Source organism: Desulfovibrio desulfopostgatei, from assembly GCF_053570645.1.
This window is the reverse complement of record NZ_JBRBQS010000002.1, coordinates 2,806,231-2,861,191: the sequence shown is the minus strand read 5'-3', so window position 1 is coordinate 2,861,191 and position 54,961 is coordinate 2,806,231. Positions and strand designations below refer to the sequence as shown.

Below are 54,961 nucleotides of genomic sequence, written 5' to 3'. Positions count from 1 at the left end.
CAGAGGGCCGCCTTGCGCACGACAATTACGAAGGCAAGAACGGTCAGGCCCGCAGCGGCTGCGTGGGCTGCCACCGCAACCTTGCCCACTTGCCCGTATTTGACGAGCGCATTCCCGCAAACCAGAAGTTCGCACAGAAAATCAAGGAGATACGGCCATGACCCGCAACAAGAAACTGCTCATCGTTCTGCTTGCCCTGGCGGTGCTGACGGGCGGCTATTTTCTGTATATGGCCTGGGCCTTCCCTGCGGAGCGCTGCGAGGCGGCCAAGCATCTGGATTCTCCGCAAATGGCGGGCGATTGCTACGCCTGCCACATGAAGAGCACCCCCCGCCTTGCGCAGGAATGGTATGAGAGCAAGCACGGCATCACCCTTGTGCGTTGCCAGACCTGTCACGGCATGCCAGACGGCAAGGGGGCCATTCCCTTTACCCGCAAGCCGGGGGTTGAGGTCTGCGCCCGTTGCCATTCGCTTTCCATCCAGCGCATGGAGGCCAAGTTTGGCAAGCGCGATGACTGTTCCGCCTGTCATCCCAATCACCAGAGCCCCATGCACGGCAAGGCTTACGAATACCGTATGCCCAGCGGCAAGACGGACTGGTAGCCCGCACGTGCGGTATGCGCCGCATCTGGCGGCGCAGGGTGGGCCAGTCCGCAAGCAGGGCGGCCCGCAGTAAAAAAACAATCATGCCAAGCTAACAGCGAGGTTGCGGATATGAATTCATCGCGTCGTGACTTTTTACGTTTTTTTGCCATGTCTGCCGCTATGGCGGCGGCCACGGGCGTGGGCCTGCCAACCCTCGCCCTTGCTGCGGACGATCAGAAACCCGACAAATGGGTCAAGGGCGTATGCCGTTACTGCGGTACCGGCTGCGGGGTGATGGTGGGCGTTAAAAACGGCAAGGCCGTTGCCATTCAGGGCGACCCCAACAACCACAATGCGGGCCTGCTGTGTCTTAAAGGCTCGCTGCTCATTCCCGTGCTCAACTCCAAGGAACGCGTCACCCAGCCCATGGTGCGGCGCAAAAAGGGCGGCCCCCTTGAGCCTGTGAGCTGGGATGAAGCCCTTGACCTCATGGCCTCCAAGTTCCGGCACAGCATTGATACTTACGGCGCCAATTCCGTTGCATGGTATGGCTCCGGCCAGTGCCTGACGGAAGAAAGCTACCTCGCCAGCAAGATATTCAAGGCTGGCTTCGGCACCAATAACGTGGACGGCAACCCCCGCCTGTGCATGGCCTCGGCTGTGGGCGGCTACACCACCACGTTCGGCAAGGACGAGCCCATGGGCACCTATGCCGACATCGATCAGGCCACCTGCTTTTTCATCATAGGTTCCAATACCTCAGAGGCGCACCCCGTGCTGTTTCGCCGTATTGCCCGCCGCAAGCAGGTGGAGCCGGGCATCAAGATCATTGTGGCTGACCCGCGTCGCACCAATACTGCCCGCATAGCCGACATGCACGTGGCCTTTCGCCCCGGCACGGATCTGGCCTTCATGCACAGTATGGCCTGGGTCATCATCAATGAGGAGCTGGACAATCCGCGCTTCTGGCAGCGCTATGTGAGCTTTGTGGATGCCGAGGGCAAACCATCGGACTTTGAAGGCTACAAGGCCTTTCTGGAAAACTACCGGCCTGAAAAAGTAGCCGAAATCTGCCGCGTCCCTGTGGAGCAGATTTATTCGGCGGCCAGAGCCTTTGCCGAATCGTCCGCCACCATGAGCCTGTGGTGCATGGGCATCAACCAGCGCGTGCAGGGGGTTTTTGCCAACAACCTCATCCACAACCTGCATTTGCTGACCGGGCAGATATGCCGCCCCGGCGCAACGCCTTTTTCGCTCACGGGCCAGCCCAACGCCTGCGGCGGCGTGCGCGATACCGGCGCGCTCTCGCATCTGTTGCCAGCGGGTCGCGCCATTCCCAATCCCAAACACAGGGCAGAAATGGAAAAACTCTGGGGCCTGCCGGAAGGGCGCATTTCGCCCAATCCCGGCTACCACACCGTGGCGCTTTTTGAGGCACTGGGCCGGGGCGATGTGAAGTGCATGGTCATTTGCGAGACCAATCCCGCGCACACACTGCCCAACCTGAACAAGGTGCACAAGGCCATGTCGCATCCGGAATCGTTCATCGTATGCATTGAGGCCTTCCCCGATGCCGTCACCCTGCAATACGCCGACCTTGTGCTTGCGCCTTCCTTCTGGTGCGAGCGTGACGGCGTGTATGGCTGCGGCGAGCGGCGTTATTCTCTGACAGAAAAGGCCGTGGATTCGCCCGGCCAGTGCCGCCCCACGGTGAACACTCTGGTGGAATTCGCCAAGCGCGCAGGCGTTGATCCCAAGCTGGTGAACTTCAAAAACGCCGAGGACGTGTGGAACGAATGGCGCATGGTGGCCAAGGGCACCACCTATGATTTCTACGGCATGACGCGTGAGCGCCTGCGTAAGGAATCAGGCATCATCTGGCCCTGCCCCTCGGAGGATCATCCCGGTACCAATCTGCGCTTTGTGCGCGGGCATGATCCGCTGGTGCCAGCCGATCATCCGGACAAGTTCTTCTTTTACGGCAAGCCGGACGGCAAGCCCACCATCTTCATGCGGCCCGCCAAGGGCGCTGCGGAAGAGCCGGATGCCGAATACCCGCTGTACCTTACCTCCATGCGCGTTATCGACCACTGGCACACAGCGACAATGACGGGCAAGGTGCCGGAACTGCTCAAGGCCAATCCGGCGGCATTTGTGGAGATCAACGAGCAGGACGCCGCCTCCCTCGGCGTGAAGCACGGGGACAACGTCATTCTGGAAACCCGGCGCGACAAAATGGAACTGCCCGCGCGCGTGAGCGATGTGTGCAGGCCGGGGCTTGTGGCCGTGCCGTTTTTTGACCCCAAAAAGCTGGTCAACAAGCTGTTTCTGGACGCCACAGACCCCGGTTCGCGCGAGCCGGAATACAAGATATGCGCCGCGCGGGTGCGCAAGGTTTAACGCCCGGCGGTCAGCCCCATATGTATGAAAGTCCCCGTCCGCGTGCTGACATGCGGGCGGGGTAACGCGGGAGGAAATATGGCTATTGCGGGGATAATCCTGAGTGTGTCTGCCGCGGCCTGCGCAGGGCTTGAGAAAGAGTTGCGGGGCAGGGACGGCATTCTGGATGTGAAACGCACGCCGGACGGTGCGGACATTGGCGGGCTGGTGGTCGTGGTGGAGCAGCCTTCGGACAAAATCCAGAAGGAACTCATGGCCCTGAGGGAACTGCCGGAGGTGGACGATCTTCATCTGGCCTTTGCCGATTATGAGGATGATCTGGACGCGCAAGGGCACATGGGCTGCCCTGCGCATGAATCGCGCTGCCATGCGGGCGCGGGTGATGGCGAGAGCGGGGAACAGGCAGGGGAGACGAAATGAGCCTTTTTGTGCCGCCTCTGCGCCCGCCGGGTGCTATGGATGAAGAAACCTTTTTGCGCAAGTGCGTGCGTTGCGGCAAGTGCGTGACCGCCTGCCCGCACGAAAGTATTGAGCTGGCTGGCGGTCTGGGCCGCTCGCGGCGCACGCCGCAGGTGCGCCCCCGCAGAAAACCCTGCTACCTCTGCATGAAGTGCCCGCCCGTTTGCCCCACTGGGGCGCTGGATACGGGCGTAAAGGAAATTGCGCGGGCGGGAATGGGGCAGGCCTATATTCTTAAAGACCGCTGCCATAATTACAAAACCGGCACCATGTGCATGACCTGCTACGACCGCTGCCCCCTGCGCGGAACAGCCGTGGTGCTGAGCGGCGGGCTGGTGCCTGCCATGACCACGGCTTGCGTTGGGTGCGGCATCTGCGACTATGTCTGCCCGGTGCAGGCTGTGGAGATTGTTCCCGCTTCATCCCGCTTTGTGCCGCCGCTGGCGGCTCCCACGGAAAAAGCGCCCGGAGGCAAGTCATGAAGATTCTCGCTTGGGCGCGGCGCGGCGTGCAGGTGCTGGTGGTGGCGGGGCTGTGCGTGCTGCCGTGGCTCAATGCAGCAGAACTGCGCCAGATCAGTGGCAGTTTTTTTGCGCTGGATTTTTTCGGCATCCCCTTTGCTGACCCGGTTGGCGCGGCTCAGGTTGCGGCTACGGGCTTTTTGCCCGGCGAGCGCCTGCTGGCCGGGGCCTTGATCTCGCTGGCGCTGGCATTGGTGCTGGGCAGAGTTTTTTGCTCGTGGATATGCCCCTACGGATTTTTTTCCGAGCTGGCGCACTGGGCGCGTGGGCGTCAAGGCGGCGCGCACGTGAAGGAAGGCCGTGCGTTTGCGGGCAAGGCTCTGCTGCTGGGGGCAGGGCTTGCGGCGGTTCTGGTGGCGGGCTTTCCCGCAATGGGTATTGTTTCGCTGTCGGGTGAGCTATCACTCCTGCCCATGCTTGTATGGCAGGGCGGGGACTTCTGGCTTTTGCTTGGGGCAGTGGCTGTGCCGCTGGCGGCGCTGATACTGGAGCTTGCGGTTGGCAAAAGGCTGTGGTGCCGGTTTGTGTGCCCGCAGTCGGTCCTGCTTGGCGCTGCGGCCCAATGCCTGCCCGCCAAGGCTCCGGGCCTGCGCATCGGCTGGCAGGCGGCAAACTGCACCTGCAAGGGCAAGGCTCCTTGCCAGCAGGCCTGCTCGCTTGAGCTGAATCCGCGCCGTAAGGGCGGCCCCGAGCGCAGGGACTGCACCCACTGCGGCGACTGTGTCAATACCTGCGCGAGCTACGGTAAGGCGCTGGAGTGGCGGGGGATGGGTAGAGGGGGAGTATAGCAGGAATTCGTTCCGCTACTATTTTTCCACACGGCATTGTTCCCACACCACAACTACGCCGATTAGGAAGATTGAATTTTTCTAGTAACCATAATTGTTGCAGAACATTTCAGAATTAAACTGAATTTCTGTCAATGTTCACGCTGCCAGCGTAATGAGGCATTTTCATAAATAATCATTTCATTTTTGAGGATTGGCACATCTGTGGACCAAAAAGTCAAATTCCCGGATTCGTCATTTTGACGAATCCGGGAATTTCCTTGATATTGCTTGGTACCCGGAGCGGGACTTGAACCCGCACACCTTAACGGCCAGGGATTTTAAGTCCCTTGTGTCTACCATTCCACCATCCGGGCATGTGCTGCGCGTGGCAAGCGGCGAGAGCCGCTATGATCTGTTATGCGTCCGGTTCTTCCCCGGCCATATCCTGCGGGCCGGAGCCTGCAATGCGCCATGTTTTGAGGCCGCTTGGCGGGTCTTCGGGAACAGGGCGTTCCTCTTCCTGCCATTCGCCGGGGCGCAGCCAGAAAACGTGCATGGATTCAAAATTCTTGTCCAGGCACAGCAACCTTCCGCGTACGCCCTGCGGCAGCAGGGCCGCAATTTCGAGCGCAATCTTGCGGTACACATACAGTCTGTGCGCTTCAAAAACGCACTGGAACATAAGCGCATCGCCCAGTGGCGTAAAGTCCAGATGGGCCGCCCCGGCCCGCTGGAGCAACTGCTCAACCTCGCGGGTCAGTTCTTCCTCCACTTCAAGCAGGGCCTCGTATGTGAGGCTGTCGTCATAGCTGAAGTGGGCAAAAAGTTCGCTGCGGTTTTTGTCCATGCGCTTGCATATACGGCAAAGAAGCCCTTTAGGCAATAATTGCGCGTGGATGTCTTCAGTGCTGGTCTTGCGGGCCCTTTGGGCGTAAGGTGCACAAAAAACACGCACATAGCGGAGGCCGCATGAGTTTTTTTGACAAGCTGATCCTGTCGTTTTGCCGTCTGGGCGTGGCCGGGCTTGACCCCAAGGCTCCCGGCACGTGGGGCACGGCCATAGCCTGCCTGCTGGCGCCGTATATTTTTCTGCCCCTGTCCCTGCCGTGGCGCGTCGTGCTGCTGGTCGTGATTTTTGTGGTCGGCGGCTTGGCCTCCACCCGCGCCGAGCATTTGCTTGAGCGCAAAGACCCCGGCGAGGTTGTCATCGACGAGTTGGTGGGGGTGTGGCTTGTGCTGCTGCCTTTTGAAAGCCCCAGTTTCTGGCTGGTGCTGGCGGCTTTTGCCTTTTTCCGGCTGTTCGACATTTGCAAGCCGTGGCCCGTGCGGGCTTCTGAAAACTGGCTGCCCGCCGGGTTTGGCATCATGATCGATGATGTTGTGGCTGGCGTGTGGGCCTTGCTGTGCGTGGCTCTGCTGCGTGTGCTGGGCCTTGTGTAGGCCGCGAGGGCAGGGCCACAGAATAGGTGGAAAGCTGCAAGGGGGCGCGGCCAATGGCGCAAAAGGCCACTCTGGTGGCGGAAAAAGCCGCCGCGCCCGCAGCTACTTCATGCGGTAGGTGATGCGCCCGCGGGTGAGGTCGTAAGGGGAAAGCTCCACCTTGACGCGGTCGCCGGGCAGAATGCGGATATAAAACTTGCGCATCTTGCCAGAAATGTGGGCCAGAACTTCGTGGCCGTTCTCCAGTTCCACACGGAACATGGCGTTGGGCAGAGCTTCCTGCACCACGCCGTCTACTTCGATTGATCCTTCCTTGGCCATGAGTACTCCAAAATATGATGTGGATAAACGCCGGTCAGCTTCACAAAAAAGCGGAGCGCTGTCAACACGCCGGTGCCCCTGCTCGGGGGATAATCGGCGCGCAAACAGCGCCCGCTGTCACTGCACGGGTTGAAAGTTATTTCTTGCGTCCCTTGGATGATTTGCCGCTGGGCGATTTGCCGCCGGGGCGGGGTTTGTTCTCCACGGGGGGCACGTGGGGTGCAAGCACCGGGGCCTTGCGGCACAGCAGCCACAGACCCGCCAGTATGAGCGGCACGCAGAGCAGTTGGCCCATGGTCAGCCAGCCAAAGGCCAGATAGCCAAGTTGCACGTCAGGCATGCGTACAAATTCCACGGCAAAGCGGAATACGCCGTAGCCCAGGGCAAACAGGCCTGAGACCGCGCCCGTTTTTCGTGGCTTGGACGAAAAAATCCAAACCATGAAAAAGAGCACCAGTCCTTCAAGGGCAGCCTCGTAAAGCTGCGATGGATGGCGCGGATTAGGCCCGGCGCCGGGAAACACAATGGCCCACGGCACATCACTGACCTTGCCCCACAACTCGCCGTTGATAAAGTTGCCGAGCCGCCCGAAAAAGAGACCCTGCGGCACCAGCGGGGCGATGAAGTCAGAAACTTCCAGAAACGACCTGCCCCGCGAGTGAGCAAAATACCAGAATGCGCCAAGCACGCCCAGCAGCCCGCCATGAAAGGACATGCCGCCGTTCCAGATGCGCAGAATCTCCATGGGGTCGCTGATGTAGACAGGCAGATCATAAAACAGCACATAGCCGATTCTGCCGCCCAGAATGATGCCGATCATCACGCAGGTCAGCAGGTCGTCCACATCGGGGGCTGTCCAGCCGGAGCCGGGGCGCGAGGCGCGCCAGCGGCCAAGAGCCCAACCAAGGCCAAAGCCCGCCAGATACATAAGCCCGTACCAGCGCAATTGCAGGCTGCCTATGGAAAGGGCTACGGGGTCGATTTGAGCGAGGTTCATGCGTCAATATCCGAGGCGTTGAATTCGCCGCTTTTGCCGCCGCGTTTGTGCAGCAGGCGCACACGGCTGATAACGATATCCCGCTGCACGGCCTTGCACATGTCGTAAATGGTGGCCGCCGCGGTCTGGGCCGCAACAATGGCTTCCATTTCCACGCCGGTGGGGCCGACCGTGCGGGTTTCCGCTTCAATACGCACCGTGGGCGGCATTTCTGTTACCGTAAAGCGCACATCCACATAGGTGAGGTTGAGGGGGTGGCACATGGGGATAAGCTCGCCTGTGCGCTTGGCAGCCATGATGCCGCCAATTTTGGCGCAGGTGAGCACATCGCCCTTGGGCAGGGCGTTTTTGATCAGTAGTTCCATGGTGGCCGGGGCCAGTTCCACCACAGCTTCAGCTATGGCTACGCGTTCTGTGGGTGTTTTGGCGCCCACATCCACCATGGTGACGTTGCCCTGGCTGTCGAGATGCGTAAAGTTGTCGTTCATTGATACCTCAAAAAATTCCCGCAGCGTGGGCTGCCGGGATGTTGTTTCAAATATGCGCTCCGCATGCCTTGCTGGAAAAACGCAGCGCTCGGGAGCAACTATTGATGCTATCCCAAAAAGCAATGGGAGTCATTGCGCCTGTGATTGCTTTGCCCGCCGCAGTTTTCCGGATGGAGAATATTCCGGCTGGGCATTGAGTCGTGTGGGCATCGGGCCAGACAAACAAAGGCTCAGCGCAAGCCCACAAGCCATTGCAACAGAGTGGGACTTGTAGGCGGGCGGGGCGCTTGCCAGAAAGAATCGCGTCTGCTGTCAGAAAAGCGCATCCGTTCCCGCAACAGTCGCTGCGGAAAAGCGGCGATTGTGGACACGATCGGCCCTGCGGTTGTGGTGCTTTCCTGGGCGGAATTTTCGGCAAGGGTGTCTGATTCAGCAGGCTGCGGCGCAGGGGCCAGTTCCGCCATATATTTAAACGGAATATCCGCACTCGGGCGCATGTTCATGATCTTGTGCACAATGGCAAGGCTGCTGCCAAACCTCTGGTCGTGGATCATCACATAGCTGGGGGCCGGGGCGTTTGCTGCCTGCGTTGCCTGCGGATTATCGGCGGGCAGCATGTCTGCTGGCAGGGGAGCCACCACAGGCAGCAGGGTGAAATTCAGAAAAGCATCAGCCACAACAGACTGCCGCGCAAGGTCACGGGCAAGGCTCTCGGGCAGGGCCGTGGCGGCAACTTCCGGGCCTCGGGGGGAACCAAGGGCGTTCATGCCCTGAGTGTACACCATGCCCCCGTTGGGTGTGGCTTCTGAATACAGGGCGCGCCAGAAAAAGGGCGAAAAGGCATCCGGCAGCACCACAATTTCCTGAGGTGCGCGGCCTTCCGCCGTGAGGCGCTCGCGGGTCTGCGCCGTATGCCATGCGTTGAGGCCTATGGAAATGCCGGGATAGACAAAGAGCCACGCCATTGCCATCAGCAGGAGGCCGCGCCGTGCGCGCCAGCGCCAGATGGCCCACAGCAGGGGCAGGGTGACCAGCAGATCAATGATAAACACCGCGTTCAGCCGCACCCGCATGTGCGAGAAAGGCAGAAAGATCATGGTGCCGTAGGTGGTGATGCAGTCCAGCCAGATATGCAGCAAAACCATAGCCGTCATGAATAGCCATGTTTTTGCAAACCGCCAGTGGCCGGGTGTTTGCGTCCGCCACAGCGAGCAGCCCACGAGCGCCAGAACCAGGCCCAGCAGCGGAGCAAAAAACAGGGAATGCGTAATGCCCCGGTGCAACAGCAAAAATTGCAGGGGGGTGTTCGCCATCAGCACATCAACATCGGGAGAGGCGGCGGCCAGGGCGGCCAGAGGCACAGCCCAGCGGCTCGCGGGGCGGTTGGGCATGGCAAGCATGGCCACCGCGCCGCTTGCGGCGTGAGTTATCGGATCCATGTATTACTGCCTGAACGGGCTGCGCTGCTTGGGCACAGCCCTGTATTGCGGGTCTTCGGGGTTTACGTCCGTATCAAGGCCGTTCATGCGGCGAAACTGCTGCATGCGCCATTGCTGCATGTTGGCCATGACATCGGGGCGGTTTTGATAATAGAGCATGCGCTGGGTATTGTTTGATCCGTACACCGGGTAGCGCAACTGATCTTCCACGCTCACTCCCTGCGGCTGCGAATCGTTTTCGCTGGAGGAACCCGCGCCGATGTCCTTGGGGCCGCAACCGCCCAGCCCGCCGACGGCGGCCAGCAGTAGTACAAAGAGGCAGGCAACGGATTTTTTGTTCATAAGCACAGTATAGCTGTGTCGCAAAAACTCTGCAACAGGGGCTGAGGCGCGCTTCCTTCGGGCAAATCCGGGATTCTGCGGGTGCCGCCCCCGCAGGCATGTTCTCCGCTGCATCGTGACAATGTTGCCTCTTCGCCCGCCTGCATTCTTGGGGCACGGCATCCACATGCGGGCTTGCCTTGCAGAAAAACGCAGGGTATGTAGCACATTCAGCACTTGTCCTTTTTTATTCAAGCGTTGTCCGGCTTTTGCTGGCTACGACAATTTATACAGGAGTCGCCATGCGTGCACCCAATTGCGGCATCACCCCCGAAGGTTGGCCTTGCATCGGCCTTACCGCGTTCAGCGCTTTGGTTTTTGCCTGCATGGGCTGGTGGCTTCTGGCCGTGATTTTTCTGGCCCTCTTCTGGTTCAGCATGCACTTTTTCCGCGATCCCGAGCGGGTTGTGCCCCAGGGCGAGGGGCTTGCCGTAAGCCCTGCGGACGGCAAGGTTATCCGCATTGAGGAGCGCCCCGACCCCTTCACCGATGAACCCAAGCTGTGCATAAGCATTTTTATGAACGTGTTCAGCGTGCACGTAAACCGCGCCCCCGTGGCGGGAACGGTCGAGGGTATCCGCTATTTTCCCGGCGCGTTCGTCAACGCCGCTTTTGACAAAGCCTCGACGCACAATGAGCGCTGCGCCTACAGCATGCGCGATGCGGACGGCAATCCCTGGACCATGGTGCAGATCGCCGGGCTTATCGCCCGCCGCATTGTCTGCCGCGTTGACGAGGGCGACGCCCTTGCGCGGGGGGAACGCTACGGCATGATCCGCTTTGGTTCGCGAGTTGACCTTTACCTTCCTCAGGGATATGTTGCGGCCACGCGCATCGGCGAACAGGTCTTCGCCGGGCAGAGCGTGGTGGCCAGAGCGAAGTAGCCCAGCCGAAAAACGCGCCCCCAATGCCGCGCTCAAAAGCCGACAGACCGGCACTTAGTTTATAAAGATGGTGAATGATGGCCCCGGAAGTTAAAAAGCCGCGCAAGGGAGTATACCTCCTGCCGAACATGATCACGACGTTGAGCATGTTTCTCGGCTTTTTGTCCATGGTCTGGGCCGTGCAGGGACGTTTTGAATCGGCCTGCTTCGCCATCCTGCTCTCTGCCGTCATGGACGGTCTGGACGGCAAGGTTGCCCGCCTCACCAATACGGCCAGCGAGTTCGGCGTTCAGTACGATTCGCTTTCCGATCTTGTGGCCTTTGGTATTGCCCCGGCCATGCTCATGTGGCAGTGGGAACTTTCGGCCCTTGGCCGCATGGGGCTTGCCGCCGCCTTCATTTACGCTGCCTGCGGCGCTTTGCGCCTTGCGCGTTTTAACGTGAGCACTGCGGCTGTGGGCAAGCGCTTTTTTATCGGCCTGCCCATTCCTGCGGGCGGCTGCACTGTAGTTACCTTTGTTTTTTGCGCCGCGCATTTCCCTGCTATCATGGCTTCGGCCCTGCCCTATATGACCCTTTTTCTCGCCATTGGCGTAGGGGTTTTGATGGTCAGCAAGGTGCGCTATTTTTCCTTCAAGGAATATGATTTCCTGCGCGCCCATCCCATCCGCACCATGCTTTTCTTCCTGCTTGTGCTCGGAACGGTCATTTCCTTTCCGCGCGTCATGGGATTTGTGCTTTGCGCCGTCTACATCATTGGCGGCGTTGTCTACACCTTCGTCATCCTTCCCCGCCGCAATCGTCAGCTACTACGCGCCCTATCGCCCCAGAGCGATTGAGGTTGCGTAACGGTTGCCGCCCCCTAAGGGCGGAAACGCTCCCCTGGACAGCCGCCCTTTACGGTGGCCGTTATGCAAGATATAGCCATCTTTGTCAGAACCAGAGGAGTTTGTCATGAACAACCGCGTCTATTTTTTCGACACCACTTTGCGCGATGGCGAGCAGTCGCCCGGCGCCACCATGAACTTGCAGGAAAAGCTGCGTGTAGCCCACCAGCTTGAAGTGCTCGGCGTTGACATTATGGAAGCGGGCTTTCCCGCCTCCAGCCCCGGCGATTTCGAGTCTGTGCAGCGCATTGCCTCACAGGCTGGCGACATCCAGGTGGCGGGGCTTGCCCGTTGCGTTCCCAATGATATCGACCGCTGCTGGGAAGCCGTAAAAGTGGCTAAAAATCCCCGCATCCATGTCTTTTTGTCCACCTCTCCCCTGCACATGAAGCACAAGCTGCGCAAAGATCCCGAAGACGTTCTTAAAATGATCGTCGAGGGCGTCAAACGCTGCGCCACATATACCAGCAACGTGGAATTTTCCCTTGAGGATTTTTCACGCACCGAAGGCGATTTTGCCTGCCGCGTGGTCGAGGCCGCCATCAAGGCCGGGGCCAGCACCATCAATCTGCCCGATACCGTGGGCTATGCCGAGCCGCAGGAATACGCCGCGCTGCTTGACCACGTCATCAAGAACACGCCCAACAGCGACAAGGCCATCTTCAGCGTGCACTGCCACAACGACCTCGGCCTTGCCGTGGCCAACACGCTTGCCGCCTTCCGTGTGGGCGTGCGCCAGGCAGAGGTTACGCTGTGCGGTATTGGCGAGCGCGCCGGCAACGCCGCCCTTGAAGAAGTGGTCATGAACCTGCGTGTGCGCCACGATTATTACCAGCTTGAGCACAACATCGTCACCGAGCAGCTTTACCCCTCGTGCCGCCTGCTTTCCATGACCATTGGTCAGCCCATTGCCAACAACAAGGCCATTGTGGGCGCCAACGCCTTTGCGCACGAGTCGGGCATCCATCAGGACGGCATGCTCAAGAACCGCGAAACTTACGAGATCATGACCCCGCAGTCTGTGGGCCGCACCGAGAGCAATCTTGTGATCGGCAAGCACTCTGGCCGCAACGCAGTGCGCAACAAGTTTGAGAGCATGGGCTACAAGCTGGACGACGAGCAGCTCAACCTCGTGTTTGAAGCTGTGAAGCAGCTGGCCGACCGCAAGAAAACCCTGCACGACGATGACCTCATGGCCCTCGTGCAGGAAGAAGTCTACCGCATGCCCGATCTTTTCCGCCTGCGCCATGTGAGCGTGCAGAGTTCCGATGCGGGCGGCGTGCCGCCCACGGCTGCCGTCATCATGGACATCAAGGGGATTGAAAGCAGCGGCGCTGGCTTTGGCGTTGGCCCTGTGGACGCCCTGTTCAACGTGATCGCCGACATGGTGGGCCGCCAGCCCGAGCTTGAGCAGTACGCCATCAACGCCATCACCGGCGGCACCGATGCTCAGGGCGAAGTTACTGTGCGTCTTCGCGAGGGCGAAGTGAGCGCCGTGGGGCGCGGTACCCATCCGGATATTTTTGTTGCCAGCGCACGTGCCTACGTCAATGCCCTTAACCACCTGTTCAAGAAGGAGCAGGAAGGGCCGAGGCTGCACTGCCAGCACGATTAAGGGTTGTTCCTCTGGTCTGCAACGGGTCTGCCCCCCTGGGGGCGGCAGGCCTGTGGGCCAAGACGTACCCGCGCCCCGCAGGCAAAGCCTGTGCGAGCAAATAAAAAACAGGCGCTCGGTTTTTGCCGCGCCTTACGAAACACCGTATTCGCCGCGCCCCCCTCGGTGGAGCCAGGATGAAAGGAGTAGATCATGCCACAGACGCTTGCGCAAAAAATTTTGCAAGCCCACACAGACGAAGTTGTGGAACAGGACGGCCAGATTGTTCAGTGCCGCGTGTCGCTGGTGCTCGCCAACGACATCACCGGGCCGCTGGCCATCAAATCTTTCAAGGGAATGGGCGCGGAAAAGGTTTTTGACAAAGACAAGATTGCTCTGGTCATGGATCACTTTACGCCGCAAAAAGATATTGATTCCGCCAATCAGGTCATGGTGACCCGCAAGTTCGCCGAAGAACAGAACATCACCCACTATTATGAAGGCGGCGACTGCGGCGTGGAACACACCCTGCTGCCCGAGCAGGGCCTTGTTGGCCCCGGCGATGTGGTCATTGGCGCAGACAGCCATACCTGCACCTACGGCGGCATCGGCGCTTTTGCCACGGGCATGGGCTCTACCGATATCGCCGCCGCGATGGCGCTGGGAGAAACCTGGTTCAAGGTGCCGTCCACCATCCGCGTCAATATTGACGGCCAGATGCCCAAGTGGCTGCGCGGCAAGGATCTCATGCTCATGCTCATCGGCGCTATCGGCGTGGACGGCGCTCTCTACAAGGCCCTGGAATTTGGTGGCTCTGTGGTGGATGACCTTTCTGTTGAAGGCCGCCTGTGCATGGCAAACATGGCCATTGAAGCGGGCGGCAAGGTGGGCCTGTTTGCGGTGGACGCCAAAACGCGCGCCTACTGCGCGGAGCACAAGCGCCCTGGCCTGACCCAGGATTTGGCCGCAGACCCAGGCGCTGTTTACGAGCGCGTGGTCAATATTGACGTGACCGGCAAGGAGCCTGTGGTAGCCTGCCCGCACCTGCCCTCCAACGTCAAGCCTGTCTCCGAGGTGCGCAACACGCCCATCCAGCAGGTGGTTATCGGCTCCTGCACCAATGGCCGCATCAGCGACATGCGCGATGCCGCCGAAGTGCTGCGGGGCCGCAAGGTTGCCAAGCACCTGCGCTGCATTGTGCTGCCCTCCACGCCCACGGTGTGGAAGCAGTGCCTCAAGGAAGGCCTCATCGAAACCTTCATGGAATCCGGCTGCGTGGTCGGCCCCTGCACATGCGGCCCCTGCCTTGGCGGCCACATGGGCATCTTGGGCGATGGCGAACGCGCCGTGGCCACCACCAACCGCAATTTCAAGGGCCGCATGGGCAGCCTGAGTTCCGAGGTTTATCTGGCAAGCCCCATCGTGGCAGCCGCTTCGGCCATTGCGGGTTGCGTGGCCGGGCCTGATCAGCTGTAGGCAGCACACATCAGCACCTGCCTGCGCCACGGCCCACCGAGCCCGGCGCAGAGAAAGAAGGACAGCCTCATGAATTACAAAGGTAAGGCCCACAAAGTGGGCGAGCACATTGATACGGACGCTATCATTCCCGCGCGTTTTCTGGTCACCACCGATTCCAAAAAGCTGGGCGAAAACTGCATGTCCGGCCTTGAGCCAGACTGGGTCAAGCGCGTGACCCCCGGCGACATCATGGTCGCAGGCCGCAACTTTGGCTGCGGTTCCTCCCGCGAGCATGCGCCTATCGCCATTCTTGGCGCGGGCATGCACGTGGTGATCGGCCACAGCTTTGCGCGCATTTTTTACCGAAACTCCTTCAATATGGGCCTGTTGCTCATGGAAGTGGGCGACGACGTGGACAAGATCAATGACGGCGACGAGCTGGAAATCGACGCCACCACCGGTATTATCCGCGATCTGACCAACGGTGCGCAGATAACCTGCCCCCCGCTGCCCAAGTCCATGGCTGCCATTCTGGATAAGGGCGGATTGGTAGGCTACGTCAAGGAACGTTTGGCCTAAATTGGCCTTTTGCCCTCTGGCGGCGTTAGATAATCCTTTTTACTCCGGTCGAGTACCATGAGAGTACACTCCCTGCGTAAAAGGATTATCTGCCTTGCCTGAGAACAAAAATCCAATTTTTACAGGATATTTTTGGCCAGAACTGCGTCAAAACGGGCTTTTGCCTCCAGTCGAATACTGTAAGAGTATACTCCTGTCGGCAAACGCCTTTTTTCCTTGTTCTGGCGCAAAAATCTTCATGTAAAAAAGAGCTGGTACGCGGTTAATTTGAGAAATAGGCATCAACAGAAAGAATTGAGTTCAAGGATATACCATGAAAAAGACCATCTGCCTCTTGCCGGGTGACGGCATCGGCCCGGAGATTCTGGCCGAAGGTGTTAAGGTTCTCAAGGCCGCCGCTGAAAAGTTTGGCCACGAATTTGTTTTCGACACCGCGCACATCGGCGGTTCCGCCATTGATGCGGCTGGCGACCCCCTGCCGGAAGAAACCGTGCGCAAGTGCCGCACTGCCGATGCCGTGTTTCTGGCGGCTGTGGGCGGCCCCAAGTGGGACGCCCTCGCGCCCGAAAAACGTCCGGAAAAAGGCCTGCTGCGCATCCGCAAGGAGCTTGAGCTTTTTGCCAACTTGCGTCCGGCCATGCTGCTGCCCGAACTGGCAGGCGCGTGCCTGTTGCGTGCCGACATCGCCGCCAAGGGCCTTGACCTCGTGGTTGTGCGCGAACTGACCGGCGACATCTATTTTGGCGAGCCGCGCGGACAGGAAATGCGCGATGGCCTGCGCACCGGCTACAATACCATGGTGTACAACGAGGAAGAAATCCGCCGCATTGCTACGGTGGCCTTTGAAACGGCGCGCAAACGCCGCAACAAGGTCTGCTCTGTGGAAAAGAGCAACGTGCTGGAAACCTCGCGCCTGTGGAAGGAAGTGGTCATTGAAACGCACCGCCAGTATGCGGATGTGGAACTGACTCACATGTACGTGGACAATGCCGCCATGCAGCTTGTGCGCGATCCTTCGCAGTTTGACGTGATCCTCACGGGCAATATTTTTGGCGATATCCTGTCTGACGAAGCCTCGGTTATCACCGGTTCGCTGGGCATGCTGCCCTCGGCCTCCATGGGCGCTTCCGGCCCCGGCCTGTTTGAACCCATCCACGGCTCCGCCCCCGACATCGCGGGGCAGAACAAGGCCAACCCTCTTGCCACCATCCTTTCCGGGGCCATGATGCTGCGCCTTGGCTTTGATATGGGCAAAGAAGCCGATGCCATCGAGGCGGCAGTGCGCAAGGCTCTGGCCGATGGTTTCCGCACTGGCGACATTATGGAACCCGGCAAAACCCTGCTGGGTTGCAGAGAAATGGGCGACAAGGTTGTGGAGCGGCTGTAGCCGCTGCTCCGAACCATTTCAAAAAGGCCGTCCGCACCATCGGGCGGCCTTTTGTGGTTTTTACCATGCAAACGTTTGCATAAGGGCATAGAGGCGGAATCATGAAATCGACCACAGGCAAGCTGAGCGATTGGGTAGTTAAAATCGCGTGCGGCAGAGATCTTGAAACGCAGCTTCAGGACGTTGCAGCCACAGGCCAGCACGGCGCGCCGCAGATGTTGCGGACAATGGCTCTGGCAGCCAACGGTTTTGCAGGTGCGCCGCAACAGGCGGATTTGGCGTTGGTTTTCGGCTGCTACAGGCCATTCAGCACGCCCAATATTCTGCGCGAGGTGGCGTGGATTTTGGGGCGTCTTGGCATGGCCCACACCTGGCTGGAGAAAGAAAACTGCTGCGGTTTGCCTCTGCTGCATCAGGTCGCCCCAGAGGACAGGCCGCAGATGGTAGAAGCCGCCCAGGGTTTTGTGCGGGGCAACAGCAAGGCGGCAGCGCAAAAGGGCGCATCCCGCCTCGCATACTGCTGTGCTGGCTGCGCGCATGTGGCCAAGTCGGTTGATGCCGGTGGCGATGTTTCCCACAGCTATATTCTTGACGTGCTGCTGGATGCCCTGAAAGGGCAGAGCTTGCGGGTCAATCCCTTGAAAGTGGCCTATTTTGAAGGATGCCACACCTCGTACCGCAGACCCTTTCCGCAGACATCGCTGAACTGGCCCGCTTACAGGCAGTTTCTTGTAGGGGTGGAGGGCCTTGCTGTTCAGGATGTTGCGGGCGGCCTGTGCTGCAAAAATCAGCCTGACTGGATAGTGGCGGCAGCGCTGGATGGCGGCGTTGACGCTCTTGTATGCGCCTGTTCCGGCTGCACTGTGGCCCTGCGCGGTGTTGGTCAGGGCAAACTCAGGGTTATGAGCTATACCGAATTATTGGCTCGGGCCTTGGGGTATGAACCCGCAGAGCTGTAGCGTTCTGGCAGTAAAAAAATAAAAAAGCGCGGCAAATTATGTTTGCCGCGCTTTTTTATGCGTGTTTGTGGCGCTGAAAAAAGGCCGTTATCTGTTTGCCGAGCATGACCAGTACAACCGAGGCGGCAATAAAGGCCACCCCTGCGACCAGCGACATGCTGAACGGCTCGCTGAACACCAGAATACCCACCACCACGGCGGTTACAGGCTCCATAACGCCAAGGATGGATGTCAGCGTGGAGCCGATGCGCTGTACGGCAAGAATGAGGGTGAGGTTTGAAATAACGGCTGTCACCACGGCCAGCAAAGTTGCGAGCAGCAGTTCCCACCATGAGTGCAGGGGCTGGAACGAGTCTGACAACAGGGCGTTGGCCCCGGAAATAACCGCCCCAAAGGCCAGCACGTAAAAAGTCATCACAAGCCCGCTCATGTTGGGAATGCGCGCGGCATAAATGGTTGTGATGTATACGGCGTTGCACAGTGCGGAAAGCAGAAGCAGGGCCACGGCCAGCAGGCTTGCCCCGCCCATGTCGCCATCACTTCCGCCGCAGAGCAGATAAACGCCAGCGATTGCCAGCAGGATGGACAGGGCCGTGATCCACGAGAAGCGCTCGTGATAAAACACAATCATGATCAGCATGACCATGACTGGATAGGTAAATTGCAGCGTTGCCACAACGCCGCTCGGCATGTGCTTGAATCCCCAAAAAAAGAGCAGGGCCGCCATGGTATACATGGAACTCATGCCAGCAAGTTTGCACAGATCAATGCCGCGCGCGCTGAATCTTTCGCCGCGTACGGCAAGCACTATGCCCAGCACCACAGTGGCAATGGCAAAGCGATAGAACAGGGCGGAAGGCCCTGAAACGCCGCCATGCATCAGCGGTAGTGTAAACAGTGGGATAAGGCCAAAGGCCGCAGAAGAAAGAATACTGTAAAAAAAGCCCATGACATCCTTCTTGGTGGGGAACAACAAACAGATTCCATACCGGGGAAGCCGCAGTGTGGCAAGCTTGCGCACGGCATAAAAAAACGTCCCCGGTACAAACCGGGGACGTTTTCGCGCGTGTGCAGCGCGGAAGGTATTGCGCTGTTACTTGGATTGATCCATGACCACTTCAGCCTCGGGGTGAACCTGGCGCAGTGCTTCATGCATGGCCGCAGCATCCGCAAATGCGCGGAAGGGGCCGATTTTTTCATCACCCTGAGCGGCGTTGTAGCGTACAAAATATGCTTCATCGGGTTTGAGGGGCGTGCCGCTTTCGTCGCTGATGACTTCCAGCTTGACCTTGCTGATGCCTTTGTCATCAATATCAATCTGTTGCGCTGCGGCAAAGGAAAGATCAATGATGCGCCCGCGCACAAAGGGGCCTCTGTCCGTCACGCAGACCATAACGCTCTTGCCGTTATTCTGGTCGGTGACGCGAACAACCGTGCCCATGGGCAGGGTGCGGTGCGCGGCGGTAAAGGTATACATGTCGTAATCAAGCCCGCTGGCGGTGGAGCCGCCGTGGAAATCCCGTCCGTACCAGGAGGCCTTGCCGGACATGATTTCGCTCTCCTGAGCGCGTTTCAGCCAGATATCACGGCTGTCGGTGCTATCCCGGCGTTCTTTCTCGGATAAGGACGCAGTGGATGAGGATTTGCGTTGCTTGGATTTGGAGCGCGATTCAGCTTTATCGCGCTTGGAGCGCGAGCTGTGCGAAGAGGCGGTTTTGTCACTGGTCTTTTCGCGTTTGGATTTGCGAGTTTCAGTGTCGCCGGAGGACTTTTTGGCGGCGTGGGGGGTAGCGTTCGAATGCTTTTGATCGGAGGGAGCGCTTTGTGAAGCCGCGTCGGCGTTCATGGGGGAGGCCAAAAGCATGCATAAGGCTATGGCCGCCAGCACTAATGGCCAGCGTGAATACTTCATGATCGTTCCTTTGTTAGTGTTCGAGGCTGGCCAGCGAAATTGCCGGACGAACCGCGCCCGCGGTTCTGACCCCAGGAACCTTCCAATGATGGCAGCAAGCGCGCCTTGCGCTCAACGTCCATCGGTTCCCCAGGGGAATGCCTGTTCTTTGTGGAGGCACTATACAGTAAAAAAATACTCCATGTCAAACTGATAAAATCTTTTAATTCAAATAGTTATTGAAAAAGATAGTCTAGAAAATGTCAAAAATGCAGTAGGGGAGTATGAAATCGGCATGCTCGGGCGGCGTGGCGAACTGGCATGAAGCCGAGGAAAAAGCCCTGTGCGCAGCAGAAATATTTATGCAAAAATGCAGAGAACAGCGCCGGATTCCACCAAATAAAAAAGGGCAGGCGGCCGCAAAGCCACCTGCCCCGACAGTTCAGTCGCAGCGGTGTTACCAGTCCAGCGTACGCTTGAAGGCGCGGGCCAGATCTTCCACCGAAGAGTTGACGATGATGCTGTCGCCGGATTTCATGGTCAGTTGACCGTTACCGGTGACAGTACCAATGCGGGTGCAGGGCTGCCACATTCCCAGCGCATCGAGAATCATGGCCAGATCGGGCTTGACGCTCACAACCAGGCGGCTGGCGCTTTCGCTGTAGAGCAGTTCGGTCACGTTCATGGCTTCAAGGGCTGGCACGGCATCAAGGTTGATTTCCGCACCCAGGCGGCCGCCGATGCACATTTCTGCAATGGCTACGGCAAGGCCGCCGTCAGAGCAGTCGTGGCAGGCGGAAATGGCGCGCTGGCCCATGAGGGCGTTGACCGCGCGGTAGCGCAGCATGGCGTTGGAGGCGTCCACATGGGGAACGCGGCCACCCTTGAGGCCCAGTTCGGTAGCTGCTTCACTGCCAGCCATTTCACGCCAAGTGCCGCCGAGCACGTAGATGGCATCGCCGGGTTGCTTGAAGTCAGAGGTCTGGGCCGCAGTGACGTTGCGGATGACGCCAAGAATGGAGAACAGCACCGTGGGCGGAATGGAAATGCGCTCGCCGCCGCCAGTGTAGTCGTTTTTCATGGAGTCCTTGCCCGAGATGCACGGCACGCCGTAGGCCAGCGAGAACTGGCGCAGGGCGCGGCAGGCGCGTACAAGCTGAGCCAGCTTGTAGCGTCCATCGGGGTTGGAGGGGCTGACCACCGGGTCGCACCAGCAGAAGTTGTCCACGCCCGCCAGAGCGTCGGGGTCCGCACCCACGGCAACGGCGTTGCGGATGGCTTCGTCCATGGCGTTGGCCATCATCCAGTAGGTGTCGTAATCGCTGAATTTGGGGCAGATGCCGTGGGAGATCACAAGGCCCGCGTCCGATTCCAGCAGGGGGCGGATAACGCCCGCGTCTGCCGGGCCGTCGCGCTTGACGCCCACGAGGGGCTTCACCACGCTGCCGCCACGCACCTCGTGGTCATACTGGCGGATGATGTATTCCTTGGAGCAGATATTGAGCGTGCCGAGCATGCGCTGCAAAAAGGCGGTCTGCTCAACTTCGGCCACGTCCACGGTGACATCGGTGATTTCGGGAGCCTTCCATTCGGCTTCAAGCTCAAGCTGCGGCACGCCGTCGTGCATGAATTCCATGGGCATGGAGGCAATGATGCGGTCGTGGTAGCGCACTTCAAAGAAGCCGGAGGTGGTGAAGCGGCCAAGGGCTGTGGCTTCCACATCCATGCGGGCGGCAAGGGCCATGAATTCGTCGAGCTTTTCCGGCGAAACGGCCAGGGTCATGCGTTCCTGCGCTTCAGAAAGCAGAATCTCCCAGGGGCGCAGGCCATCATATTTCAGCGGGGCTTTGGCGATATCCAGCACACAGCCGCCGGTGTCCTCGGCCATTTCGCCCACTGAGGAGGAAAGGCCGCCAGCGCCGTTGTCGGTGATGGCGTGGTACAGGCCCAAATCGCGGGCGCGCATGATGAAGTCGTACATCTTGCGCTGGGTGATGGGGTCGCCGATCTGCACCGCAGTGGCGGGCGAGCCTTCGTGCAGCTCTTCAGAAGAGAAGGTTGCGCCGTGGATGCCGTCCTTGCCGATGCGGCCGCCGGTCATAACAATGTAGTCGCCTTCCTCGGCCTGCTTGAACCAGCCGGGGCGGCCATGAATCTCTGCGGGGATGATGCCCACGGTGCCGCAGTATACCAGCGGCTTGCCAAGATAGCGCTCGTCAAAAACCAGCGAACCGTTGACCGTGGGAATGCCCGACTTGTTGCCGCCGTGCTCCACGCCTTCGCGCACGCCTTCCAGCACGCGGCGGGGGTGCAGCAGGCGCGGGGGCAGGTTTTTATCGTGGAAGGGCGAGGCAAAGCAGAACACGTCCGTATTGCACACCAGTTCCGCGCCCATGCCGGTGCCCATGGGGTCGCGGTTTACGCCCACAATGCCGGTGAGCGCGCCGCCGTACGGGTCGAGCGCCGAAGGGCTGTTGTGGGTTTCAACCTTGATGCAGGCATCGTAGCCGTTGATAAAGGCGATAACGCCCGCGTTGTCCTTGAAAACAGACTTGCAGTAGTCGTCTTCGCCCATGCGCTCGCGCAGCATGGCCGTGGCGTCGCGGATGCAGGTCTTGTAGAGGTTGTCCACCACTTCGCTGCGGCCCGTGGCGGCATCGGTATAATTGATGCGCGAGGCGAAAATCTTGTGCTTGCAGTGCTCGGACCATGTCTGTGCCAGCACTTCCATTTCCACATCCGTGGGGTCGGCGGGCAGGCCAAGGGCCTTGCGGCGGTCGGCTTCTTCCTGCGCGGTGAACTGAGCGCGGATGCTGTGCATTTCCTTGAGGTTGAGCGCCCATGTATTTTCGCGGCTGGCCTTGGTCAGGGCTTCATCGTTCATGGCTGAAAGGGCGATGGTGTCAACGGTTTCGTTGATTTCGCCCGTAACCCTGGCGGCCTGAGCTTCAAAGCCGGGCTGGGCGTCCCATTCCTGACGGCTCTTGATGCGGTAACGCTGGATGAGCGTGTTGCACAAAAGGTCGCGGGCCAGCATGTCCACCTGCTCGCGGGTGAGGGGCGCGGCTTTGTCGCTGCTGATGCGGTACTGCACGGCGGTATACACGCGCAGGCTGTCGCGCGGGATGTCCAGCACCATGGCGGCAGTGTCGCGCGCGGTGCGGGCCTCGTTATCCGTCACGCCGGGGCGAAAGCCCACTTCCACAAACCAGTCTGCCGCAGGGTCAAGCAAGGGCAGCGGCTCAAGGGAGGCTTCCTGAAGGATGGGGTCGTGCCAGATGCTTTCGTTCAGCAGACGGGCCACCTGCGCGGCATCAAGCCCGTCAGCCGTAAAGACCTTGATCTGGCGAACGCCAGAAACAGAAATGTTCAGCGCCTTGCGCAGGTGCTGGGCCGTCTTGCGGCCCTGGGTATCGTCAAGTCCGGCGCGGGGGCCGGTTTCCACCCTATAGAGCATGATTTGCATTCCTCTTGGTTTGGCTGCTTACTTTTTTCTGTCGCGCACGTAGTCGGCCATCTGGCGCATAAGCTCGCGCTCGGGCCTGTCAGGCAGAGTTTCTAATGCCTGCCTGGCCGCGTCAAGAAATTCATCGGCCTGACGGCGCACGGCGTCGTCGTGTCCGGCCTGCCGGATGCTCTCGGCAATGCTGGCGGCATCGGTTTCCGTCATCAGCCCTGCGCAAAAGGCGGCGTCAAAGGCGCTGCGTTCTGCGGTGCTCAGGCTGTCGCGGTAGAGGCGCAGGGGCGGCGTGAGCTTGCCCTCGCGCACATCGCCGCCAGTGGGCTTGCCGGTCACGCTTTCTGGCGCGAAATCAAGAGCATCGTCCACCATCTGAAAGGCCATGCCAAGGTTTTCGCCATAGGCGGCGGCAGCGGCCACTGCCGCATCGTCGGCCCCGGCGGCGAGCGCGCCCATTTCACAGGCAGCGCGGATAAGCCAGGCCGTTTTGCCGCGCACCATGTCTTCATAGTCGGCGCTGCTCGAATCAACACGGCGCTGGGCCGCGATTTCGAGAATTTCACCCGCCGCCGTGCGGCTGGTGGCTTCCGAGAAACAGCGGGTCAGGCGCGTGTCGCCATAATTGGCCACCAGGGCGTTGGCACCGGCCAGCAGGGCATCGCCCGCAAGAATGACGCTGGAAACATCAAACAGCGTATGCGCAGCGGGCTTGCCACGGCGGCTTACCGCATTGTCCAGCACATCGTCGTGCAGCAGGGTCGCGGCGTGGAGCATCTCCAGCGTGATCGCCAGATCCTGTATGCTCTTGGCCTCATGGCCCAGCAGGCGGGCCGTGAGCACGGTGAGCAGGGGCCGCAGGCGCTTGCCGCCCGCATCAAAAATGTGCCGGGCCACAGGCCGCACCGGTTCCGGCAGGGTGTCCACTGCCTTGTTCAGAGCGCGGTTGATGCCGGGCAGCTCAAGGGCCAGACGTGCTTTCAGTTGGATCATATGCTACTCAGATAAGGTTAAGCGCGGGCAAAACCCGCGTGAGCGCGCGTAGCGCGCCGGGAAAATCCTTTTCGTCATTGGCGCGTGGCCCGACCTTGTTGGAAACGCTGCGTGCCTCCACACAAGGTATGCCCTCGCGGGCGCAGGCATACGCCACGGCAAAGCCTTCCATATTTTCCAGATCAGCCCGGTAGCGGGCGCGCAGGTCTGCCGCTCTGGCAAAACTCGCGCTGACCCCGGCAACTGTGAGCGATGTACAGGGCAAAAAAACATCCGGTTGTTGCCGCGCGCCAAAGCGTTCCAGCGCTTCCGGCCCTGCCAGGGGCAGGCGGTTGCGCACCGCAGGCCCGGTCGCGGGCTGCCACTGCGGAAAGCCAAAAGCTTCGGCGGTGACGGAGCGCCCATCGTGCAGGCCGTATTCCGGCCAGATTTCTTCGTTCACCATGCACAGCCCCAAAAGCGGGCGCTCTGCCAGATCAAAGGCTCCCGCAAGACCCGCGTTGAGCACTGCTGTAATGGGCGTGCCCTCGGCTTTAGCCCTGCAAAGGGCCATGCCCATGGCCAGCGCTGCGTTAATGGGGCCAACCCCGGTAATGCAGCACAGCGCGTCGCCACATTTGAGGCGCACTGGCCAGAGGTGCATTTCTGGCCAGGATTTTGCCGGGCTTTCAGTTGTTTCCCGTGCTGGCGCGGCAAGCCCCGCCGGAGAAAAACCGGGCACAAGGCCCGCCAGTTCCGGGCCGGTGGCGGCGCAAAGCAGCAGGCTCACAGGATTACTGCCTTCGGCTGCTGTTTGCCGGGCGCAGGGCTGGGCAGAACGAGCCTGCGGGATAATCCCGGCAGGTCATGTCTGTGCCGTTTTGCAGCGCCGTGTGAGCAGCCATGATTCGTTCCTTTACAAAAGGCTGGTTTTCCGTCACCAGAAAACCATGAAACTCGATTACGCCCTTTTTCTCCGCGCTCTTGGTCTGGCCATCGTTATTGAGGGCCTTTGCTGGACACTCTTTCCCGGCGGCATGCGGCGCGCCCTGCTGCAATTGCTGCCCCAGCCGGAAAGCCGCCTCCGTGTCCTCGGGCTGATCGCCCTGGCCGTGGGACTTGGTCTGGTGGCGCTGGCCTCGCACTAAGGCCTGATTACCCCACCATCGTGCCTGGCTTGCCGCATGGTGAGCCTTCAGATGCCGTTTGCCGTCAGATGGCAAGAAAACGGCATGCTTTTTCACGCCAATTTGCTCTAGCGTGCCTTTTCGCCCACGTGCAGGCAGACAATGCCGGACGTGAGCTTTTCATGCCATGCACGTTCAAAGCCCGCTGCACGCATTTCTTTTTCAAGGCTGAGGGCCGAGGGAAACTTGCGGATTGTATCGGCAAGGTACTCGTACGCGCCGGGATCTTTTGAAAATACTTTGCCAACCCTGGGCAGCAGGTGGTTGAGATATACGTTGTACAGGCCGCCCCAGATGCGCTCCTGCCCGGAACCGAATTCAAGGATGCAGGCCCTGCCGCCGGGGCGCAGAACGCGCAGCATTTCGGCAAAGGCCGCCTCGCGGGGCAGGATGTTGCGGATGCCAAAGGCAATGGTGATGCAGTCAACTGAAGCATCGGGCAGGGGCAGGCGCTTGGCGTCTGCTGCAACGGGCAGGATACTGCGGGCGTTGGCGTTCTTGAGTTTGCGGCTGCCGCGCACCAGCATGGGCGGGCAAAAATCCATGGCCGGAACAATGGCCGAGGGGTGGCGGCGGCGAATGGCAAGGGAAACATCCAGCGTACCGGCCGCCAGATCCAGTACGCGCCCGGTATCGCCGAGGCGCACGTTTTGCGCCAGCACCTTGCGCCAGTACTGGTCAAGCCCGAGGCTGAGCACGCGGTTCAGCAGGTCATAAAAAGGCACAATACGGCCAAACATGCCAGCCACCGCCGCATCGTGCGCAGGTTTGACAACAGTTTCCGTAGCGGTGTTGTGGGGAGATTCCACGTTATTTCCCGGCCTTGTCCTGGTCGGCATCCACACCGATGGCGGTGCAGACAACACGATAGACCGAAGGAAATACCTCAGCAAAATTGCTGGGGGAAACCGTGCGCGTTTCTATGAATTTGGCGGTCAGTTCCTTGGCAACCTGAAGGGCTTCCTTGCGATCCTTATCCATATGGCCTCAGCTTCCGGCCCTGAAGGGCGCGGCAAATATGAAAAACCCGCCCCTTTGGGGAACGGCCGTGACCCACAGCGGGTATTGCCTGGACGGGTTAAGAAACGGAAGCAACAGCCCCCGCCCCTTTGTTTTATTGATTGAGAATCGCGGGACAGCGCCCGCGAAACCGCGCAACAGCATATGCGTTCCGCCTGCCATTGGCAAGGCCGACATGCCTGTGCGCCTGGTGCCTTCTTACCTTGAAATACCCGCTGCTGGCGGAGCAGTGATTGAAGCAGGCCTTAGGCAATGGGCGAAGCTGGTTCGGTTTGCAGGCGCATTGCCAAGGGGCTCCAAAAATCGCGCAGATCAGACGGGCAGCTCTGCTGCCAACCTGCGCTAACACCCCGGAATAGTTCGGGTGGCTGCATAGGGCAAAAAGCCCCCTACTGATCTTCGAGCAGTCTGCCGATTTCTTCGCGCAGTATGCGCGCCGCAGCCGCAGCCGCGGCCCGTTCCACCCTGTCGTTGAAGCGTGGTTCAAGGGCATCCAGCCGGGTTTCAAGGGCATCTATGCGCGCTGTTGCGCTGCGGGCGGCAGTGACAACGGGTTGCAGGTGCTCTTCCACAAGCGATTGCGCATCGTCATGTTCGGTCTGCTGGGCCGGGGCAGATGCCAGGGCTGCGGCAACCGCCTTACTGATGCAATCCATGAGGCTCTGGTACAGGGGATGGCCCTCAACAAACATGTCTTCCAGTTCCTGACGGGGCAGGCTGTTGGCGGCCAGTTCCTGTGATGCGTGTATCTGCGCTTCCAGGGCGGTTTCCAGCGCGATGATGCGATCCCCGGCTTCCTGTAGCGCGGCCTCGCACTGCTCAACGCGTGCCGTGAGCTTGCTTGCTGTTTCGGCAGCGTCTGCCGCGCGCGTGGAGGCGTCAAATGCCTGGGCAAAGGCGTCAATGGCGTGGGACGAGGCCTCTTTGGCCTGTTCCATGACAGCCTCAAGGGCTGCGCCAGACACAGCCACTGCGGCTGCACCGTCAGTTGCAGTATCTGTCGAATCCGCAACAGGGGCCGCCTGAGGCCTGAATGCAGGTTCATAAGCGAACTGCCCGGCGCTTTCCGGCATATCTGCCGCAACATGCTCCACTTCGACAGCTTCCACTTCGGCTGGCTCGGCCGTGAAACGGTCGGCTCCGGCAGGTTCATCCACTGAAGGCTCTGCCTGCAAGTTGGCATCCGGCGGCAGGATTTCATCGGGTTCAAGCAGGGGAAGGTCATTGGCCTGCGCTGGTTCAGCAGCCGCAACGGACTCAAATACATCGGATTCTGCCTGAACGGAGGCATCTGCCATAATGCCCTGTATGTCTGCCGGGGCGGCATCCGCAGGTGCGGCAGCCTCGGGGACCACATCCGCTTGGTCGGTGGCGGCTTCGTCCGCAGCGGCAGCCAGAAGCGCGTCAAAATCTGTAGGCAGTTCCACAGCCTGTTCGGGCAAAGAGTCGGGCAATGCTTCGGCAACAGGCTCTGGCTGGGCGTCAGTCATGAGTTCCAGCTCGGGGTGGAGCAGAACATCGGAAACGCCTTCCTGCGGTTCAGCGGCAGGGGCCGCACCGCCAGTCACAGCAGCCAGCAGACTGTCAAGGTCTGCATTCAGATCGGGCTGGGGTTCCGGGGCAGGCGCGGGCGCTTGCACAGGGGCCTCTTCGGGCTGGGCAGCGTCAAGCTTGCTCTGCAAATCATCAGCGGCGGCAGCCAGCAGGCTGTCGATATCCACGCCGAGGTCGGCAGGCATATCCGGGCTTGCCGCAGGGGTTGGCGCAGGCTGGGGGGCAGGAGCCGGTTGCGGCGCGGGGGCCGCTTCTGGCTGGGCTGCGTCAAGCTTGCTCTGTAGATCATCAGCGGCGGCAGCCAGCAGGCTGTCGATATCCACGCCGAGGTCGGCAGGCATATCCGGGCTTGCCGCAGGTGCAGGAGCCGGTTGCGGCGCGGGAGCCGCTTCGGGCTGGGCAGCATCAAGCTTGCTCTGCAAATCATCAGCGGCGGCAGCCAGCAGGCTGTCGATATCCACCCCCATGTCTGGGCTGGCAGCGGGTGCTGCTGCAGGCGCTGCTGCAGGTGCAGGTGCCGGAGCAGGAGCGTCAGCCTGGGGCGCCGGGGAGGCGGCCTGCGCAGGGCTCGGGGCCGCACCGCCTGCCACAGCAGCCAGAAGGCTGTCGAGATCATCGTTGGAAAAGGCCGGGCTTTGCGCAGCGGGCGCAACGGGAGGTGCCGCCGCAGGTTCCGGCTGTGCCGGTGCGAGGTTGGCAGCATTGAGTAGGTCATCAATATCGCTGGAGTTTCCTGTGGTCGGGGCGGTATTCACAGATGCCAGCAGTTCGTCCAGATCAGGGATACTCTCCTGCGGCTCAGCAGGCGCTTGCGGCGCGGGCGCTGCGGCGTGAAAATCGTTCAGCAGGGCGTCCACGGCATCGTCAGCGGCCTGACTTGTGGCCTGACTTGCGCTGGCAGGTGCGGCCACTTCCGGTTCCCTTTCCGCTGGCTGCGGGGGGATATCAAGGGCGTTCAGCAGATTGTCCACATCGCCCATGCCCGGCATGAGCAACTGTTCATTGGGGTCAATGGGATGATCGGTCTGCGTTGACGGAGCAGAGAAGTCCAGCGCCACGTCATTGGGGTCGCTCTGGCCTTCGTCCTTGATATCCATCTGGGCGAGCAGATCGTCAATTTCTGCATCCGCAGCACTTGAACCATCGTTGAGGCCGCGCAGGTGCGCGTTCAGCGCTTTCTGATCCGCTTCCGCCTCGGGGGCGGCAACGGCCTGGGGCTGCTCGGACGGATCGTTTGCCGGAACTTCGCCTTTTTCGATCAGTTCTGTGAGATCGATGATCTGGTCATCGGTTTCAGCGGTGTTCTTGGCAACCATGCGCCACCTCATGGGGTTATGTGCAGCGGCCAAAGGCCGGAGTCATGCAAAATACATCGTTTCATACTGCAAAAACGACAGATTTTCGTATCAGTTTATGGCAAAAGACGCAAATAGGACAAAACTCTTTGCGCCAGAATTGCCTTCTGCCGCGATTTTGCAAAAAAAGTCTGGCCGGGAAACAGTCAGGAACTGTTGTCATCAGTGGCAAGGTCGGCAAGCCAACAAAAAAGCCGCCCGGAGGCGGCTTTCGAAGCAAGACAGCCAACCAGACCTACGGATGGCACTTGGACTTGGCGCAGGCGGTCAGATCTTTCTTGAGTTCGGGCTTTTCTTCCACAACCTTGGAGTGGCAGCCGATGCAGTTGGTGTGCTTGAGTTCTTTCTTGGTGTGCACAACATAGTACAGGCTCTTTTCGCCCTGCTTGCCTGCGAGGTCATCGTGGCAACCGGCGCTGCCGCACTTGGCAAAGCTTTCCTTGCCGTCCACCTTATGGTGACAGGTAACGCACTCAACCTTGGCATGCACAGCGTGCGGGAACATGACGGTCTTTTGGGAACCCTTGAATTCCAGCGGTTTGTCCGGGGCGGCGGGCGCTGCAAGCGCGGGCAGGGCCAGGGCAAACACCATGATACAGGTAAGAACCAGAACTTTCTTCACGGCAGACCTCCTTTTGTGCGGCAGATGAGAACAAATTGGTGTGATTTTACGGCCCTCATTACGGTAAGTCAATGACTATGGAAAAATGACATTCCAACTATTTTGATAAGTTGCCGAGATTGGAAGTCTTTTTGCGCGCGTAACCTCTGGGGGTGAGCATAAAGTTCCCCAAAGCCCGGCTTTCTGCATTGCCGATAATAAGTATGGAGAGCATGTCGACCTGTTCCGGGTCGAACTGGTCAAGGCGGAGCACGCGGGCCTCCTCGCCGGGGCGAAAGGCCTTGCGCACAAGCCCTACAGGGCAGTGCGGCGCGCGGAATTGCCGGGCAATTTCAAGAGCCTGTTCCAGATGATGGGGCCGCCCCTTGGAACGGGGATTATAGATGGCGCAGACAAAATCGGCCTCAAGGGCTGCACGGAGCCTGCGTTCAATGGTTTCCCACGGCGTGAGCAGGTCGCTCAGGCTGATGCAGGCAAAATCGTGCATCAGGGGAGCGCCCAGCAGGGCTGCCGCCGCGCACACCGCCGGAACGCCGGGCACAACATTGAAGGGCACGCTGCCCACAAGGCCCCGGCTTTCCAGAATCTCGAGGGCCAGACCCGCCAGTGCATAGATGCCGGGGTCGCCAGAACAGACAAGGGCCGTGGGCTGGCCTGACAGGGCTGCGTCCACCGCTGCAGCGCAGCGTTCTTCCTCGTGCCGCATGCCGGTGCTGATGCACTGCTTGCCTGCCAGCAGCTCCGGCGGCACCAGTTCCATGTAGAGGCTGTAGCCAGCCACGCAGGATGCATTTGCTATGGCCGTGCGGGCCTGAGGGGTAAGACATGCGGCATCGCCGGGGCCGAGGCCGACAACATGCAGACTGGCTGGGTTCATCGTTCAATCCTGTCCGAGATGGCTAAGGCCAGAGTCAACTGGCCTTGCTCGATAGTTTTGGGGAGGAGCAGACGGGGCGCGCCCGCCGGAAAAATCTGCGCTGCCGCCAGCAGGGCTGCGGCTTCACACACGCTGAAAGGCGGCTGGCTAAAGCGCCTGCCCGCCGCTGCAGAGGGATTGGGCGTGGGGCAGCGCGCAAGGTCGGCGGCTTCAAAGCCGTGCAAGGGAACGCCAAGCCGCTCGGCAAGGGCCAGCAGGGCGGGCTCCTGTAATTTTTCTTTCACGGTCGCCAGCGCAGCCACAGCCAGAGGCTCAAGCCCTTGGGCCGCCAGCAGCTTGCGCGTGGCGGTTTCCACCATATCGCCGGGCGCGTTTTTGCGGCAGCCCAGACCTATCACCAGCCGGGGAACAGCCACACGCAAGATTGCGGGGCTCGGTGCAAGCCCGCGCCAGTGCGCCGCAACCAGGGGGCCCCGGTGTTCTGGCGGCGTGGCATCGGCCTCACCTGCGGGCAGGCGCTGCAACTGGGGATGATCCGGCACGGCATGGCAGGGATCCCAAAGATTCAGGCTTTCTCCTTCAATCATGGCAGCCTGCGCTGCGGGCAGGCGGTTCCAGTCCACGGGCAGCAGCCCCGCGTTGCGCAGGAGCATATCCAGCGCAGGAGCGGCCTTGCGGGGCTGCGCGTCGTCTGCGCCGGGAGTGACCGGGGCGGCAGTATCCGAAGCGGTTGTGATAACCGCCGTTGCGCCGAGCAGATGGGCCACATGGCTGGCCAGCTCGTTGGCTCCGCCCCAGTGGCCGGAGAGCAGGCTTATGACGTGCTGCCCCGCAGGGTCAATTACGACCACAGGGGCATCGGTACTCTTGTGCGCAAGCAAGGGGGCAAGCGCGCGCACGGCTATGCCCGTTGCACCGATGAAGGCATGCGCCGCAAAATTTTTATAGGTTGCCGCCAGCAGGGAGCCGATTTTTTCAAAGGGTGTAACCCCCGCAGGGCAAAACCGTGATGGGGCGAAAATTTCCACGCGGGACAGACCGGATGGCTTGCCGTGGGCTGGGTGTTCTGATGGCTGGGCCGGACGTGCGGGATACTGGAGTTGACCGGGCAGGCCCCACGGGGTGACCGCAAGGCAATCCGCCAGACGCTGCGCCAGAGGCAGGGCCGACTGGCTGAGCGCATAGCAGGCAAGTGCGGTGATTCGGCGGGGACTGTGCAAGGGGTCTCCCTCGGCGGCATGTCTGGTGCCGCGCGGCAACGGGGATACGGCGGATGCCGCTGCGTGGAAAAAATAAAGAAGGGAACCCCGCATGCGAGGTTCCCTTCGTGCTGGTTCGACTTAAAAAATGACCTTGCGGGCAGCGTCCAGAGCCTTGTTGAAATCCTCGTCCGTGTGGACAAAGGAGACCATGCCCGTCTCGTAGCCGGAAGGCGCAAGGTAGATGCCGTGAGCGCGCATCTGCTTGTAGAACGTGGTGAAAAGCGCCTGATCACACAGCGTGGCGGTGGCAAAATCCGTGACTTCCTGCTCGCTGAAATAGGGGCAGAACATGGAGGCAAGGGTGGGCATCTGAATCGGCACGCCCTTGGATGCCAGAATGTCGCGCAGTTCCATGGCAAAGGCATGGGTGCGCTTTTCAAGCGCCGCGTAGTCGGCGGTTTTGAGGTAGCGCAGGGTGGCTATGCCGGCAGCCATTGCCAGCGGATTGCCCGAAAGCGTGCCCGCCTGATATACGCCGCCTCTGGGCGCGATGAGTTCCATGTAACGGCGCTTGCCGCCAAAGGCGCCCACGGGCAGACCGCCGCCAATGATCTTGCCAAAGGTGGTGAGGTCGGGATCTATGCTGAAGCGGGCCTGCGCGCCGCCAAAGGCCGCGCGAAAACCGGTGATGACTTCGTCAAAAATGAGCAGGCTGCCGTACTGGTCGCAGACGGCGCGCAGGCCTTCAAGAAAGCCGGGCTTGGGCAGCACAAGGCCCATGTTGGCGGCCACAGGCTCCACGATGATGGCGGCGATGCTCGCTCCATGCTGCTCAAAGATGGCCTTGACGGCATCAAGGTCGTTGTAAGGAGCAAGCAGGGTGTCCGCCACAACGGCTGCGGGCACGCCGGGAGTGCCGGGAATGGAGAACGTGGCAAGGCCGGAACCGGCGGCGGCGAGGAAGGGGTCGGCGTGGCCGTGGTAGCAGCCCACAAACTTGAGCACCTTGTCCCTCTTGGTGGCGGCGCGGGCCAGGCGCAGGGCGCTCATGGTGGCCTCTGTGCCGGAGTTGACCATGCGCACCATTTCAAGGCTGGGCATGGCGGCAACCACTTCTTCGGCCAGGGTTACTTCTGCCGGGCAGGGAGCGCCGTAGCTGGTGCCGCGTTTGGCGGCCTCGCACACGGCCCGGGTGACGGAAGGTTCGTCATGCCCAAGGATCATGGGCCCCCAGGAGAGTACAAAGTCGACATACTCGTGGCCGTCCACATCGGTAATCCGGCAGCCGTGAGCTTCAGCTATGAACAGGGGCTGGCTGTCCACGTTGTGGCAGGCGCGCACAGGGCTGTTGACGCCGCCGGGAATAACCGCGCAGGCCTTTTCAAAAAGCTGCCGAGAAGTGGTATCCATCAAAGGCTCCTTGTATCAGGCAAAATAGGTCATGGAAATTTTTTTCAGTTCCTTGAGGCTGCGCAGCACGGCATGCTCGCACAGCAGGGTATCGCGCTTGAGGTCTTCCACCACGCCAAGACACTCGGCCTCGCTACGGCCATGAATCATGGTGTAGAGTTCATACGGCCAGTCGGGCGCGGAACTGGGGCGGTAGTAGACATGGGAGATATGGTCGTGCAGGGAGGCCTGCGTGCCGCACTGTTCCACCAGATCGGGGGAGATCTTCCATGCCACCATGGCGTTGTGCGTCCAGCCGGTTTTCTGGTGTTTGATGCTGGCTCCAAAACGGCGGATTGCCCCGGATTCCTTGAGCGAACCAAGCAGCTCAAGCACCTGGGCTTCTGTCATTCCTGCCTTTTCGGCAATATCGGCGTAAGGCGTGAGCGAATCGGGCAGATTGTCCTGCACGATGCGCAGCACTGCCTGCTCTGCGGGGGTAAACTGACGGCTCATGAATTCTCCGGTACTATGGGCTGAGGCGCTGCCTGCGGCAGGTGGGGTACATGCCGCAAGCACGGCCCCCGGGCAGTTTGCGAACCAGGGGCCGTTGCAGCAGAAGCGGATTATTTTTCTAGCGCATTGACAATAGTATTCTGCTTTAGCGTGAAAAAGAACGCGCAAACAGGTCTTGAATGGCGATACGGCCATTGTCTTCAAGAAAACGTGTGCCGGTGGCGGCAAAATGGGCATGGGTGATCATGGGTTCGGTTGTCTGGGTCCAGTTGTCCTTGTTCCAGAAAAACCAGGCATTCTTTGGCTGATCAAAAACAAGCAGGGGCTTGTTGCATATCTTGGCGAATTCCGCTCCCCACCCGGTGCCGCCCTTGACGGTGCCGTCAGGCTGGACTGCGCCGATAACGATGATCTGCTCGCCGCTGCTGACCTGCCAGCAGATGGACTGCAAGACTTTGCGGAAAAGGGGTGCGCGCGTGTATTCGCGGCTCATGAGGCGTGAAACGTAGGTCAGGCTGACATCCTTGAGGGCCAGTTCTTCAGAGGTGAGCACCCGCACGCCGCGCGTACGTTCGATCTGGTGACCTTCAAAGCTGTAGTTTACTTCTTCCATACCCCAGCTTTCGGCCAAAGCGCCGAAGAACTGCTCTGTTCCTGCGGCGCCGCCGCTGTAAAGCACACACTGGTTGGGGGTAAGCATGGATGCCCTCCTCAAAGGATTGTTGCGCCGGACAAGGGTATAAGGGCCAAAAAAACCGGCAGAAGCGTCATGAACATCATGGCAAAATTTGCAGCAGTCGGCAAGGCAAGCCCGCAAAGAAAAGCGCCGCAACCGGAATGCGTTGGCATACGCAGTCGCGCGCCGCAAAATAAGATGCCCTGCAATGCCGTGTTGCTTTTGTGGAGGTTGTTTACAAATTCGTTGAGCCTGCCCGCCCGAAAAATATCTGTTTCCGGGCGGGCAGGCTGTTTGGTGGTTTGTCTGCAAGGCAAACGCTGCCCCATGTCAGGCATTGCTGCACGGCCTTGGTATAGGGGCGTAGCGCGTTTGTCGTCTTAATGCGCCGTGGGTTTGAAAGCTCCAAGGCCGGTCTCAGACCGGATTTTCTGGTCGGCAAAAGCCTCCCGTTCCTTCTGCGCCTGCGGGGACTGATCGCATATGGACACTACCCAGATGCACAAAAAGGCCAGGGGCATGGAAAAGATGGCCGGGGAGGAATACGGAAAGGGCGCGGAGCCGGGCGGATTGCCCAGGGTTGCCACCCACACGGCATCCGAGAGCATGGTCATGACCAGCGCGGCCAGCAGGCCCGCAAAGCCCCCGGCAACAGCCCCTCTGGTGGTGCAGCCCTTCCACAATACCGAGAGGATCAGGGCCGGAAAGTTGGCCGAGGCCGCAATGGCAAAGGCCAGCGACACCATGAAGGCCACGTTCTGTTTTTCAAACACGATGCCAAGAAACATGGCGATGATGCCGAGGGCCACGGTTGTCAGCTTGGAGATTTTAAGCTCCTCGCTGGAGCTGGCCTTGCCCTTTTTGAGGGCGGAGGCGTAGAGGTCGTGCGCCACGGCAGACGCGCCGGAAAGCGTCAGCCCCGCCACTACTGCCAGAATGGTGGCAAAGGCCACCGCCGACATAAAGCCAAGAAAGATATTGCCGCCAATGGCGTTGGCCAGATGCACGGCAGCCATGTTGCTGCCCCCGCGTAAAATGCCGTTTGCATCGAGGAATTCGGGATTGGTGCTCACAAACACTATGGCCCCGAAGCCGATGATGAAGGTCAGAATGTAGAAATAGCCGATCCATGTGGTTGCCCAGAGCACGCTTTTTCTGGCCTCCCTGGCATCCGGCACGGTAAAAAAGCGCATCAGGATATGCGGCAGCCCGGCGGTGCCGAACATGAGGGCAATGCCGAGCGAAATGGCCGAAACGGGGTCTTTGACAAAGCCGCCCGGCCCCATGATGGCCGCGCTTTTTTTGATGCCCACAGCGGCGGTGAAAAGTTTTTCGGGGCTGAAACCATACTGGGCCATAACCATAAAAGCCATGAACGAGGCCCCGCCGAGCAGCAGGCAGGCCTTGATGATCTGCACCCATGTGGTTGCCGTCATGCCGCCAAAAAGCACATAGGCCATCATGAGCAGGCCCACGATAACCACCGCATAGTGGTAATCAAGCCCGAAGAGCAGCTTGATGAGCTGCCCCGCGCCCACCATCTGGGCGATAAGATAGAACAGCACCACGACAAGGGTGCCCGATGCGGCAAATATGCGCACAGGCACCTGCTGGAGCCTGTAGGCCACCACATCGGCAAAGGTGAAGCGCCCAAGATTGCGCAGACGCTCCGCCAGCATGAATGTTATGAGCGGCCAGCCCACCTGAAAGCCGATGGCGTATATCAGACCGTCAAAGCCCGTTGCCATGACTGCGGCTGAAATGCCCAGAAAGGAGGCCGCCGACATAAAGTCGCCCGCGATGGCAAGGCCGTTCTGAAAACCCGTGATGCCGCCGCCTGCCGTGTAAAAATCCGCAGCGGAGCGTGTGCGCTTGGCGGCCCACTTGGTTATCCACAGCGATGCACCGACAAAAATGGTGAACATGATGATGGCTGTCCAGTCGGTGTTCTGCTTTTGCGTTTCTTCTATGACGCCCGCCGCCAGAGGCTGACCGGGCAGAAAAGCGATAAAAAGCGCCGTGCAGAATGTTGCAGCGCTGACAGTCGGAGCGGATTTTTGTTGCCTGAGCCTATGGGAGGATGTGCAAGCGCTTATTCCCCTCATGACTGCACCTCTTTTTCAAGAATCTGCTTGAGCGCAGGGTCAAATTCGCTGTTGGCCTTGCGAACGTAGACCGCCGTAAGCACAACGGTCAGCAGAATGATGCCGATGCCAAGGGGAATGCCCCAGGTTGTTGTCATTCCGGCTGCAAGAGGCGTGGCAAAGAGCTGTTTGTCAAAGGCGACAACCAGAATAAAACCGTAATACGCGGCAAAAACCACAAGCGTGAGTCGCCAGCCAAGGGCGTTGCGCGTCTTGATCAAGTGCTGGTATTGCGCATTCTTTTCAATTCGTTGCGTCAGTTCTGAGGCCATTGTTCCCTCCTCGCATACTTTTGTCCGCAATGTCTTTTGCGCAGACATTGGACGTTATGGGAGCCTGTGTGCGCCGTATCCGCGCGATTGCAGCGCCAGATACATCATGGCGGCTGTTATGGCGTCGTTCATGGCATCGTGCCTTGGCAGCGTGGGAAGGCGAAGATTTCTGATCATCGTTTCCCATCGCAGATCAATGTAGGCGCCAGGATATTGCGCAAATCGCCAGTCGTAATAGCGGCCCGAAACCTCTATGCGACTGTTTGGCAATGCTGCCCCCATCAGTGGCCTCAAGTTTTTGTTCAACACTGCAAGGTCGTATTGCAGATAATAGCCCACCAGTGTTCTGCCTCTGACAAACTGAAGAAAAGCCGACAACACATCCTGAAGCGGCAGACCCGTGCTGAAATCACACGGGCGCAACCCGTGCACGCGCACATTCTGCCCGTCAGGGGCATGTTGCGGCGTTATCAGCGCGTAAAAGGCGTCTCTGGTGCAAAGACGCCTGCCGTCTATGCAGACGGCGGCGATGGATAAAAGCTCCGCTTCCTTCACATTGAGCGAGGTTGTTTCGCAATCGATGCTCACAAGCAGGCCGTCATCCTGATCCAGCAGGGAACGGTAGGGTTCCCGCAGGCCGCGCATGCGCCAGCGGCGCGCCACGGCCTGTATCCATGAGTTTTGCATTTCAGAACCTGTCCAGCCCGTACCGCTGGCCGATCATGCGCTTGAAGCGTTTGACCACCTGGAGGGCGTCCTGCAACAGGTCCTTGTCCAGAGTGGACAGGGTGGCCGTATCAATCTCGTTGCTCAGGGGGTTCCCCTTGCGCAGCATTTCAAGGCCTGCGTCCAGCCGCAGGCGCATCAGAAAGGCCAGAGATTCGGCCAGATCATCTGCCTGTGATTTCTCAATAATACTGCGTGATGTGAGGGCCTCCAGTCGGTCAAAGGTGTTGGTGGCATCAATGCCCGCCTCCAGAGCCAGAACGCGGGCGCCGTGGACAATGGGGAATATGCCCGCTTTCTTGATGTCGAGCAGGGCGTTTTTCTCGCGGTTCAGCAGTTGCCGCCAAAAGCCGCTTTCGCCTGTTCGGGTGGGGAACTGTTCAATGGGCAGGGCCATGCGTGCAAACCATGCCGCATCATCGTGCAGGGCCGAGCGCAAGGCCTTGCGGCAGGCCTCAAGCCAGGAGGCCGGGCCGGAGACTGTTTCCGCATCCAGAAAAATTGCCAGATGCATAAGCCCCTCGCCCTGCGTGGAATCCGCCCACTGGCGCAAGGTCTGTCCCCATTCGCGCACCGTGTGCCGCCAGAGCGGCTGGTTCACCATCATGTCGCCGGGGCAGGATGGATAGCCAAGGCTGAGCATGCGTTCCGTAAAACTGTTTGCAGAGAGTTCCACCTCCTTTTCGTCCAGGCCTTCCGCAAGGATCAGCGCGTTGTCCTGGTCGGTTTTCAGTATCTGCTCTCCCCGGCCTTCGGAGCCAAGGGCAAGCAGGGCGCTTCCGGCAAATACGGCGGGCGTGGCCGTCAACTGCCAGAGGCGGGCCATGAGCTGCGCGTTGAGCACCTGCACAAGGCGCGCGAGCTGGGGCGTTTTTATGCCCTGGGTAACGAGGGTTGTTACCAGGGCTTCCATGTCCCGCATGGCGCTGTGCAGGTCGGCCAAGGTGGTGGCCGCCTCGAGCTGCCGCGCGATCGACAGGGAATGGTTGGAAAAATAGGAAAGCAGGTCGATCATGGCCAGAACGCCCACAGGCTGCCCCTTGTCCGTCACCACAATGCGGTGGATGTTGTGGCGGGTCATGAGAAGCAGTGCATTGAAAAGGTAGTCGTCCTTTTCGCAGCTCAGCAGGGAAAACTGGGCGCAGGCCCGGAGTGGGGTCTGGTTGGAAACCGCGTTGGCCACGATGTCGCAAAAATCGCCCGTGGTGAAAATCCCGGTACTGGAACCATCGCGCACAAAGATGGATCGTCTCCGGCTTTCCTTCATGCGCTGCGCGGCGTGGGCAATGGTATCCGTTGCTTCGGCAAATATGGGCGGCCTAAAACCAGCATCGCTGATCTTGACCGCAAAAAGGCTCTGCCATTCGCGGCGGTCGCGGCTTTGGGCAAGCTGGCCCAGCTTGTCGGACACGGTTGCAAAAAAGTACGCGCCGAAAAGCGAGTTCTTTTCCGTCAGGGCCAGCACCTCCCGCCCAGGGAACACGCAAAGCAGCACTTCTTCATGCGCCACAAACCTGTGCCACGTTCTGCCTGTGGCCAGAGCGCGGCAATCAAAGGCCTCGTGCTCGCGGTATGCCCCCACAATTTCCTCGCCCGACATTTCACGAACAAGCCCCTTCATGACCAGATAGAGCACATCAACATCATTTCCCGAGGCAAGAATTTCCTGATCATTGTTGAAAAACAGAATATCGGCAGTGGCCGACAAGGCAGATGCCTCTGCCAGGGTAAGCAGATCAAAAGGGGGATGCGTGAGGTCAAAGCGGGTGTTTGGCATAATCCGTCCCGGATGCGTCCCTGCAGTATGATTGTATTTTTACCGACAGTGCCGTGCCTGCGTTGTTTCCCTGTTGTGCGAATTATGTTTGCAATCAATAGAAACTGTTCAATCAATGAGCGTATTGTACTTTGTGAATAAATCAGAATTAGTATGTGTAAATGGTGTATGTGAAATATTTCATTGATTGTTTATACAATTTAAATAAGCTAAATTTAACATAAAACTGGCTATTGAAATTATCAATACACTACAATTAATAGCCTTACTCATGCAATAATTATTTTTTATAGTCATTAATAATCATAAAAATAAATTATAAATAAAATTTTTTGTTGAAACAAACATTTCTGTACATATAAACAATTCAGGGATCAGGATTGTGTGCAATATATGTAGCTGGAGCGTGCAGGTTCAGTAGAAAAAAAGAGACATGCAATAGTAGCTGATTTTGAGGCCTGTGGGCTTTCTTCCGTCACAGCTAGCAATTGGAGGGCGTGTCGAGCTTCAGTTTTGCAGGCAAGGGGCTCAGGAGGGCTGCAATGCCCTTGCCTTATTGCATAGCAATGCAGTCTGGTTTTTACGAGGAGGCAAGCAAAGGCTGATGCGGGAGTGTCCAGCTGTTTCTCAGAGTTGAGTAGAGCGAAGTCTTGGCAGCATGAGAAAGCAGGGCACAGGAGTTATGTGCAGGAGTGGGGAAGGGCACATACGTGGAAAGAGCACAGCAGGCAGTGTCGAAGCGAGTTGCTCCAACCAATGAGATTTGCGGCATCAGGAGAGAGTAATGGAGAGAGCGCTTGGGATGTGGAGCGTGAAGGAGGGCCATCGGCCACCTTGCGGCATGGAACAATGAACATCTGGCGGACGGCAGAAGACAAAAATGCTGTGACGGGGCTTTCGGCAGACAATATCTGTCGAACCGCCCCGCCACGCTAGAATGTGCAGGAGCGCCCTTGGGCGACCCTTAAGAGGTGCGCGCAACAAAAAACGCCCCAATTGGGGCGTGTCTTTGTCCGTTACAGCGCCCTAGTAGCGGGGCTGGCGCGGGGCTCTGGGTTTGGCTTCGTTCACGCGCAGCGTGCGACCGCCAAAGCTGAAGTTGTCCAAAGCTTCAATGGCGGAGTCGGCTTCGCCGTCTTCCATTTCCACAAAGCCAAAGCCGCGGGCACGGCCGGTATCCCTGTCGCTAACAAGTTTCACAGACAGAACGCTGCCGTATTCGGCAAAAAGATCCTGTACCTGTTCTTCAGTGGCAGACCAAGGAAGGTTCCCGACATAGATGGACTTAGACATGAAACACCCTCTCAAAAAAAACAATCTTCCCGCGCTTACGCCCAGTAAAACGTATTACCGGTACGCGGCCCATGAAAAACATGGAAACACGCTTTGTCGGCCTTGTCAACGAATCGCCAAAAAAAAGTTGGTATTGCGTATCGCCGCGAGTAAAAAAGGCGCAAACCCGCAGTGAGAAAGGAGGAAATGGAAATAAACGAATGAGTTTCGGGAGATTGTGCAAAGAATCTCAAAACACGGTGGACATCTGATGTTCAATACATGGCAGGAGCACAACGGGCGTTGAAAAGATAAAGAGTGGCAAGATGCATTGCTAACAATCGGATTGGTTGTTCAACCAACATTGAATTAGAAAGCTATTACGTGCAAAATACGTTCAGGCTGTAATTATTAGTGTCGCACCAATTAGCATGCTAAAAAGCCGCACAACGACAGCTCTTGCGTCAGTTGTACGGCTCTGAAATTGGCTAGGATCCGCCCTCTGATGGCGGGGGCATCCAGTCTGGCGCAATATCTTCAAACGAAGTGTAGGGCGACATATACATAAGCTCGGCTACACCCACCGGGCCGTTGCGCTGCTTGCCGATGATAATTTCGGCAATGCCCTGAGGCGGCCGGTCGGCAGGTTTCTGGAATTTGTACACGTCGTCGCGGTAGACAAACATGATAACGTCCGCGTCCTGCTCGATAGCGCCAGATTCGCGAAGGTCAGAAAGCATGGGGCGCTTGTCGCTGCGTTCTTCCACCTTGCGGTTAAGCTGCGAGAGCGCAACCACGGGCACGTTCATTTCCTTGGCAAGGCCCTTGAGCGACCGCGAAATATCCGAAATTTCCAGTTCGCGCGAATCTGTGCGGCGGCTGGTGCGCATGAGCTGCAGGTAGTCCACCACCACCATGCCAAGGCCTTTGTCCGCTTTGAGGCGGCGGGCGCGGGCGCGCAGTTCAAGCGTTGTGAGGGCCGGGGTGTCGTCAATAAATATGGGCGCACGGGCCACAACGTCCGCCGCGTCATAGAGGCGCTGCCAGTCTTCGTCTGTCAGCAGCGAGGGACGGCGCAGCTTGGAAAGATCCACCTTGCCCCACACGGCAAGCATGCGCTGCATGAGCTGCTCCTTGCTCATTTCGAGCGAAAAAACAGCCACGGGCACGTTCTGGCGCACGGCAGCGTTGATGGCCATGCACATGGAAAAAGCCGTCTTGCCCATACTGGGGCGGGCCGCCACAATAATGAGGTCAGAGGGCTGCAGACCGGCGGTCAGTTTGTCCAGGCGGGTATAGCCGGTGGTGACGCCTGTAATGACGTCTTTGGCATCGGCCAGCTTGGAAAGCTTGTCGAACACCCGCTCCAGCAGTTCGCGCGTGGGGGTAAAATCCTTACCCGAGGTGCGCTGCGAAATGGAAAAAACCGCCTGTTCGGATTCATCCAGCAGTTCGCCGACTTCGCGCGTGGCATCGTAGCAGTTGACTATGATGCCAGAGCAGGCGTTGATCAGGCTGCGCTGCAAGGATTTGTCGCGAACTATGGTGGCGTAGTATTCCGCATTGGCGCCAGAAACAACGGCCTGCGCCAGCTCGCCCAGATAGACCGCGCCGCCGGCTTCTTCAAGGGCGTTCATGCTCTTGAGTTGCTCGGCAGTGGCAATAAGGTCGAGGGGGGCCGATTTGCGGTAAAGTTCTAGAAACGCCTTGTAAATGGTGGCGTGCGCGGGCAGGTAAAAATCTTCGTCAGTGAGCTGGTCTGCGATGGAGTGCATGAGCTGGGGGCGCATGAAAACGCCGCCGAGCACAGCCTGTTCGGCTTCAACACTGTGGGGGGGCACACGCCGCAGAATGTCGGCCTCGGCCTTTTCCGCGCTGTGCGCTGAAGAGCGAGACTGGCCATCCTTGTTGCGGCCCTGCCCAAAAGGCGAGCCCCCGGCCGCGTGGCCGGGGGCGGAATTGCTATCGTTCCGGGAAACCACGCAAACCCCTACTGGGCTGCCTCGGCTTCTTCAGCGGGCGCAGCAGGTGCGGGTTCTTCTTCGATGGGCTGATGGTCGGAAATGACCTTCACCGGCACCATGGCGATCACGCTGGCGTGCAGACGCACGCGAACGGGATGTTCACCAAGGGTACGGATGGGGGCATCCATAAGGATGCGGCGGCGGTCAACTTCCACACCAAGAGCGGCAAGAGCGTCGCCAATGATGGTGGTGGTGACGGAGCCGTAAAGCTTGTCGTTGTCGCCCACGTGCATGGGGATAACAACTTCCAGGGCTTCCAGACGGGCCTGGAGGGCCTGGGCATCAGCGCGCACGGCATCCATGCGGGCCTGAAGCTTTTTGCGTTCCTGTTCAAAGCTCTTGAGGTTGGAAGGCGAAGCAACCATGGCCAGACCCTGCGGGAGCAGGAAATTGCGGCCATAACCAGCTTTCACTTCAACCACATCGCCAAGGCTGCCGAGATTTTCAACGTCGGCGCGAAGTATCAGTTTCATGTGCGCCTCCTTAAATGGTGCTCTTTTTCTTGACGCCGGAATCGTGCGTCGCGGTGTAGATGAGCAGGGCCATCTGGCGGGCGCGCTTGATTTCGCGGGTCAGCAGGCGCTGGTGATGTGCGCAGGTGCCGGTGATGCGGCGGGCAATGATCTTGCCGCGCTCTGTGATAAAGTCGCGCAGGATGTCGGCGCGCTTGTAATCCAGGGGCAGATCTTTATCTGCGCAGAAGCGGCAGAACTTGCGGCGCGGGGCAAATTTCTTCTTGAAAGCCATGTTAGGCAACCTCCCCGGCCACTTCGTCGGCCAACTTGACGGTCACAAACTTGAAGATGCCGTCGGTGATGCGAATGTTGCGTTCCAGCTCAGCGATAAGCTCAGCAGGAGCCTGGTACACCAGACGCACATAAAAGCCGCGCATCAGTTTGCGAACCGGGTAGGCGAGGTCGCGCATGCCCCAATTGTCCACTTCCACCATGACGCCCTTCTCACGCTCGATGATCGCGGTAAGGGCGGTGATGATGCCCTCGCGATTGTCGGCGGAAAGCTCCGGGGAAAGGAGCAGCAGGGTTTCAAATTTCCGCATTGGTATTCTCCTTTTGGATTGGCAGCCCACGCCACACGGGGCGCGAGCAAGGAACGAGTCTTATACTTCCGGCAAATGGGCCTGTCAAGCCGAAATTTTCAGAAGGCTGAAAGCCTGCGCTGCCAGGGGGATGCAACGGGTTATGCGTAGACGCGCGGGTTCATGCCGCCAAAGAGGCACAGCACTTCGTACGAAATGGTGCCCAGCGCATCCGCTATGTCCTGCGGCGTCACCGCTTTTTGCCCCGCCTCGGCGGGGCCGCCCACAAGCCATGCGGTGTCGCCCACGCGCACGGGCGGCAGATCGCTGACATCGGCCATGATCATGCCCATGCACACCCGGCCCACCTGGGAGGCGCGCCGTCCGTTGATGAGCATGGCGGCACGTGTTGAGAGCGAGCGGTTGAAAGCAGTGGCGTAGCCAATGGCAACAACCGCCACGGTAGCAGGCTTCTGCGCCGTAAACAGCCGACCATACGACACGCTGCGGCCCTCGGCCACCTGCCGTACCTCGATAACGGGCGCGCTGACGCTCATGGCCCATTCCAGGCCGAGCGCGGCACCCTTGCCTTCCCATGAGGTTCCCGTAAAGGGATTGCCGCCGTAGAGCGAAATGCCGGGGCGGCATACCTCGAAATGCGCGTCGGGGCGGCCTATGGTGCCAGCCGTATTGCAGAGCGAGCGCTCAATGTCGGGGAATGCCGTACGCAGCGCGTCAGACATGGCGGTGAAGCGCTTGATCTGGTCCTGTGAATAGGCTTCCTGCTCCGGCACATCGGCGCATGAAAAGTGCGATATGACCATAGCCGGAGAGATGCCCGGGATGTTGCGCAGCCGGTCGATAGCCTGGGGCAGTTCTTCCTGCGAAAAGCCAAGGCGGCCCATGCCGGTTTCGCACTTTATGGCAACGCGCAGAATGCGCCCGGCGTGGCAATGGGCGGCAGCGCGTTCTAGCTGGTCAAAGTTGCCCACCACCGGGGTCAGCCCCTGCATGGCCGCTCCCTGCCATTCCACATCGGTGAGCGCGCCCAGAAGCGGCACAATGGTTTGCCGCAGGCCAGCCTCGCGCAGGGCCATGCCTTCTGGTACGGTTCCCACGGCAAAGCGCCGCGCGCCAGCATCAGACAAAACCCGCGCCACAGGCAAGAGGCCGTGGCCGTATGCGTCTGACTTGATGACCGGCATAAGCTTTTCAGCCTTGCCCATGCGGCCAAAATTACGGCGGATGGCGGCCAGATCGATGTGGCACAGCGATGGTGAAAACGTGCAATCGCTCACAGGGAATTCCCTCATTTGAACTTTGCTGAAGGACATTTTGCGCGGTTTGTCCGCGCACCGCGCATGGCGGCAGCGAAGGGTCGCCGTCCTTTGCGGCCCCCCGGCGCAACGGCCCCGGCCCTTGCGCGCAACACCCTTTAATGAAAGGGGGTAACCTTAACAATATTGCCCCCAAGGCACAACAATTAGCCGTGCTGCATCGCTCGGCTTTTGCCGCAAACCATAATTTTTTGAGCCGGAATCGGCGGATATCTGCTCAAGATGCGGCGTGCTCCCCCTCTTGCGCAGGGCGGCGCTTGCGGCTACTCTGCGCGGCATGTCCCAATCCGTATTTACCATTGAACACACCGACGGCGCGGCCCGCGCCGGGGTGCTGCGCACGGCTCACGGCACTATCCCCACGCCTATCTTCATGCCCGTGGGAACCGTGGGATCCGTCAAGGCTCTTGCCCCGGATGATCTGGCCGCCATTGGCGCGCCCATCATTCTGGGCAATACCTATCACCTTTATCTGCGCCCCGGCGATGAGCTTGTGCACCGGCGCGGGGGGCTGCACAAGTTCGCCTCCTGGCCCGGCTCCATCCTGACGGACAGCGGCGGTTTTCAGGTATTCAGCCTGAGTTCGCTACGCAAGATCCGCGAGGAAGGCGTGGAGTTCCGTTCGCACCTCGATGGCTCAAAGCATCTGTTTACGCCTGAAAAGGTGCTGGAAATCCAGCGCAACCTGAATTCAGACATCATGATGGTGCTTGACGAATGCGTGCCCTTTGGCGCGGATTACGCCTATACGGAAAAATCTCTGGCCCTGACCACGCGCTGGGCCAAGCGCGCCATGGATGCCTATCCGCCCGGTTCGGCGCACAATCTGATGTTTGGCATCACGCAGGGCGGTTTTTACAAAGACCTGCGCGAGCGCTCGGTGAACGAACTGTGCGCCATGGATTTTGACGGCTTTGCCATTGGCGGGCTTTCGGTGGGCGAGCCGAAAGACAAGATGTATGATCTGCTCTACCACACAGCGCCCCTGCTGCCCGGCGAAAAGCCCCGCTACCTCATGGGAGTGGGGACGCCGCTGGACATTGCCACGGGCATCCATGCCGGGGTGGATATGTTCGACTGCGTGTTGCCCACCCGCAATGCGCGTAACGGCACGCTCTACACGTCGCTTGGCAAGATCAACATCAAACGGCGCGAATTTGCCGAGGATGACGGCCCCCTTGATCCCAACTGCCGTTGCTACGCCTGCCGCAATTTTTCGCGCGCCTATCTGCGGCATCTGTACGCCAGCCAGGAATTGCTGTCATTCCGGCTCAATTCCCTGCACAACCTCACCTATTTTCTCGATCTGGCGTGCAACGCGCGTCAGGCCATCGTGGAAGGGCGCTATATGGATTTTCTGGCGAAAATTACGGCCCTGTATCCCGACGAAGCCGCCCGCGCCGCCGCTGGTTCGTAGGTCGGGCGATTGCCAGTCATACAAAGGGGAGGAGCGTTACGGTTCCTTCCCTTTTTTTGTGGTGGGGAGGCGTGAGAGCCAGTCAGCCCCCCTTGGCCATGTTCATGATCTGTTGCAGCAGTTCTGTAAGGTAAGGGATGTTCATGCTGATGATGCGGGCCAGTATCTTGTAGAGAACGGCCAGCACCAACGATGCGCCAATGCTGAAACCCAGCCCTCTGGCAATACCTGACAGAAAGTTGAGCCAGAGTATTTTGCCGGTTTTTTGCGACAGCCGGACGTATTCCATGAGGCCCGCGTTGTCGAGGCGTTGCAGCAGGAGTTCGGCATCGGTCTGTCTGGCTTCAGGTCTGTTGTCCATTGATCCCCCTCGTGCGGAATGCCGCTTGAGGCAGAGTCTATACGGTAAGCCCCCAAATAACAAAAAACCCGTGATCCAGCGATCACGGGTTCAAACTATGTGTTGTGCGGTACCCGCCCGGGCATGCCCTGCGGTGTCAATCGCTATGCCTGAATGTGCTCCAGCCCGCATTCGCGCTGTTCGCGGCGGCGTACCAGCCAGAAAACAAGCAGCGATCCTGCCAGCTTGCTCAGGCTCATGGTAATGACAGACCAGGGCGTGGCAATGCCGATCATGCCCAGAAATACGATGCTGTCCAGCGGCGCGCCCACAAGGCTTGAAATGAGAATGCGCTGCGAAAACGGGCGGCGGGTAAAGGTGTATACCGCCCAGTCGCCCAGTTCGCCCACGGCAAAGGCCGCGGCGCTGGCCAGCGCAAGCTGCGGGCTGGCCATGAACCAGCTGACCACGCAACCCACCAGCATGCCCCAAAGCACATGATGCCCCACGCGGCGCTGCGCGTAATCGCGCACCACAAAAATAAAGCCGACGATGAGCGAAAGGGGAGCCCACATATCGCCATTGGGCAACTGGATGAGCGGAGTGACTGAAAAGGCGAAGTTAACGCCCACAATAAGTGCAATATAGGTAAATAGGCTGAACATGGGCGGGAGAGTAGGCATTGGCGCGCCTGTAGTCAAGCGGCGGGCTGTGAAATGCCCCACTGTTTGGGGCGTGGCAGAAGCATAATAATGATGAGGTGTTCGGCGGCAAGGGCAATGTAGGTGCTGTCCCCTCGTTCGATTTTTTCGTCCGTTTTTTGCACCAACTCCTGTGCCCGTCTATGTCCGTTTTGGGGCCTGTACCGGGGTTGGGGCAATGCCCTGCGTCTTGACCCCGAAGCGCGGATGTGGGACAGAAAGCCAGTTATAGTATGTTTCTAGAGTAAAGTTTACTCTGAGTGTGCCGGGCAGGTGCGCAAATCCATGCCCGCCCGAACGCGGAAGCGCAATTTCTTTGAGATGTTAGCCCGCATAGGGCGGCCTTTGTCGTGCCAGTGCGCCCGCGCCCTGCAAAATTGCCAGAAAATTTCCCGTCGAAGTTTACGGCGGTAGAGGCTGGATGTTTCCAGCCGGGAGAAAGAATGTCGGATCAGAACTATCGTTGCGGCTGGGTCGCGCTTATGGGGCCGCCCAACGCGGGCAAATCCACCCTGCTGAACGCCTTGCTCGGCCAGAAGGTGACCATCGTCACCCCCAAGCCGCAGACCACGCGCAATCAGATTGTGGGCATCCTTACGGACGAGAACGCCCAGGTTATTTTTATGGATACGCCGGGCCTTGCCCAGGTGCGCGGTCGACTGAGCAAAACCATGCTCCAGGCCGTGTGGCAGAGCCTTGCCCAGGCCGAAGTCATCATGCCCGTGCTTGACGCCCACCTGTACATCCGTCATCCGGAATTTCTGGAACGCGACCTTGAGCCGCTGTCCAGGGCGCTTTCCAACGATGACCGGCCCATGGTTGTGGTGGTCAACAAGGTGGATCTGTTCTCGGACAAAAGCCGCATGCTGCCGCTGTTGACCCGTCTGAGCGAAATGTGGCCCAAGGCGGAAATTTTCCCCACCTCGGCCCTGAACCGGGACGGCCTGCCGGATCTGGCAAAACTTATCCGTTCCAAGCTGCCCGTTGCTCAGGCCCAGTTCCCCGAAGACCAGATTTCCACGGCCCCCATGCGTTTTATGACTGCGGAAATCGTGCGCGAAAAGCTGTTCCTGCATCTGCGTCAGGAAGTGCCCTATTCCGTGGCTGTGGACGTGGAAAGCTGGCAGGAAGACGAAGAACGCGGCCAGACTGTGATCCACGCGGTCATCTACGTGGGGCGGCCCATGCACAAGGCCATGGTTATTGGCCGTGCGGGCGCTTCCATCAAGCAGATAGGCATTGAGGCCCGCAAGGAAATTCAGGATCTGGTGGGCGGCAAGGTGCATCTGGAGCTTTGGGTCAAGGTGCGCGAGCACTGGACTGAAGACGCCGCCTTCCTGCGCGAGATGGGCCTGATGGCGGAGTAGTCATGGGCGATACCTTGTTGCTTGAACGCTATGCGCGGGTGCTCGACCGCATTGACACGGCCTGTGCATCGGCTGGCCGCCCCCGCGAAAGCGTGAGGCTTATTGCCGTTTCAAAACTGCATCCGGCGGAATCCCTGGCCCAGGTGGCCGCCGCCGGGCAGATTGATTTTGGCGAAAACTACGTTCAGGAGGCCCTGCAAAAAAAGCAGGACCTGAACGCAGACCCGGCCACAGCAGCGCAGTGCGCCGGGATACGCTGGCACATGATCGGTCATGTGCAAAGCCGCAAGGCTCCGCTGGTGGCGGGGGCTTTCAGTCTTGTGCATACCCTTGATTCCCGCAAGCTTGCGGACGCCTTTGAGCGGCGTCTGGCGGAGGGCGGAGCGCGTCAGCCAGTGCTGTTTGAGGTGAATGTTGGGGGCGAATCGCAAAAATCCGGTGTGATGTCTGCAGATTTGCCGGAATTGGCCGATTATGTTCTTGAGCATTGCCCGCACCTTGAGGTGCAGGGCCTCATGTGTCTGCCCCCGGTTTTTGATGCGGGCGATGCAGCGCGGCCCCATTTTGCAAGGCTGCGTGAATTGCGCGACACCTTGAGCACCCGCCTTGGCCTGCCCCTGTCCGAGCTTTCCATGGGCATGAGCGGCGATTTTGAAGGCGCGGTGGCCGAAGGGGCCACCATGGTGCGCATAGGTACGGATATTTTCGGGCCGCGTCCTGCCAAGGTGTGAACAGCTTTGGCACAAAGTCTGCTACATGACGTGCAGACCGGAATGACTTGAGCGGTTCGCATTCATGACCCCACAATAGCGGTGGAGTAGGTATGGCGGCCAAAGAAAAAGAATCAAAGGCCCTGCCGGAAGGGCAGGCAGAAAACCCCAAGAAGGGCTCCAAGGCCAAGCGCATCGTCATTATTTTGGCGATCTTGCTTATCACTCTGAGTGGCGCGGGCATTGGCGGCTATTGGTGGTTTTTCATCCGCACGCCGTCTTCGGCAAGTTCTGCGCCTGCTGAATCTGCATCTGCGGATACCGCAGGCAAGGGCGCGGCGGGCCAGACAGGCGCAGGCGGTTCTGGCGGCGCCAGCGGCGGCGCATCCGGTCAGGCCGGGGCAGGCGGTTCTGGCGCCGCAGGCAGCGCGGGCGATGGACGTATTGAACGGCAGGGCGATCTGCCGCGCAGCAGTGGCCAGGTTTTGCCATTGCCGCCCATAACCGTGAACATTTCCGACCCTTCGGGGCGGCGGTATCTCAAGCTGGGGATGGAGGTCGAGGTCAATGCGGACGTTGCCGCTGCATTGCAGGCCAACAATCCGCGTATCCGAGATGCCATCATCATGCTGCTGGCGGGCAAGACGTTTAACGATATCTCCACGCCTGACGGCAAGGTGCTGTTGAAGGCGGAGGTGGCCGCGCGGCTGAACCAGATTCTGGGCGCGCAAAGGGTCATACGCGTATATTTTACCGATTTTGTCGTGGAATAGCGCGGAAACTCAGCCCCTGGCGGCCTCTGGCAGCTGATTTTGTGCGGACGCGGTTTCTGATAGAGGCTTTTGGCAGCCATGCCCGTTGCGGGGCGCGCCGTTGCCGCGATGCCGCCCGAATGTTCGGGTGAGCATGTTGGAATAGAGAATGAGGTGACGTATGTCGCAGGAAGATCAGGAAGCCTTGGCGGCCCAGTGGGCCGCGCAACTGGAAGATGAAACCAATGCGGCAGAACCTGCTGCACCCGCTGCACCCGCTGCGCCTGCTGCTGATGCTGCGCCTGGTGGTGCGGCTGGCAGCGGTTTGGATGAAGAAGCTCTGGCTGCCCAGTGGGCTGAATCCCTGGCGCAGGATGAAGAAGACAAGGGGCCGACTTCCTTTGGCGGTGCAGGTGCAGGGCTTGGCGGTCACCCGGTAGACGCGCATTTTCAGGACATGACTGAAATGGCCCGTCAGCCCAAGGACAACAAGCTCAAGCGGGAGCTGGATTTTATTCTGGATATTCCGCTGGACGTGTCTGCCGAACTTGGGCGCACCCGTCTGCTTATCAACGAACTGCTGCAGCTTGGTCAGGGTTCTGTGGTGGAGCTGAACAAGCTGGCTGGCGAACCGCTGGAAGTATTTGTGAACGGCAAGCTGGTGGCGCGCGGCGAGGCCGTGGTCATCAACGAGAAGTTCGGCGTGCGCCTCACCGATATCATCAGTCCCATTGAAAGGGTGAAGCAGCTTGGCTAGCCTGCCTGTGCTGCTGGCCGCCGCGGATGGCGGCCTTTCGGGCAGCGCCGTGCGCGGTGTGGTCACTTCTGGCGCGCAAGGGTCTGCGGCAGCGGTGCCGCCGGGGCTGGAGCAGACAGTTGCTGCCGCAGCCCAGCAGATGCTGCACGGGCTGGACATGGCCGCGCAGGCCGCGCAAAGCGTGGGCATTGCTACGGAGCAGGCCGCTGCCTCGCTGGCGGAACCGGCTTCAACGCTTGGGCAGTCGTCCTTTTCGTGGGGCAGCTACATACAGGCCGTGGGCATTCTGTTTTTGCTGGTGGCCGTGCTGTGGCTGGCCGTATGGCTGGCCCGCCGTTTCGGCAAGTTCAATTTTCTGCCGCGTCCGGGGGCGCTTCCGCGCGATGCCCTGGTCATGGAGGCCCAGCTCCCGCTTGGGCCGCGTAAAGGCTTGATGGTGGTACGCTTCTTGAATAGAAGGTTGCTGCTGGGCGTTACCGACCAGCAGATTACCCTTCTGACAGAGGAGCAGGCACAGCATGAGCCAGAAAACGCCGATTTCAAACAGATCATGGAAGAAGCCCGTCGCGGCGCTGGCGGCAGCTAGCCTCTTCATCCTCCTTATGCCGGTTCTGGCCCTTGCGGCTCAGGATCTGGCCATGCCCACAATGCAGCTCACCCTGGCCGGTGGAGCGCAATCGCCGGAAAAAGTCTCGGTGTTACTGGAAATTCTCTTCCTGCTCACCGTGCTTTCCGTTGCTCCGGCCATCATGCTTACGGTCACCAGTTTTACCCGCATCATCATTGTTTTCAGCTTTCTGCGGCAGGCCATGGGCGTGCAGCAGTTGCCCCCCACCCAGATTCTTGCCAGCCTTGCCATTTTTATGACGGTGGTCATCATGTACCCCGTGGGCAAGCAGATCAATGATAACGCCCTGCAGCCCTATCTGGCCGAGCAGATCGACTACAAGGTGGCGCTCGACAGGGCGCAGGCCCCTTTGCGTACCTTTATGTTCAAACATACGCGCGAAAAGGATCTCTCTGTCTTTTACTCCATCAGCAAGATGGAAGCGCCGCGCAGCAAGGAGGAAGTGCCCACCATGCTGCTGGCCGCCGCCTATGTCATCAGCGAGCTTAAAACCGCCTTTACCATCGGCTTTCTCATCTACATTCCTTTTCTGGTGCTGGATATGGTCATCTCCAGCGTGCTGCTGGCCATGGGCATGATGATGCTGCCGCCCATGATGGTGTCCATGCCCTTCAAACTGCTGCTCTTTGTTATGGTGGACGGCTGGAATCTGCTGGTCGGCTCGCTGGTGAACAGCTTCCTGCTCTGACCGGTGCGTTGCGCACAACGTTGGCCCGGTTTTTGCCTAAGGGTTGGAAAGATTCGTACACCGTCAATTTTCAGGAGTCGCCCATGTCCCCAGATTTCGTCATCGGTTTTGGCCGGCAGGCCATTGAACTTTGCTTGATGATGTCCTTGCCCATGCTTGGTGTGGGTCTTGGGGTGGGTGTGGTTGTCAGCGTTATTCAGGCGGCAACCCAGATTCAGGAAATGACCCTGACTTTCATCCCCAAGATCGTGTGCATGTTTCTGGCCCTGCTGCTGGCCCTGCCCTGGCTCATGGAACGCATGATTACCTTTACCCGTGACGTGTTCATCAATATCCCTACATATATTCGGTAAAGACTGCCTCACGGGTCGCCCTTATCGGCGCGTACAACCCGCTCCGCCAGCCGCGTAACAGCGCGCTACACTGGCCTGGGGCGGGTTTTTTGCGTTCAGCGGGGTTTTGCTTGCCTGTCTGGTACAGGTGCGCGTGCAACAATGGCTGGTATCATGTTGTTGTAGATGTTCTGAGTCTGATGCTAGTAGCAGTATAACTGTATTTCGCGTCTGTAATGCGATTGCTGTAATGTATAAAATCTATCTAATAAAAATCTAGAGAAAGTTTAGGGTTATTTTGTTTGCAATAAAAAAGGAAGTGCGGCCGCACTTCCTTTTTTATGCTGTCAAGAGCTTGTCTGAACTGCGCAAAAAGGGCCAGTTATGTTGGCGTGCTTTTTGCTTTGGGATTTGCTGAGCAGAAATTGCCCTACGATGCAGAATCTTTTGCCCTGTGTGCTGCGGCAAGGCCCAGCAGTACGGCACCGGCTTGCGCCACATTGAGTGAGTCAAAGGTGCGGGCAAGCGGAATGCGCAGCATGTGGGCGCACCGTTTGGCGACGCCGGGCCGCAGGCCTTTGTCCTCATTGCCCAGAACCAGCACGGCAGGCAACTGCATGGGTTCATCAAAGGCATTGAGGCTTGATGGGCCTTCACCGCCCGCGCCGTAAATGGTCAGGCCAGCTTCTTCGGCGCTGTCGAGGGCGTGCCCCAGGTTGGTTACGCGGGTCACGGGCAGCTTTTCCAGTGCGCCCGCAGCGGCCCTGCGGGCTGCGGGGCCAAGGTAGGCGCTGTTGTGCTGGGGCAAAATGATGCCCGCGCCGCCCAGAGCATACAGGGTGCGGCAGATTGTGCCCACGTTGCCGGGGTCTTGCACCTGGTCAAGGGCAACGATGAGGGGCAGGGGGGCATCGGCAGCAGCAGCCAGCAGATCGGCAAGTTCGGTAAAGCCGGTGGCGGCCAGACGGGCCACAACGCCCTGATGGGAAACACCGTCACGGCCTTGACGCCCCTGGGCAGTTTGACCGCCAGCGCCTCGGCACAGACGGTCAAGGGCCACCGGGTCTACCAGGCTGAAGCGCACGTTGTGCTGACGGCAGAGGTTCAGCACCTCCTGCGCATCGGGGCCACGCAGGCCTTTTTTGCAGAAGACGCAGTCGATGCGCTGGGGTTCGCTGGCAAGCAGTTCCAGCACGGGCTTGAGGCCCGGCAGCAGCGGGGCTTGTTCAGTTTCATTATGCATATGCGCCTCCGGGCTGTGTGCATTGGCCGCCGTGCGGCCTGAGTGATTGGAGAGGATTGTGCGGGCAAGAACCCGCTAGAAATATTTATGCGATATGCTGCGCGGTTGCGCACGCGTGTGGGCTTTTGGCAGTCCATGCCGTGGCATCGCGCACGGGGAAGGAACAGACAGCCCTTGGCGGCTGTGTACGCATCTTCCCGGCAGATGGCAAGCCGGGGGCGGCAAAAGGGGAGGGAACAATGGTTGCAGCATCGAACAGGAACGGATCGGCAATGGCAAGACTGTTTTTTCTGGCTGTTGTCTGCTGTCTGCTGCTTGCCGGGGGCTGCGCCTCGCGGCAGGGTGGCGACTCCGGAGGGGGATTGTCGATGTCTGTGCCGGAAGAAGACACTTCCCCGCCGCTGACGGCCAGTGAAACCGCCGCGCTCAACACTACCGGGCAGGTGGACAAAAACATCCCCGAAAGCGCTATGGCGGACGTAACGCGCCAGTACAAATACTTTTTGCGCAAGGGCCGCCCCACCATGAGCGCATCATCAAAAAGGGCTGAGCAGTTCCTTGCCTATGCCAAGCGCGTGTTCCGCTCGCGGGGTATGCCGGAAGACCTGGCCTACCTTGCCATTGTGGAAAGCGGTTATCGCAGCGAAGTGCGCTCGCCAGCCGGGGCCGCCGGAGCCTGGCAATTCATGCCCTATACCGGGCAAAAGTATGGTCTGAATCAAGACTGGTGGACGGACGAGAGGCTTGATCCTTTCAAATCCACCGAGGCTGCGGCAGACTATCTGCAAAAACTCTATGGCGACTTTGGCGACTGGCCCACGGCCATCGCGGCCTACAATGCCGGTGAAGGCAAGATTGGCCGCGCCAAGCAGGGAACGGGCGGGCGTGACTTTTTTGAAATCAAGTCGCGCAACCATATGCTGGACGACAAGGCGCAGCTGCGCGACGAAACCAAGCAGTATGTGCCGCGCTATCTGGCTGTGACCAAGATCATGCGCAATCTTCCCCAGCTTGGCTTTGATCCCATCCATCCCGACAATGCACCGGGCGTGCTGCGCCTGACCGCAAAACCCGGCACGGATCTGGCGGGCGTGGCCCGCGCCTGCCGCATGGATATGGATGAGTTTTCGGCATTCAACAGGCACCACAAGCGCCCCATGACCGACACCA

At 59.5% G+C, this 54,961-nt stretch carries 57 protein-coding genes and 1 tRNA gene (2 of these 58 running past the window's edge); 24 read left to right on the top strand and 34 right to left on the bottom strand.

The features are described from left to right. From ACUZ9Q_RS12605 to ACUZ9Q_RS12580, 6 genes are all read left to right on the top strand, one after another. On the top strand, positions 1–161 hold the 3' portion of the coding sequence (locus tag ACUZ9Q_RS12605) for a cytochrome c3 family protein (protein ID WP_215648387.1). It extends 412 nt beyond the left edge of the window; the window shows 161 of its 573 coding nt (coding positions 413–573); its start codon lies beyond the left edge, outside the window; its stop codon occupies positions 159–161. Then, the gene (locus ACUZ9Q_RS12600) at positions 158–604 is read left to right on the top strand and encodes a hypothetical protein (RefSeq protein WP_192112751.1); all 447 of its coding nucleotides are present in this window, start codon (positions 158–160) and stop codon (positions 602–604) included. The genes ACUZ9Q_RS12605 and ACUZ9Q_RS12600 overlap by 4 nt, the downstream gene beginning before the upstream one ends. A gap of 111 nt (positions 605–715) precedes the next feature. Then, positions 716–2,986, top strand: coding sequence for a nitrate reductase (locus ACUZ9Q_RS12595; RefSeq protein ID WP_227118077.1), 2,271 nt, complete (start codon positions 716–718; stop codon positions 2,984–2,986). Positions 2,987–3,064: 78 nt separating this feature from the next. Next, positions 3,065–3,406 (top strand): hypothetical protein, encoded by a 342-nt coding sequence (locus ACUZ9Q_RS12590; RefSeq protein ID WP_215648391.1) that lies wholly within the window; start codon positions 3,065–3,067, stop codon positions 3,404–3,406. Beyond that, positions 3,403–3,927 carry a 4Fe-4S dicluster domain-containing protein gene (locus ACUZ9Q_RS12585; protein WP_449247987.1) on the top strand — a complete coding sequence of 175 codons (525 nt, stop codon included), beginning with the start codon at positions 3,403–3,405 and terminating at the stop codon, positions 3,925–3,927. Before ACUZ9Q_RS12590 ends, ACUZ9Q_RS12585 begins: the two co-directional genes overlap by 4 nt. Then, positions 3,924–4,754 (top strand): 4Fe-4S binding protein, encoded by an 831-nt coding sequence (locus ACUZ9Q_RS12580; protein ID WP_449247986.1) that lies wholly within the window; start codon positions 3,924–3,926, stop codon positions 4,752–4,754. Before ACUZ9Q_RS12585 ends, ACUZ9Q_RS12580 begins: the two co-directional genes overlap by 4 nt. A gap of 271 nt (positions 4,755–5,025) precedes the next feature. On the opposite strand, the gene ACUZ9Q_RS12575 is transcribed toward ACUZ9Q_RS12580, so the two are convergent. Together ACUZ9Q_RS12575 and ACUZ9Q_RS12570 are read right to left on the bottom strand one after the other, a co-directional pair. After that, a tRNA-Leu gene (locus ACUZ9Q_RS12575) sits at positions 5,026–5,110 on the bottom strand. A gap of 41 nt (positions 5,111–5,151) precedes the next feature. Then, on the bottom strand, positions 5,152–5,583 hold the full coding sequence (locus tag ACUZ9Q_RS12570) for a hypothetical protein (RefSeq protein ID WP_192112768.1): 432 nt from the start codon (positions 5,581–5,583) through the stop codon (positions 5,152–5,154). A 122-nt stretch (positions 5,584–5,705) separates the two neighbouring features. On the opposite strand from ACUZ9Q_RS12570, the gene ACUZ9Q_RS12565 reads away from it, so the two are divergent. Then, positions 5,706–6,176 carry a phosphatidylglycerophosphatase A family protein gene (locus tag ACUZ9Q_RS12565; RefSeq protein ID WP_192112769.1) on the top strand — a complete coding sequence of 157 codons (471 nt, stop codon included), beginning with the start codon at positions 5,706–5,708 and terminating at the stop codon, positions 6,174–6,176. Between the two features lie 102 nt (positions 6,177–6,278). On the opposite strand, the gene infA is transcribed toward ACUZ9Q_RS12565, so the two are convergent. From infA to ACUZ9Q_RS12540, 5 genes are all read right to left on the bottom strand, one after another. Beyond that, positions 6,279–6,497: a translation initiation factor IF-1 gene (gene infA / locus ACUZ9Q_RS12560; RefSeq protein WP_006008898.1), complete on the bottom strand. Its 219-nt coding sequence runs from the start codon at positions 6,495–6,497 to the stop codon at positions 6,279–6,281. Positions 6,498–6,633: 136 nt separating this feature from the next. After that, positions 6,634–7,494, bottom strand: coding sequence for a prolipoprotein diacylglyceryl transferase (lgt, locus tag ACUZ9Q_RS12555; protein WP_449247985.1), 861 nt, complete (start codon positions 7,492–7,494; stop codon positions 6,634–6,636). Further along, positions 7,491–7,982 (bottom strand): cyclic pyranopterin monophosphate synthase MoaC, encoded by a 492-nt coding sequence (moaC, locus tag ACUZ9Q_RS12550; protein ID WP_027180997.1) that lies wholly within the window; start codon positions 7,980–7,982, stop codon positions 7,491–7,493. The genes lgt and moaC overlap by 4 nt, the downstream gene beginning before the upstream one ends. 230 nt (positions 7,983–8,212) lie before the next feature. After that, positions 8,213–9,421 carry a metal-dependent hydrolase gene (locus tag ACUZ9Q_RS12545; RefSeq protein ID WP_449247984.1) on the bottom strand — a complete coding sequence of 403 codons (1,209 nt, stop codon included), beginning with the start codon at positions 9,419–9,421 and terminating at the stop codon, positions 8,213–8,215. 3 nt (positions 9,422–9,424) lie between these two features. Further along, positions 9,425–9,763, bottom strand: coding sequence for a chemotaxis protein (locus ACUZ9Q_RS12540; protein WP_449247983.1), 339 nt, complete (start codon positions 9,761–9,763; stop codon positions 9,425–9,427). A 281-nt stretch (positions 9,764–10,044) separates the two neighbouring features. Here ACUZ9Q_RS12540 and ACUZ9Q_RS12535 point away from each other — a divergent pair, with 281 nt between their 5' ends. The 7 genes from ACUZ9Q_RS12535 to ACUZ9Q_RS12505 all read left to right on the top strand — a co-directional run bounded on the left by ACUZ9Q_RS12535 (position 10,045) and on the right by ACUZ9Q_RS12505 (position 17,550). After that, a complete protein-coding gene (locus ACUZ9Q_RS12535; protein WP_215648408.1) occupies positions 10,045–10,686 on the top strand; it encodes a phosphatidylserine decarboxylase family protein in 642 nt (213 codons plus the stop codon). Positions 10,687–10,760: 74 nt separating this feature from the next. Then, on the top strand, positions 10,761–11,525 hold the full coding sequence (gene pssA / locus ACUZ9Q_RS12530) for a CDP-diacylglycerol--serine O-phosphatidyltransferase (protein ID WP_371740808.1): 765 nt from the start codon (positions 10,761–10,763) through the stop codon (positions 11,523–11,525). A gap of 115 nt (positions 11,526–11,640) precedes the next feature. Next, positions 11,641–13,188: a 2-isopropylmalate synthase gene (locus tag ACUZ9Q_RS12525; RefSeq protein ID WP_192112774.1), complete on the top strand. Its 1,548-nt coding sequence runs from the start codon at positions 11,641–11,643 to the stop codon at positions 13,186–13,188. Between the two features lie 192 nt (positions 13,189–13,380). Next, positions 13,381–14,643 (top strand): 3-isopropylmalate dehydratase large subunit, encoded by a 1,263-nt coding sequence (locus ACUZ9Q_RS12520; RefSeq protein WP_192112775.1) that lies wholly within the window; start codon positions 13,381–13,383, stop codon positions 14,641–14,643. Positions 14,644–14,712: 69 nt separating this feature from the next. After that, on the top strand, positions 14,713–15,204 hold the full coding sequence (locus ACUZ9Q_RS12515; RefSeq protein ID WP_215648412.1) for a 3-isopropylmalate dehydratase small subunit: 492 nt from the start codon (positions 14,713–14,715) through the stop codon (positions 15,202–15,204). A 313-nt stretch (positions 15,205–15,517) separates the two neighbouring features. Next, positions 15,518–16,591 carry a 3-isopropylmalate dehydrogenase gene (gene leuB, locus ACUZ9Q_RS12510; RefSeq protein ID WP_449247982.1) on the top strand — a complete coding sequence of 358 codons (1,074 nt, stop codon included), beginning with the start codon at positions 15,518–15,520 and terminating at the stop codon, positions 16,589–16,591. A gap of 101 nt (positions 16,592–16,692) precedes the next feature. Beyond that, on the top strand, positions 16,693–17,550 hold the full coding sequence (locus ACUZ9Q_RS12505) for a heterodisulfide reductase-related iron-sulfur binding cluster (RefSeq protein ID WP_449247981.1): 858 nt from the start codon (positions 16,693–16,695) through the stop codon (positions 17,548–17,550). 55 nt (positions 17,551–17,605) lie between these two features. On the opposite strand, the gene ACUZ9Q_RS12500 is transcribed toward ACUZ9Q_RS12505, so the two are convergent. The 5 genes from ACUZ9Q_RS12500 to mqnB form a co-directional block, all read right to left on the bottom strand. Next, positions 17,606–18,499, bottom strand: a complete 894-nt coding sequence (locus ACUZ9Q_RS12500; protein WP_192112779.1) for a DMT family transporter — start codon at positions 18,497–18,499, stop codon at positions 17,606–17,608. Positions 18,500–18,643: 144 nt separating this feature from the next. Then, a complete protein-coding gene (locus ACUZ9Q_RS12495; protein WP_022659804.1) occupies positions 18,644–19,462 on the bottom strand; it encodes a septal ring lytic transglycosylase RlpA family protein in 819 nt (272 codons plus the stop codon). Between the two features lie 436 nt (positions 19,463–19,898). Continuing rightward, positions 19,899–22,898, bottom strand: coding sequence for an AIR synthase-related protein (locus tag ACUZ9Q_RS12490; RefSeq protein WP_449247980.1), 3,000 nt, complete (start codon positions 22,896–22,898; stop codon positions 19,899–19,901). A gap of 27 nt (positions 22,899–22,925) precedes the next feature. Then, entirely contained in the window at positions 22,926–23,891 is a 966-nt protein-coding gene (locus tag ACUZ9Q_RS12485) for a polyprenyl synthetase family protein (RefSeq protein ID WP_192112781.1), read from the bottom strand. A gap of 7 nt (positions 23,892–23,898) precedes the next feature. Next, the gene (mqnB, locus tag ACUZ9Q_RS12480) at positions 23,899–24,660 is read right to left on the bottom strand and encodes a futalosine hydrolase (protein WP_215648418.1); all 762 of its coding nucleotides are present in this window, start codon (positions 24,658–24,660) and stop codon (positions 23,899–23,901) included. Positions 24,661–24,820: 160 nt separating this feature from the next. Between mqnB and ACUZ9Q_RS12475 the strand changes: the two genes are divergently transcribed. After that, on the top strand, positions 24,821–25,018 hold the full coding sequence (locus ACUZ9Q_RS12475) for a DUF2065 domain-containing protein (protein ID WP_192112783.1): 198 nt from the start codon (positions 24,821–24,823) through the stop codon (positions 25,016–25,018). A gap of 107 nt (positions 25,019–25,125) precedes the next feature. On the opposite strand, the gene ACUZ9Q_RS12470 is transcribed toward ACUZ9Q_RS12475, so the two are convergent. From ACUZ9Q_RS12470 to alr, 19 genes are all read right to left on the bottom strand, one after another. Beyond that, on the bottom strand, positions 25,126–25,866 hold the full coding sequence (locus ACUZ9Q_RS12470; RefSeq protein ID WP_449247979.1) for a ubiquinone/menaquinone biosynthesis methyltransferase: 741 nt from the start codon (positions 25,864–25,866) through the stop codon (positions 25,126–25,128). A 1-nt stretch (position 25,867) separates the two neighbouring features. Further along, complete coding sequence (locus ACUZ9Q_RS12465) at positions 25,868–26,038, bottom strand: hypothetical protein (RefSeq protein ID WP_324835794.1); 171 nt, start codon at positions 26,036–26,038, stop codon at positions 25,868–25,870. A gap of 428 nt (positions 26,039–26,466) precedes the next feature. Next, positions 26,467–28,947, bottom strand: coding sequence for a hypothetical protein (locus tag ACUZ9Q_RS12460; RefSeq protein WP_449247978.1), 2,481 nt, complete (start codon positions 28,945–28,947; stop codon positions 26,467–26,469). Positions 28,948–29,221: 274 nt separating this feature from the next. Then, a complete protein-coding gene (locus ACUZ9Q_RS12455; RefSeq protein WP_192112787.1) occupies positions 29,222–29,608 on the bottom strand; it encodes a cytochrome c3 family protein in 387 nt (128 codons plus the stop codon). A gap of 97 nt (positions 29,609–29,705) precedes the next feature. After that, a complete protein-coding gene (cobJ, locus tag ACUZ9Q_RS12450; RefSeq protein WP_192112788.1) occupies positions 29,706–30,485 on the bottom strand; it encodes a precorrin-3B C(17)-methyltransferase in 780 nt (259 codons plus the stop codon). Beyond that, the gene (locus tag ACUZ9Q_RS12445) at positions 30,482–31,798 is read right to left on the bottom strand and encodes a cobalt-precorrin 5A hydrolase (RefSeq protein ID WP_227119450.1); all 1,317 of its coding nucleotides are present in this window, start codon (positions 31,796–31,798) and stop codon (positions 30,482–30,484) included. The genes cobJ and ACUZ9Q_RS12445 overlap by 4 nt, the downstream gene beginning before the upstream one ends. Positions 31,799–31,825: 27 nt before the next feature. Beyond that, positions 31,826–33,097 (bottom strand): glutamate-1-semialdehyde 2,1-aminomutase, encoded by a 1,272-nt coding sequence (gene hemL / locus ACUZ9Q_RS12440; protein ID WP_215648424.1) that lies wholly within the window; start codon positions 33,095–33,097, stop codon positions 31,826–31,828. Between the two features lie 15 nt (positions 33,098–33,112). Beyond that, positions 33,113–33,592: a siroheme decarboxylase subunit beta gene (ahbB, locus tag ACUZ9Q_RS12435; RefSeq protein WP_449247977.1), complete on the bottom strand. Its 480-nt coding sequence runs from the start codon at positions 33,590–33,592 to the stop codon at positions 33,113–33,115. Positions 33,593–33,737: 145 nt separating this feature from the next. Further along, the gene (locus ACUZ9Q_RS12430) at positions 33,738–34,292 is read right to left on the bottom strand and encodes a hypothetical protein (RefSeq protein WP_227119451.1); all 555 of its coding nucleotides are present in this window, start codon (positions 34,290–34,292) and stop codon (positions 33,738–33,740) included. Positions 34,293–34,648: 356 nt separating this feature from the next. Beyond that, positions 34,649–36,373: a cation acetate symporter gene (locus ACUZ9Q_RS12425; protein WP_449247976.1), complete on the bottom strand. Its 1,725-nt coding sequence runs from the start codon at positions 36,371–36,373 to the stop codon at positions 34,649–34,651. Next, the gene (locus ACUZ9Q_RS12420) at positions 36,370–36,684 is read right to left on the bottom strand and encodes a DUF485 domain-containing protein (protein ID WP_215648430.1); all 315 of its coding nucleotides are present in this window, start codon (positions 36,682–36,684) and stop codon (positions 36,370–36,372) included. Before ACUZ9Q_RS12420 ends, ACUZ9Q_RS12425 begins: the two co-directional genes overlap by 4 nt. A gap of 54 nt (positions 36,685–36,738) precedes the next feature. Next, positions 36,739–37,371: a 3'-5' exonuclease gene (locus ACUZ9Q_RS12415; RefSeq protein ID WP_215648432.1), complete on the bottom strand. Its 633-nt coding sequence runs from the start codon at positions 37,369–37,371 to the stop codon at positions 36,739–36,741. Position 37,372: 1 nt separating this feature from the next. Beyond that, positions 37,373–39,187 (bottom strand): putative nucleotidyltransferase substrate binding domain-containing protein, encoded by a 1,815-nt coding sequence (locus tag ACUZ9Q_RS12410; RefSeq protein ID WP_449247975.1) that lies wholly within the window; start codon positions 39,185–39,187, stop codon positions 37,373–37,375. A 1,026-nt stretch (positions 39,188–40,213) separates the two neighbouring features. After that, the gene (locus ACUZ9Q_RS12405) at positions 40,214–40,480 is read right to left on the bottom strand and encodes an RNA recognition motif domain-containing protein (protein WP_022659825.1); all 267 of its coding nucleotides are present in this window, start codon (positions 40,478–40,480) and stop codon (positions 40,214–40,216) included. A gap of 467 nt (positions 40,481–40,947) precedes the next feature. Further along, entirely contained in the window at positions 40,948–42,441 is a 1,494-nt protein-coding gene (gene dnaB / locus ACUZ9Q_RS12400) for a replicative DNA helicase (protein ID WP_022659826.1), read from the bottom strand. An 8-nt stretch (positions 42,442–42,449) separates the two neighbouring features. Beyond that, positions 42,450–42,956: a 50S ribosomal protein L9 gene (gene rplI, locus ACUZ9Q_RS12395; RefSeq protein WP_192112797.1), complete on the bottom strand. Its 507-nt coding sequence runs from the start codon at positions 42,954–42,956 to the stop codon at positions 42,450–42,452. A gap of 10 nt (positions 42,957–42,966) precedes the next feature. Continuing rightward, positions 42,967–43,230 carry a 30S ribosomal protein S18 gene (rpsR, locus tag ACUZ9Q_RS12390; protein ID WP_022659828.1) on the bottom strand — a complete coding sequence of 88 codons (264 nt, stop codon included), beginning with the start codon at positions 43,228–43,230 and terminating at the stop codon, positions 42,967–42,969. A 1-nt stretch (position 43,231) separates the two neighbouring features. Further along, complete coding sequence (rpsF, locus tag ACUZ9Q_RS12385) at positions 43,232–43,540, bottom strand: 30S ribosomal protein S6 (RefSeq protein WP_192112798.1); 309 nt, start codon at positions 43,538–43,540, stop codon at positions 43,232–43,234. Between the two features lie 140 nt (positions 43,541–43,680). Next, a complete protein-coding gene (alr, locus tag ACUZ9Q_RS12380; protein WP_449247974.1) occupies positions 43,681–44,817 on the bottom strand; it encodes an alanine racemase in 1,137 nt (378 codons plus the stop codon). A gap of 316 nt (positions 44,818–45,133) precedes the next feature. On the opposite strand from alr, the gene tgt reads away from it, so the two are divergent. After that, complete coding sequence (gene tgt, locus ACUZ9Q_RS12375) at positions 45,134–46,273, top strand: tRNA guanosine(34) transglycosylase Tgt (RefSeq protein WP_215647993.1); 1,140 nt, start codon at positions 45,134–45,136, stop codon at positions 46,271–46,273. A gap of 82 nt (positions 46,274–46,355) precedes the next feature. On the opposite strand, the gene ACUZ9Q_RS12370 is transcribed toward tgt, so the two are convergent. Beyond that, entirely contained in the window at positions 46,356–46,634 is a 279-nt protein-coding gene (locus ACUZ9Q_RS12370; RefSeq protein ID WP_192112800.1) for a DUF5665 domain-containing protein, read from the bottom strand. A gap of 143 nt (positions 46,635–46,777) precedes the next feature. Continuing rightward, entirely contained in the window at positions 46,778–47,296 is a 519-nt protein-coding gene (locus ACUZ9Q_RS12365) for a VUT family protein (RefSeq protein WP_192112801.1), read from the bottom strand. Positions 47,297–47,757: 461 nt separating this feature from the next. Here ACUZ9Q_RS12365 and era point away from each other — a divergent pair, with 461 nt between their 5' ends. The 7 genes from era (at position 47,758) to fliQ (ending at position 52,569) form a co-directional block, all read left to right on the top strand. After that, positions 47,758–48,681, top strand: a complete 924-nt coding sequence (era, locus tag ACUZ9Q_RS12360; RefSeq protein WP_192112802.1) for a GTPase Era — start codon at positions 47,758–47,760, stop codon at positions 48,679–48,681. Between the two features lie 2 nt (positions 48,682–48,683). Beyond that, positions 48,684–49,412: a YggS family pyridoxal phosphate-dependent enzyme gene (locus tag ACUZ9Q_RS12355; RefSeq protein WP_449247973.1), complete on the top strand. Its 729-nt coding sequence runs from the start codon at positions 48,684–48,686 to the stop codon at positions 49,410–49,412. A 92-nt stretch (positions 49,413–49,504) separates the two neighbouring features. Then, positions 49,505–50,164, top strand: a complete 660-nt coding sequence (locus ACUZ9Q_RS12350; protein WP_215647990.1) for a flagellar basal body-associated FliL family protein — start codon at positions 49,505–49,507, stop codon at positions 50,162–50,164. Positions 50,165–50,324: 160 nt separating this feature from the next. Next, on the top strand, positions 50,325–50,900 hold the full coding sequence (gene fliN, locus ACUZ9Q_RS12345) for a flagellar motor switch protein FliN (RefSeq protein ID WP_449247972.1): 576 nt from the start codon (positions 50,325–50,327) through the stop codon (positions 50,898–50,900). Beyond that, the gene (fliO, locus tag ACUZ9Q_RS12340; protein ID WP_225529950.1) at positions 50,893–51,486 is read left to right on the top strand and encodes a flagellar biosynthetic protein FliO; all 594 of its coding nucleotides are present in this window, start codon (positions 50,893–50,895) and stop codon (positions 51,484–51,486) included. Before fliN ends, fliO begins: the two co-directional genes overlap by 8 nt. A gap of 16 nt (positions 51,487–51,502) precedes the next feature. Next, complete coding sequence (fliP, locus tag ACUZ9Q_RS12335) at positions 51,503–52,216, top strand: flagellar type III secretion system pore protein FliP (protein ID WP_022659839.1); 714 nt, start codon at positions 51,503–51,505, stop codon at positions 52,214–52,216. A gap of 83 nt (positions 52,217–52,299) precedes the next feature. Beyond that, on the top strand, positions 52,300–52,569 hold the full coding sequence (gene fliQ, locus ACUZ9Q_RS12330) for a flagellar biosynthesis protein FliQ (RefSeq protein ID WP_022659840.1): 270 nt from the start codon (positions 52,300–52,302) through the stop codon (positions 52,567–52,569). 409 nt (positions 52,570–52,978) lie between these two features. Here the strand turns inward: fliQ and ACUZ9Q_RS12325 are convergent, their stop codons facing one another. After that, positions 52,979–53,791 (bottom strand): TrmH family RNA methyltransferase, encoded by an 813-nt coding sequence (locus tag ACUZ9Q_RS12325; RefSeq protein WP_192112806.1) that lies wholly within the window; start codon positions 53,789–53,791, stop codon positions 52,979–52,981. A gap of 272 nt (positions 53,792–54,063) precedes the next feature. Here ACUZ9Q_RS12325 and ACUZ9Q_RS12320 point away from each other — a divergent pair, with 272 nt between their 5' ends. Then, on the top strand, positions 54,064–54,961 hold the 5' portion of the coding sequence (locus ACUZ9Q_RS12320; RefSeq protein ID WP_297893976.1) for a lytic transglycosylase domain-containing protein. It continues 794 nt past the right edge of the window; only the first 898 of its 1,692 coding nucleotides appear in the window; the start codon lies at positions 54,064–54,066; the stop codon falls past the right edge of the window.

Bases quoted from the DNA above. Each gene is read 5' to 3' on its own strand.
- ahbB (WP_449247977.1), bottom strand. From the start codon at position 33,592: ATGAGCCGTCAGTTTACCCCCGCAGAGCAGGCAGTGCTGCGCATCGTG.
- ACUZ9Q_RS12580 (WP_449247986.1), top strand. From the start codon at position 3,924: ATGAAGATTCTCGCTTGGGCGCGGCGCGGCGTGCAGGTGCTGGTGGTG.
- lgt (WP_449247985.1), bottom strand. From the start codon at position 7,494: ATGAACCTCGCTCAAATCGACCCCGTAGCCCTTTCCATAGGCAGCCTG.
- ACUZ9Q_RS12460 (WP_449247978.1), bottom strand. From the start codon at position 28,947: ATGGTTGCCAAGAACACCGCTGAAACCGATGACCAGATCATCGATCTC.
- tgt (WP_215647993.1), top strand. From the start codon at position 45,134: ATGTCCCAATCCGTATTTACCATTGAACACACCGACGGCGCGGCCCGC.
- ACUZ9Q_RS12570 (WP_192112768.1), bottom strand. From the start codon at position 5,583: ATGGACAAAAACCGCAGCGAACTTTTTGCCCACTTCAGCTATGACGAC.
- ACUZ9Q_RS12545 (WP_449247984.1), bottom strand. From the start codon at position 9,421: ATGGATCCGATAACTCACGCCGCAAGCGGCGCGGTGGCCATGCTTGCC.
- hemL (WP_215648424.1), bottom strand. From the start codon at position 33,097: ATGGATACCACTTCTCGGCAGCTTTTTGAAAAGGCCTGCGCGGTTATT.
- rpsR (WP_022659828.1), bottom strand. From the start codon at position 43,230: ATGGCTTTCAAGAAGAAATTTGCCCCGCGCCGCAAGTTCTGCCGCTTC.
- ACUZ9Q_RS12485 (WP_192112781.1), bottom strand. From the start codon at position 23,891: ATGATCCAACTGAAAGCACGTCTGGCCCTTGAGCTGCCCGGCATCAAC.
- ACUZ9Q_RS12505 (WP_449247981.1), top strand. From the start codon at position 16,693: ATGAAATCGACCACAGGCAAGCTGAGCGATTGGGTAGTTAAAATCGCG.
- ACUZ9Q_RS12520 (WP_192112775.1), top strand. From the start codon at position 13,381: ATGCCACAGACGCTTGCGCAAAAAATTTTGCAAGCCCACACAGACGAA.
- era (WP_192112802.1), top strand. From the start codon at position 47,758: ATGTCGGATCAGAACTATCGTTGCGGCTGGGTCGCGCTTATGGGGCCG.
- rpsF (WP_192112798.1), bottom strand. From the start codon at position 43,540: ATGCGGAAATTTGAAACCCTGCTGCTCCTTTCCCCGGAGCTTTCCGCC.
- ACUZ9Q_RS12535 (WP_215648408.1), top strand. From the start codon at position 10,045: ATGCGTGCACCCAATTGCGGCATCACCCCCGAAGGTTGGCCTTGCATC.
- ACUZ9Q_RS12445 (WP_227119450.1), bottom strand. From the start codon at position 31,798: ATGCGGGGTTCCCTTCTTTATTTTTTCCACGCAGCGGCATCCGCCGTA.
- ACUZ9Q_RS12430 (WP_227119451.1), bottom strand. From the start codon at position 34,292: ATGCTTACCCCCAACCAGTGTGTGCTTTACAGCGGCGGCGCCGCAGGA.
- cobJ (WP_192112788.1), bottom strand. From the start codon at position 30,485: ATGAACCCAGCCAGTCTGCATGTTGTCGGCCTCGGCCCCGGCGATGCC.
- pssA (WP_371740808.1), top strand. From the start codon at position 10,761: ATGATGGCCCCGGAAGTTAAAAAGCCGCGCAAGGGAGTATACCTCCTG.
- ACUZ9Q_RS12475 (WP_192112783.1), top strand. From the start codon at position 24,821: ATGAAACTCGATTACGCCCTTTTTCTCCGCGCTCTTGGTCTGGCCATC.
- ACUZ9Q_RS12420 (WP_215648430.1), bottom strand. From the start codon at position 36,684: ATGGCCTCAGAACTGACGCAACGAATTGAAAAGAATGCGCAATACCAG.
- ACUZ9Q_RS12525 (WP_192112774.1), top strand. From the start codon at position 11,641: ATGAACAACCGCGTCTATTTTTTCGACACCACTTTGCGCGATGGCGAG.
- ACUZ9Q_RS12595 (WP_227118077.1), top strand. From the start codon at position 716: ATGAATTCATCGCGTCGTGACTTTTTACGTTTTTTTGCCATGTCTGCC.
- ACUZ9Q_RS12370 (WP_192112800.1), bottom strand. From the start codon at position 46,634: ATGGACAACAGACCTGAAGCCAGACAGACCGATGCCGAACTCCTGCTG.
- ACUZ9Q_RS12355 (WP_449247973.1), top strand. From the start codon at position 48,684: ATGGGCGATACCTTGTTGCTTGAACGCTATGCGCGGGTGCTCGACCGC.
- ACUZ9Q_RS12540 (WP_449247983.1), bottom strand. From the start codon at position 9,763: ATGAACAAAAAATCCGTTGCCTGCCTCTTTGTACTACTGCTGGCCGCC.
- fliP (WP_022659839.1), top strand. From the start codon at position 51,503: ATGCCGGTTCTGGCCCTTGCGGCTCAGGATCTGGCCATGCCCACAATG.
- ACUZ9Q_RS12425 (WP_449247976.1), bottom strand. From the start codon at position 36,373: ATGAGGGGAATAAGCGCTTGCACATCCTCCCATAGGCTCAGGCAACAA.
- ACUZ9Q_RS12495 (WP_022659804.1), bottom strand. From the start codon at position 19,462: ATGAAGTATTCACGCTGGCCATTAGTGCTGGCGGCCATAGCCTTATGC.
- ACUZ9Q_RS12410 (WP_449247975.1), bottom strand. From the start codon at position 39,187: ATGCCAAACACCCGCTTTGACCTCACGCATCCCCCTTTTGATCTGCTT.
- ACUZ9Q_RS12405 (WP_022659825.1), bottom strand. From the start codon at position 40,480: ATGTCTAAGTCCATCTATGTCGGGAACCTTCCTTGGTCTGCCACTGAA.
- ACUZ9Q_RS12365 (WP_192112801.1), bottom strand. From the start codon at position 47,296: ATGCCTACTCTCCCGCCCATGTTCAGCCTATTTACCTATATTGCACTT.
- ACUZ9Q_RS12490 (WP_449247980.1), bottom strand. From the start codon at position 22,898: ATGCTCTATAGGGTGGAAACCGGCCCCCGCGCCGGACTTGACGATACC.
- ACUZ9Q_RS12515 (WP_215648412.1), top strand. From the start codon at position 14,713: ATGAATTACAAAGGTAAGGCCCACAAAGTGGGCGAGCACATTGATACG.
- leuB (WP_449247982.1), top strand. From the start codon at position 15,518: ATGAAAAAGACCATCTGCCTCTTGCCGGGTGACGGCATCGGCCCGGAG.
- ACUZ9Q_RS12565 (WP_192112769.1), top strand. From the start codon at position 5,706: ATGAGTTTTTTTGACAAGCTGATCCTGTCGTTTTGCCGTCTGGGCGTG.
- fliQ (WP_022659840.1), top strand. From the start codon at position 52,300: ATGTCCCCAGATTTCGTCATCGGTTTTGGCCGGCAGGCCATTGAACTT.
- ACUZ9Q_RS12600 (WP_192112751.1), top strand. From the start codon at position 158: ATGACCCGCAACAAGAAACTGCTCATCGTTCTGCTTGCCCTGGCGGTG.
- infA (WP_006008898.1), bottom strand. From the start codon at position 6,497: ATGGCCAAGGAAGGATCAATCGAAGTAGACGGCGTGGTGCAGGAAGCT.
- ACUZ9Q_RS12325 (WP_192112806.1), bottom strand. From the start codon at position 53,791: ATGCATAATGAAACTGAACAAGCCCCGCTGCTGCCGGGCCTCAAGCCC.
- ACUZ9Q_RS12465 (WP_324835794.1), bottom strand. From the start codon at position 26,038: ATGGATAAGGATCGCAAGGAAGCCCTTCAGGTTGCCAAGGAACTGACC.
- rplI (WP_192112797.1), bottom strand. From the start codon at position 42,956: ATGAAACTGATACTTCGCGCCGACGTTGAAAATCTCGGCAGCCTTGGC.
- ACUZ9Q_RS12415 (WP_215648432.1), bottom strand. From the start codon at position 37,371: ATGCAAAACTCATGGATACAGGCCGTGGCGCGCCGCTGGCGCATGCGC.
- ACUZ9Q_RS12590 (WP_215648391.1), top strand. From the start codon at position 3,065: ATGGCTATTGCGGGGATAATCCTGAGTGTGTCTGCCGCGGCCTGCGCA.
- ACUZ9Q_RS12350 (WP_215647990.1), top strand. From the start codon at position 49,505: ATGGCGGCCAAAGAAAAAGAATCAAAGGCCCTGCCGGAAGGGCAGGCA.
- ACUZ9Q_RS12500 (WP_192112779.1), bottom strand. From the start codon at position 18,499: ATGGGCTTTTTTTACAGTATTCTTTCTTCTGCGGCCTTTGGCCTTATC.
- moaC (WP_027180997.1), bottom strand. From the start codon at position 7,982: ATGAACGACAACTTTACGCATCTCGACAGCCAGGGCAACGTCACCATG.
- fliN (WP_449247972.1), top strand. From the start codon at position 50,325: ATGTCGCAGGAAGATCAGGAAGCCTTGGCGGCCCAGTGGGCCGCGCAA.
- ACUZ9Q_RS12585 (WP_449247987.1), top strand. From the start codon at position 3,403: ATGAGCCTTTTTGTGCCGCCTCTGCGCCCGCCGGGTGCTATGGATGAA.